Source organism: Polaribacter sp. 2405UD43-2, from assembly GCF_058147125.1.
This window is the reverse complement of record NZ_JBYVJX010000006.1, coordinates 1-57,671: the sequence shown is the minus strand read 5'-3', so window position 1 is coordinate 57,671 and position 57,671 is coordinate 1. Positions and strand designations below refer to the sequence as shown.

The following is a 57,671-nucleotide window of genomic DNA, read 5'->3' as shown; positions in this document are numbered from 1 at the left end:
AGAGTTCATAAAACCCATTATGGCTGAGGTATCTAAGCCTTTAGAATTAATTCTTGGGTTTTTTATAAAAGCGTAATATCCGCGGAAAATTAATGCATATGCATCAACTAAAAAAAGTCTTTTTTTGTCTGACATTTATTGATTTGTTCTTAAAAAGTGATGATGTTTTTAGATATCGCAGAAAGGTACAAAACTTTAACAAGACGTTAAAATTCATTCGAAATTTAAACAGTTATCTTTGTCTGCATTTTAAAAAATATTTATGCCACGTTGGGTTTTATCTTTAATTATTTTAGCTACCATAATTGTTTTGGTAGAAATTTATACGTTTCAAGCATTTAAAACAATATCTAAGAATAAAATAATTCGGTATTCATTTTTGTTGATGAGTCTTGCTGTGTACATTCATTTTTTTATCACAATTTTTACCTATTCAAGAAGTGATGGACAAACACCACAATTTCAAATGGCAATGGGGCTTTTGTTAACAATTACAATTCCGAAATTAGTGGTAATTATTATTCTTTTTGGAGAAGATGTTTACAGGTGGATTTTAAAATTAATTTCTGCAATTTCAAATAGTAAAACACAACCTTTAGTAGGAAGAAGAAAATTTATATCGCAATTGGCTTTAGGCCTGGCAGCTATTCCGTTTGCTTCTTTTATTTACGGAATTATTCAAGGAAAATACAACTACAAAGTTTTAAAATATCAATTAAGTTTTAAAGATTTACCAGATGCTTTTGATGGATATACCATCACCCAGATTTCAGACATTCATTCTGGGAGTTTTACCAATAAAGAGAAAATTCAATATGGAGTAGATTTAATTAATCAACAAAAATCAGATTTACTATTATTTACAGGAGATATTGTAAATAATAAAGCTGATGAAATGGATGATTGGATTGATGTTTTTGATAAACTAGAAGCCAATGAAGGTAAGTATTCTATTCTTGGAAATCATGATTATGGCGATTATATGAAATGGAAAAAACCAGAAGATAAAGTCCAAAATTTCGAAGCTATAAAAAATATTCATAAAAAAATAGGTTTTGATTTATTGCTAGATGAACACAGATATTTAGAAAAAGACGGACAGAAAATTGCGCTTTTAGGAGTAGAAAATTGGGGAAAAGGATTCAACCAAGCAGGAGATTTAAAAAAAGCTACTTCTGGAATAAACAAAGAAGATTTTAAAATATTAATGACTCATGATCCCAGTCATTGGGAGTATAAAGTAAAACAAGACGATTTTAATTATCATTTAACTTTAAGCGGTCATACACATGGTTTGCAAATGGGAATTGAAATTCCAGGTTTTTTTAAATGGAGTCCGTCTAAATATGTATACAAACAATGGGCTGGTTTGTATCAAGAATTTGGAAGATATATTAACGTAAATCGTGGTTTTGGTTATCACGCATTTCCAGGACGTGTAGGAATTTGGCCAGAAATAACTGTTATAGAATTGAAAAAAGCCTGATAATCAGACTGATTAAATACTTTTACTTATATTTGTTAAGTAACACAGAATAATTTAGATGTTTTTTCCCCATAAAAACTTAATATTATGACAAAATTTGGTGAATTAATTAGTGTTGAAAAACCAGTTTTAATCGATTTTTATACAGATTGGAACGATGCCGAAAGCACTGTAGATACTTTAAGAGATGTTGCTGCTGCTTTGGGCGATAGAGCCAAAGTAATTAAGATAGACATAAAAAAGAACGAAACATTGGCAGATGCCTTGCGTGTAAAGGGAAATCCTACTTTTATGATTTATAAAAATGGAGAAATGAAATGGCGTCAAACGGGTCATCAAGATGCAAATACCTTAATTGGTTTGGTGCAACAGTACGTTTAAATTTTTCATTTTTAGAAGCTATTTCCAGCTTTTCACTATATCTTTTTTTTCGTTCCTCAAAAAAAGGATGCCGTTTCAATCTGGGCTAAACTTGTTTGCTAACTATTTTGTTTTATTCTATTTTCGAGAATTTATATCCTTTTTTAGAAAATTCTTTTAACACTTTTGGCAACGCATATTTCATTCTCTCTGCAGCTTTTACACTGTCATGAAAAACAACAATACTTCCTTTTTTAGTATTTTTTAAAACATTTTGTGCACATTTTTCTTTAGAAATAGAAGTGTCGAAATCAGCAGATAAAACGTTCCACATTATAATTTTGTAGCCTTTTTTTAGCAGTTCTTTAGCTTGGGTTTTTTTTATTTTACCATAAGGAGGTCTAAACAATTTTTGTTGAACTGCTGAACTGTTGAACTGTGTAACTGTCTTTTTACAATCTAAAATATTTTTTAAATATTCTTTTTTTTCTGACTTCCAACCATTCAAATGATTTTGAGTATGGTTGCCTACAGAGTGACCTTCAGAAATAATTTTTTTTAAAATTTCTGGATGATTTTGTATGTTTTTACCAATACAAAAAAAAGTAGCTTTTGCATTGTGTTTTTTTAATTCAGATAGCACAAATTCGGTTATTTCTGGTGTTGGCCCATCATCAAAAGTTAAAAAAACTTCTTTCTCTTTTGAAAGAAAATGCCACGTATATTTTGAGAAAATTCTCATTATAATACGTGGCGTCTTGGGGAAATAAAAATTCATCTAAAGCTTATTTTTCTTCATCTGGTAATAGATGGCTAAAAAGCTTAAATATTTTATTGACAGATTTTTTTTGTTCTTGTAAATAGTTTAAATCCTTATCATAAAGCTCAATATCTTTAATAATCGCATCAAAAACATAAAAAGTGGTTTGTAATTCATCATCAATAAGGTTTAAATAATTGGTGTTAAAAGTACTTAGCCAAATTGCTTTTTCTTTAAAAATTGTTAAAAGAGTTTCTGCGGTTTCTCTTGCTTTTTCTTTGTTGCCTAGTTTGTAATAAGCTTCTGGATATCCTAAAGACAATGTATAATGATCAAAGTCTTTAATCGGTAGTTTTTCTAAAGAAAGATCTAAAATTTTAGTAGCTTTAAGAGTGTCTCCTTTTTTAGCAAAAGTTTCTGACAAACGGAATAAGCCATTTCTCATAGAAATAACGTTTCTTTTGGTTTGCTCGTCTAAATAAATCTTACCATCGTTAATATTTCTCCAATTCCATTTTTGAATGTTTGTGTACATTTTTTCTGGGTCAATTCTTCCCATATCAAATAAACTTTTATTACCTATTGGAGTTTTAATGGGTACTAATTTATAAGCCATTCCGTCTAATTGTAAATAGTCTTTTAGCCATAAATATTCTTCATCGGCATTGGCACCACCCGTAAAATAAATAGGTCTTTCCCAATCGTTATTGGCAAGAATATCTAACATTAGAATTCTATTTTTAAATAGGGCTCTATCATCAATAGTAACATCTATATAGGGTACAATTTTATCGGCATCTTTTTGAGCTACAATTCCGTTTGCTAACACTTTTTCTTTGTTAACAGGAATTCTAATTTTATTAGTAGGATAGAACTTTTCTTTGGCACCACTTTCTGTTTCTACATATGTAGCATCGCTATCAGAAGCAATCCAACGCATAAAGTCTTTAATGCCAATAATGGAGTCTTTAAAACGAGGATGTTCTAAAGAATAGGCAACGTCTAAAGTTCCGTATTTGTATTGATCGTGTTTTAATTGCGATGGAATAGGAGGCGCATCATAAGTTGCACGTTTCATTTGATCTATATACCAATCTGTTGCGAATAATGATGTGTTTACTAATTTTACATCCGTTCTAATTCCTTCTACTTCTTGCATATACCAAAGAGGGAACGTGTCATTATCTCCAATAGTAAACATAATGGCATTTGGGTCGCAAGATTCTAAATACGCTTGTGCGTTTAAATGTGTTGTGTATCTGTTAGAACGATCATGGTCGTCCCAGTTTTCGAAAGCCATTAAAGACGGAACAGCAACAAAAGAAATAAATGTCACTGCAATTGCCATTGCTTTTTTGGGTCCGTAATTTTTTAAATATTCATACAAAGCAAGTACGCCAAAACCTACCCAAATTGCAAATATGTAAAAACTACCAACTACTGCATAATCTCGTTCTCTTGGTTCAAATGGTTTTGGATTTGTGTAAAATATAATGGCAAAACCAGTAAAAGCAAAGAAAAGGAAAAGCGTAAAGAAGTTTTCTTTATCCCATTTTATTTGAAACAATAAGCCAATAATTCCTAAAATTAGTGGTAGAAAGTAGTATTTGTTTCTTCCTTTGTTTTCTAAAACTTGACTTGGTAATTGTTTTTGCGAACCCAATCTTGCTTCATCTATAATAGGAATTCCGCTAATCCAGTTTCCGTTAAAAATATCTAAATGTCCTTGAATATCATTTTGACGTCCCACAAAATTCCACATAAAATAACGTCCATACATATATCCAAATTGGAAACTCATCATAAACTTAATGTTCTCTGCAAAAGTGGGTCTGCGTTTACTGTTTGCAGGAATTCCAGCAATTTGCTTGTACATTTTTTCTGATGCAGGGTTTACCATTCTAGGTATAAAACCTTTGTGCTTACTTGTATAGTTAGGGACAACGTTTTTGTAATTATTTACAATTTCGTACCTGCCATTTTTCTTTTCATATTTTGGTTTGTCATCTTTGTAAGGTTTGTTAGCATCTTGCTCTCTTTTATAAGAATTAGAGTAGTAAGTATCGTAAAAAACGTTGGCATCTCCATACTGTTCACGCTCATAATAGGCTAACAATTCGCGCGCACTAGAAGGGTCGTTTTCATTAATTGTTGTATTTGCATTGGCTCTAATTGGCAACATCATCCAAGAAGAAAAACCAATCATAATAAATAATACAGAGAGGATTAAAGTGTTTGCGTTTACTTTATTTTTTTTGCGCGTATAATTTAATCCTATATAGAATAAAATGACCAAAACAATGGCAGCAATAATAGAACCTGAATTATAGGGCAAACCAATAGAATTGATAAAAAACAATTCTGAAACACTAAAGAATTTTAGTGTAAACGGAAATAAAAATTTAAATACAGCTGCTAAAACTAATACAGAAATTATAGTTGCAATTGCTGTAGTTTTTAAATTGATATTTTTGTAGGTTTTAAAGAAATACAACATTACAATGGCAGGAATTACCAATAAAGAAAGTATGTGAACTCCAAAAGATAAACCTACAACAAAACTTATTAAAATTAACCATTTGTTACCTCTTGCAGTATGGATTTCACTTTCCCATTTTAAACCTAGCCAAAATAATAAAGCCATTAAAAATGATGACATTGCATACACTTCTCCTTCTACAGCACTAAACCAAAAACTATCTGAAAAAGTGTACGTTAAAGCACCAATTAAGCTGCTTCCTAAAATTGCAATGTATTTTCCTTCGGAAATTTTACCGGTTTTTAAGGCTAGTTTTTTTGCCAAATTAGTGATTGTCCAAAACATAAATAAGATGGTAAATGCACTTGCTAATGCAGACATAAAGTTTACCATTTTTGCAATCTGAGTAACATCTGAAGTAAACATAGCAAAGAATGCTCCTAACATTTGAAATAATGGAGCTCCTGGAGGATGACCAACTTCTAATTTAACGGAGGTTGAAATATATTCTCCACAATCCCAAGCACTCACAGTGGGTTCTAAAGTTAGAGAATATGTTATTAGCGCAATTGCAAATGTAACCCAACCTAAGAAGATGTTCCATTTTTTAAAATTTGCTGATGTCATAGTTACTTAATAATGTGTGGCGAATTTACTAATAAATCTGAATAAAAATAGACGAGTTTTGTTTTTATCAACAACAAATTCTTCACAAAAGTTTGTTAAAGTCAAAAATTACATAAAAATGTTTGTAAAATTAAAAGAATGCATTAAATTTGCATCCGCTAAGAAGTATTGGCCTATGGTGTAATTGGTAACACACCGGTTTTTGGTACCGACATTCAAGGTTCGAGTCCTTGTAGGCCAACAAAAAGTCCTAACAGCTTTAGCTGTTAGGACTTTTTAATTTTATATACTTTTACTATTTTAGTGGCTTAATTCAAAAAGTTGTGGGGTTTAAAATTTAGTAAAAATATTAGTTAATCTAAAGAGGTAAAGGTCTATATTTATCACATCTCTAAATTGTACTCTAAATACTTTTATTTTTGCATTAAAAGATTCTGCAGAAGTATTTATGCTTCTATTGTAAAGTAGTTGAGTATATTTTAAAATATATTAACACTGTTCTTGCGATGGTGCTAAAACTCTTCTACAGGGTTCTTCTTTTTTATGCATTTAAAGCTCTCTCTAAATCGGCTAATAAATCTTCTTCATCTTCAATACCAACACTTAAACGAATTAAAGAATCTGTGATTCCTATTTTTAAACGTTCTGGTTCTGGTATAGAAGCGTGTGTCATTGTTGTTGGATGATTAACCAAACTCTCTACACCTCCTAAAGATTCTGCTAACGTAAAAACGTGTGTGTTTTCTAAAAACTGAAAAGCTGCTTTTTTACTTTCGTCTTTTAATCGAAAAGAAACCATACCTCCAAAATCTTTCATTTGTTTTTTAGCTATTTGATAATTTGGATGACTTTCAAAACCTGGGTAATAAACAGCTTTTACTTTTGGATGATTCTGTAAAAAACTTGCCACTGTTCTACCATTTTCGCAATGACGCTGCATTCTTATATGCAAAGTTTTTATTCCTCTTAATGCTAAAAAAGAATCCATTGGACCAGCAACTGCGCCAGCAGCAAACTGAATAAAATGAATGTCTTCTGCTAACTTTTCGTCTTTAACCATTAAAGCGCCCATTACTAAATCTGAGTGACCTCCTAAGTATTTTGTTGCAGAATGCATTACAATATCTGCTCCTAAAGTTAAAGGCTGTTGTAAATATGGTGTTGCAAAAGTATTGTCTACAGCTACTAAAATAGCTGAATTTACTTCTTTTACCGCAGATGAAATCGCCTCAATATCAGCAATTTTCATTAACGGATTTGTTGGTGTTTCTAACCAAACTAACTTCGTTTTTTCGGTAATTGCACCTGTAACATTGTTTACAGAATTCATATCTACAAACGTAAATTCTAAACCATATTTTTTAAATAATTTGGTAAACATTCTATAAGTTCCGCCATATAAATCATCTCCAGCAACAACTTCATCTCCTGGATTTAACAAACGTAAAACACAATCTATTGCAGATAAACCTGATGAAAATGCAAAACCGTGTGTTCCGTTTTCTATGGCTGCAAAACTGTTTTCTAAAGCTGTTCTTGTAGGATTTGCTCCTCTAGAATATTCGTAACCTTGATGCACTCCAGGACTTGACTGCGCATATGTAGATGTTTGAAATATTGGTGGCATTACTGCTCCTGTTGCTGCTTCTGGTTTTTGACCTCCGTGAATTGTTTTGGTGTTAAATTTCATTTTTTATATTTTCTGATATTGTTTGTCTAAAATTGATAAATAGGCTTACAGTTTCTTATTTTCTGTAAGTGATAAACTGGTATCACCCAGTTTGAAACCGTTCGAATATCTGCGGATATTCTTAACCTTTTTTATTTTTCTTAAAAAAAGATATAGTGGAAAACTGGAAATAGCTGCTACAAAAATTTCTTAATAGATCTAATAATTCCGTAATGAATTCCTTCGTGAAAATTATTAAAAGTAATGGCTGTTTCTATAGAATTTAAAACGAAACCAGTACTTGTTGGATATTCATTGTAATTTTTTAAAATACCTGCTTCATAATCTTCTTTTAAAGTATCTGGCAAACCAATTAACAACTCTTTTACCTCATTAAATTCTTCTTCTGTAAAGGTTTTGGTTGGTGTTGTTCCTTTTTTATGCGTTTCTATTAATTCGTCTGGACACAAACAATTTAAACCAGATAATTTATAATGTAACAACTGCTGTGTAACTACTAAATGCGCTACATTCCAAGCTATATTGTTTTTAAACCCTTTAGGAGTTTTATGAATCTGCTCTAATGTTAAACCTTCTAATTCTTTTAAAACAAGCTCTCTAGATTTTTTTAAAACATCAAATTGTATGTTCATTATTTATATGTAATTTTGATGCTGTAAATATAATTGATTAAAATGAAGAAAGTATATTTTTTACAAACTTGTGATACTTGCCGCAGAATTTTAAAAGAAGTAAATACCAATGGTTTTGAAAAACAAGAAATAAAAGCGAATAATATTAACGTTGTTCAATTAGAAGAAATGCACAAGCTTTCTGGGAGTTATGAAGCGCTTTTTAACAAACGAGCAAAATTGTACAAAGCAATGGATTTAAAAAATATAGTTTTATCTGAGGCGGATTACAGACAATATCTTTTAGATGAATACACGTTTTTAAAACGCCCAGTTTTTATTGTAGGTGATGAAATTTTTATAGGAAATAGTAAAAAAGTAATCGAAAAATTAAAAGAGAAGATTGGGTAAATCTTCTCTTTTATAAATTCTATTTTTGATAAATCTAAAAATTCATAGAAATCCCCATAGAAGTTCCTTTAAAATTAAAGTTAAAAGTTGGCTGAAAATTAGAACTTACAGATGGCAAATCTGCATTGTATAATTCTACTGCTTTTTTTGCTTTCTTATTATAATTGCTAAGAATAGGAATTGCAACCAAAATCAAAGCAGCACCAGCACCAGCTAATTCCCATTTAGCATCTCCACCACCAATTGCTGTGCCAATAGGATAACCAATTAAGCCACCACCAACTCCACCTAAAATAGTTGCCCAAGTATAATTAGATTTTGCAGATTTCATTAAATCAAAAGCTTCTGTATTATTTTTTAACAAATCTTTAAGCTGATTAGGTTTCAGTTTTTTGTCATTTTGATAAAACATATTTTCACCAAAAGATTTTTTCATTTCGATTTTTTGAGCTTGAATATTTGTCAATGCAAATAGACCAAATATAATTGCGAATACTAATTTTTTCATTTTTAAAGGTTTATAATTAATTTGATTGATATACTTTTATTAAGTTTTCTGCTTCTCTTTTTGCGTTCCAATTTTTTAAAATTTCTTCTCTTGCTTGTTTTCCTAAATGTGGAATTTCTTTATTTAAGAATTTTGATAAAAGGGATTCTAATTCTGATGTATTTCCTGCTTCAAATAAATATCCGTTTTTATGATGCGTAATTAATTCTGAATGTACACCCACATTTTTTGTTGCAAAAATAGAGCAGCCACAAGACATTCCTTCTACTGTTACTAAAGAAAATCCTTCAGAAAAACTTGGTGCAACTACTATTTTTGCTGCTTGGTAATAAGAAACAATATCTTTAGTTTCATCAATAAAATAAACTTGATTTTCTATTGAATGTTTTTTTGCAATACTTTTTAGTTCTTCTAAAAAAGTAGGTTTATCAACCTTACCAACAATAACTAATGCCCAATTTTTATGCTCTTTTAAAACCTTAGCAGCTTCTAATAAAACAATTTGCCCTTTGGCTTTTCTAACTCTACCTGCACAAAGAATGATGTTTTTTTGTTGAATGTTATTTAATTTAATTCCTTCTTTCGGTTTAAAAAAATCAACACTCACTCCATGACCAACTATAGTGTTTTTTATGCCTAAATTTTCGCTCATACTTTTAATGAGCGTTACAACTTTATCTGCTTTTTTAAGTAACTTTATTGTTAAACCAGAAGGAACAGTATCTGCATGACGAGTTGCGACTAATTTAAATTTTGCTCCTAAGAATCGTAAAAATAACATTCTCATCATCTCATTATTTCTATGACAATGCACCACAACTTCTCTATCGGAAAATAATAATGATTTTAATTTTAAGGTAGAAATTTTATCACCTTTTACATTATAACCATAAATATAAGTTTCGTATTTATCTTTAAAATAAGGCAACACATTTTCTATGCTTCTGGTAACACCTGTTCTGCGTCTATGAAAATGAGTATGAATTAAAATGGGTTTCAATAATTAAAGTTTGAAGTTTAAAGTTTAAAGTTTGAAGTTTGAAGTTGGGAGTATTAATTCCGAATTCCAAACCCAAAATTTTGAATATTATGCAAATTTGCGTTCTACAATTTCCATAAAACGATTTTCTAATTCTTCTTGTTCAGACCAATCGTAATCTGGTTTTACCATTTTATTCAAAAACTTTTTTGCTTCTTTTTCTGTAGTATAAGTATTTAATTGCGATACCACTCTATTAAAATCTTCTTGACTACCCTCAAATAAGTTTTTAACAAAAGCAATTCTATCGTTTAAACCAATTTGAATATTGGTAGTTAATTTATCATTTAAAGATTTTGATACAGGTATATCAAACAAATCTGCAATTTCATCAACAGGTATGGTATCTTGTAATTCTTCTTCTAAAGACAAAATTTTGTTTTCTTCAACTTTAACAACATCGTCTATAATTTCTGGTTCTTTTTCAGAAAACATCATTTCTTCTAATGCCTCAAAAGGTTGTTCTATTATTTCTGTTTCTTTTACATCGTTATTAACTTCTAAAACTTCATTTGTTAATTGATGAATACTCCTTTTCTCTTCAATTTTTTTTTCGACAATTTGCGGATTAGCATTTTGCTTTTCTATTGCTTTTTCTATTTTAGAAATTAATTCTTCTTTTGTGTTTTTTGAGTTAGGTGTTGTGTTAATGTACTCTTCAACAAATGCCAATAAAGACAATTTTTCATAAATTTCTTTCGATTTTTCTTTTAAAGCAAACACATCTTCTTTATTTTTCATTTTTAAAATGCTGTGTGCTAAACTCATTAAATCGGATTCTAATCTTTTGTGCATAAGTTGTTGATTGAAGTTCTATTTTACTCGTAAATATTCATAAATTTGTTGAAACTCAAAGTAACAGTAAATTTATTCATTTAAAGCCTAAAATTACAAAATGTTTCTCGAAAATACAGTAAATCATACAGAACAATTTGGTTGGATAGAAGTAATTTGCGGCTCAATGTTTTCTGGTAAAACAGAAGAATTAATTAGAAGATTAAAACGTGCGCAATTTGCAAAACAAAGTGTAGAAATTTTTAAACCTGCAGTAGATGTTCGTTATGATGAGGAAGAAGTAGTTTCTCATAATGATAATAGAATTCGATCTACACCTGTACCGGTTTCATCAAATATAAGATTATTAGCAAATGATGTTGATGTGGTTGGTATAGATGAAGCGCAGTTTTTTGATGATGAAATTGTAGCGGTTTGTAACGATTTGGCAAACAGAGGAATTCGTGTAATTGTGGCAGGTTTAGATATGGATTTTAAAGGAAATCCTTTTGGTCCAATGCCCGCTTTAATGGCAACAGCAGAATATGTTACAAAAGTACATGCCGTTTGCACGCACACAGGTAACTTAGCACATTATAGTTTTAGAAAAACAAAAAATGATGATTTAGTTATGCTTGGTGAAACCCAAGAATACGAACCTTTAAGTAGAGCTGCTTATTATAAAGCAATGAAAAATCAGCAAGAAGAAAAAGCTTCTCAAAAAGAAAATCCTACTGATACTGAAATAAATTCAGCATAAATGAATAATAATGTAACTGTTTTAGAAATTGATGGTAATGCACTTTTACATAACCTAAATTATTTTAAACAAAAATTACAACCCAAAACCAAAATTTTAGCAGTTGTAAAAGCTTTTGGTTATGGCAGCAATGGCGTACAAGTTGCAAAATTTCTAGAAGAAAAAGTAGATTATTTTGCTGTTGCGTATGCTACAGAAGGAATTGCTTTAAGAGAAGCAAAAATTAAAACTCCCATTTTAGTTTTACATCCACAGATACCCAATTTAAAATCTATTATAGATTATAGATTAGAGCCAAATTTATACAATTTCAAAATTTTTAATGCTTTTTTAAAATTAGCAGATGAAATTCCTTTAATGAATTATCCTGTTCATATAAAGTTTAACACAGGTTTAAATAGATTAGGATTTTGGCATACAGATATTCCTAAAATAATTGCGAGTTTAAAAGAAACCAATCATATAAAAGTTCAGTCTTTATTTTCTCATTTGGCAGCGAGCGAAGATATAGAAGAACAAGATTTTACCATTAATCAAATAAATAATTTTGCTTACATAGCGCAGCAATTTTATAAGCATTTGGGTGATGAACCAATGTTACATATTTTAAATACTTCTGGTATTGTAAATTACTCAAAAGCACAGTTTGATATGGTTAGAATTGGTATTGGTTTGTATGGTTTTGGAAATGATGAAAAAGAAACAGCCCAACTTAAAAATACACATAATTTAAAATCAATTATTTCTCAAATTCATTTAATAGAACCTGGTGAAACAGTTGGTTACAATAGAGCTTTTATAGCAAAAAGACCAACTAAAACAGCTACCATCCCAATTGGTCATGCAGATGGTATCTCTAGAAGATTAGGAAATAAAAAAGGTTATGTACTTATCAACAATCAGAAAGCACCTATTATTGGTAATGTTTGTATGGATATGATGATGGTAAACATTACTAAAATTGATTGTAAAGAAGGAGATGAGGTCATTATTTTTAACAATCAAAAAATGTTAAAACATATTGCTAATACATCAGAAACCATTGTTTACGAAACCTTAACAGCTATTTCTCAACGTGTTAAAAAAGTGTTAAAACAATAATTTTTTTACTATTTTAGCAACATAAAAAACTAATTAAAATCATATAAATAATGGGAATGCTTAAAGAATTTAAAGACTTTGCAATGAAGGGAAACCTAGTTGACATTGCAGTAGGTTTTGTAATGGGTGCAGCTTTTAAACAAGTTGTAACTTCTTTTACAGGAGGAATTGTTTCTCCATTAATTGGATTAATCTTTAATACAGATTTCAAAGATTTAAAATGGATTGTTAAAGAAGGTGTTGCAGATGGCGCAGGAAAAGTTACTGGAGAAGTAGCTGTTTTGTATGGAGATTTTTTAACCAACGTAATCGATTTTATTATAGTTGCTTTTGTAATGTTCTTAATTGTAAAAGGTGTTAATGCCACTAAGAAGAAAGAAGAACCTGCTCCAGAAGCGCCAAAAGGACCAAGTCAAGAAGATTTATTAGCAGAAATAAGAGATTTATTGGCTAAGAAATAAAAATCTTATATTTCTTTTTTTAAGAAATTTTAAAAACCTGAACAATTGTTCAGGTTTTTTTATGCTTCACATTTAAACAAATAAACCTTTAAACGATTACACAATTTTTCAAACAAGAAAAAATTTAAAAATAAAATGTAACCTTTTTGTAAATTGATGGTTTTAATAATAGAAACTAACCAAAACCAACATTGAAACATTTAACTGACGAGGAACTTATGTTACAAATTGCCAATGGAAAATTAGAATTGTTAACGATTCTGTTTGACAGATACAATGTGCGTATTTATAATTTTTTCAATAAAATGATTCATAATAAAATGGTTAGCGAAGATTTAACTCAAGATGTTTTTTTAAAAGTGATAAAATATAAAGCATCTTATAAAAACGGAAATTTTGCAGCTTGGATATATACAATTGCACGTAATATATTTTCAAGTCATTATCAAAAAACAAAAAAAGAACGTTCTAATATAATTGATGATGATAAATTGGAAGCAAACGAAACTTTAGTTTCAGAAAGCAAACAAGAAGCGTTAGATCATTTGCAAAAAGCTTTGTTAAAACTTTCTAATTCTGATAGAGAATTAATTGTGATGCATCGTTTTCAGGAAATTAAATACGAGCAAATTGCACAAATTGTTGGTAGCAATGAAAATGCAATAAAAGTAAAAGTGCATAGAGCTTTAAAGAAATTAAAAAAAATCTATTTTCAAACAACAGTGTGATGAAATGTAGCGAAACACAAAGTAAATTATCAGAATATTTAGAAAGTTCTTTATCAGAAGTTGCAAATTCTGACATTAAAAAACATCTAGAAACTTGTGCTGCTTGCCAAAAAGAATTAGATAAAACAATTTCTTTTTTGTCGATTTTAGAGCATCAAGAAATGGAAATTCCATCCTCTAAATTAAAAGCAAATTTCGATAAAATGTTAGCGCAAGAAATAGAGAACAACAAACCAAAAGTTGTTGTGTTACAACCAAAACAAGAATGGAAATCATTCTTAAAAGTTGCGGCAAGTATTGCCATTATTATTAGTGCCTTTTTGTTTGGAAAATATCAATCTAACATTACAAAAATTGCAAATATTAAAGAAGAAAACAAGCAAGAAGTATTAGCAATGTTAGAGAATAACTCTGCCAGTAAACGAATTTTAGCGGTTACAAATGCAGAAGAATTTACCAAAAAAGACACAAAAATAATACAAGCAATTATTAACCGATTATTTTTTGATAAAAATGCAAATGTACGTTCTGCTGCAGCAGAAACATTGTCTAAATTTTCATCAGAAGAAATTGTTAGAGAAGCTTTTATAAAATCGTTAGAAACAGAAAAAAACGCATCAGTACAAATAGAGTTAATTCAAATTTTAGGAAAAATTCAAGAAAAAAGAGCTCTAAAACCAATGGAAAAAATTCTTACTAATGAAGAAACTCCAGAGTTTATAAAACAAGAAATACAAATTAATTTACCCAATTTATTATAAAAGAAATACTCAGAAATTATGAAAAAAATAGCAATCCTACTTTTATTTGTTAGCACAATAGTAACTGCTCAAAAAAAAGATTTTAAATACGCTTTAACCGGAGTTAGCAAAGTTGTTTTAAATAGCGATACAAGAATTGTTTTAACAACAGGAAACACAAATCAGTTAATCATTGAAAACAATGCCAGCAAGCATAAAAACTACAATCATTGGCACAAAGAAGATGCAGAAAAAAAAGATAAAAGAAAAGGTTTAACTGCAATTTATCCAGGAGGAAAAGACAATACTAACGGATTTGGTTTTTCTATCAACAAAGAAAAAAATGTACTTTATGTTGCCGATTTAAAATCTATGCATCAAAGACACGGAATTAAAATTACATTGCCAAAAAATATGAATATTTCTGTAGATGCAGGTAATTTAGGTTCTATAGAAATGGATGGATTTACAGGAGAAGTAGAAGCTTCTGCTAATGTTGGTAAAATTAAAATGAAAAATGTTACAGGTCCAATAACGGTTGATGCAAATGTTGGAAAAGTTGATATTGATTTTGATAAAGTAAGTCAAAAATCGCCCATAACAATTAGTACTTCTGTTGCAGAAATTGATGTTGCTTTGCCTGCAAATACGAAAGCTAATTTAGAGCTAAAAACACAAGGTACAGTCTATACGAATTTCGATTTTGAAACTCCAAAGAAAAAAGGAATGCCTAACGTGAGTGGCAGAAAAAGTATTGTTAGCAAACTAAATAACGGAGGTGTAAAAATTTATATTAAATCTTCTATGGGCAATATTTATTTAAGAAAAAAATAGTTTATTCTGATTTTATTTCAGAACCCAATTACAAACTAATTCCTATAATTTAAAATACTAAAAAATGAAAAGACAGCTCTTATTCATAGCATTACTATTGACTTTTAGTAACCTAGCAGCACAAAAAAAAGTAATTAAAAATACCCCTAGTTCTAATATTGATGAAGTTTATGTTCATCTAAAATTTGCTCAAAATATTGTTGTAAAAAACTGGAGTAAAAATGAAATTTATGTTGAGGCAACCGTAAATCTTGATGACAATAAAAACAATGATTTTTTCTCTTTAAAAGGTGATAAAATTGGAAGTACTACTTATAAAATAAAATCCGACTACGGAAAATATTTTAAAAGACACAAAAAAGGAATAACCATAACTCATAAAGGAAAAGATTGTAATAGTTACAACTATTGTACAAATCATAACAATGTTGTTGTAGATTATGTAATTTATATGCCAAAGAATATGCAATTAAAAGTAAAAAGTATTTCTGGTGATGTAGAGGCAGAAAGCTATATTGGGCAACTAAATTTAGACTTAATCAGCGGAAATATTACCATAAAAAAACACTCAAAAGATATGCATCTAAAAACTATAAGTGGTGATATAGATATTTATGTTTCTGACGCAAAGTTTGAAGCAAAAACTTTAACAGGTGGCATTTATTCTGATTTAGATATTAATTTTGATAACAACAAAAAGAAAAGAATTTATGGTTCTAAAATTGTTGCCACCATTAAAAACGGAAAAGCATTTTTAAAATTAAACACCATTAGTGGAGATATTTTTTTAAGAAAAATTTAAAAATCAATCCAAGCTTTTTTTAAACACCTAACTTCAAAAAAATGAAGTTGGGTGTTTTTTAATTTAATTTGTTTCTAAATTTAAAAACGTATAACTTAGCTAACTTCTGATATAAGTCATTAGAACGGACGTCATATCAGAGTATACGTTGGCAAACATTAATTAGCTAAATCTGAATGAACAAATATCTTTACATAATTAGCTTATTTATTTTAATGTTAATAGTGTATTTTGGAATTGGAAAATTTAATTATCTGACAATAATTATTCCTTTAATAATTACATCTATACTTTTTTTCCTTTATGAAATTTTACAGCCATATTTAAGAAATAAAAGAAAGAAGAAACTGAAAAAACTTTTAAAGAAAAAATATGTAAAAGCATCTGAAAACTCAAATGGGAATATCTTATTTGAATTTCAAAACGAACAAATAATGGTGGAATATCATTGTGACAATATTATTGGAACATATTTACATAATAGTATAATTATTCATTTAGATATTTCTGAAACTGAACCTGAATTGTTGAACTTTTGCAAGATTCACTTTAAAACGAAAGTAATTGACGAAAAAATATGGATAGTAAAAATGTTCAAACCATTCCGAAAAAAAACAGTAAAATATCTTGTCAGAAATTCGGAAAAGGAAATTATAAAAATAATTGAGGAATATAAAGATTATATTAATTTAAAGAAGTTGAAAAAATAAATTAAATATTAATAAAAAGGAATTATAATTTGGAAATAAAAAACGATTTGCCAACACCGTGTATAATTAATTACTTGGTTTTAGCCAATTTACGAAAGTCCTCGCGGACTTTCTATCTGTGTTTTATTTACTAACTTTAGTGCTTAAAACACGCAACTAATCATACACAAACACGTTAGCTAAAATCCAAAATTACGCTTTCAAAACCTCAAAAAACTCCCTTCTCTCAATTTCTTTAGCTCCTAAACTTGCTAAATGGTCATTATAAATTTGGCAATCAATTAATTTATAATTTTTGTTTTTAGCCAGATGAATAAATGCTAATTTAGATGTATTAGAAACTTTGCTAAACATACTTTCTCCGCAAAAAATATTGTTTATTTCTAATCCGTATAAACCACCAACAAGTTTGTTCTCTAACCAAATTTCTATCGATTTTGCAATTCCTTTTTTATGTAAATTAATGTAAGCTTGTTCCATATCATCTGTAATCCAAGTACCAAAACCATCATTTCTATCTATATTTTTACAATTATAAATTACTCGTTCAAAAGCTTTATTTTCTGTAATTGTAAATTCATTTCTATGGATGATTTTTCTCATAGACTTCGAAATCTTTATATCATTAGGAAATAGTACCATTCTTTTATGCGGACAATACCAAACAATAGGTACTCCTTCTGAATACCAAGGAAAAATGCCGTTTTTATATGCATAAATCAATCTTTCTTCAGATAAATCTCCACCTAAAGCAATAATTCCATCATCAGTTGTAAACTCGTAAGCAGGAAACACAATTTTATCTGTAAGCCAAATCATTCTATTCTTTTATACTGCGAATTTAAGAAAATCATAAAAATGCGTTAATCTAAATTTATTTTAACATTTATATGTTAGAAGTCCTTATTTTTGCAGACCGTTTCAAAATCAACAGAAACTCAAAAATGACAAAAAAGAAAAGAATAAAAACTAAAAAAGAAAGAGCTAAGCTAATGCATAGTTATTATTCTAGAACTGGTTTTTATATGTTTATTTGGGAAAGCATAAAGAAAGCTTTTGTGCCAATAGTATCTGTTGTTGTTGGTTTATTTTTAATAAATAGATATGTTTATAATATTAATGAGGGTTTAGAATCTATTACAGAAACCTTTTCTAGATTAGGAATTTTCTCCTTCTTTTTTACTTCTGAAACTTTATTAGGCTTAGTTCCTCCAGAAATTTTTATTGCTTGGACAAAAAAAACAGCTCAGCCTGTTTTAAATTTATCAATCTTAGCAACTTTATCTTACATAGGAGGTTTGCTGTCATATTTTATTGGAAAAATGGTTTTAAAAATTGATGCAGTAAAAAACTATCTAGAAGTAAAAATGGCTAAACATTTAAAAAACTCTAAAAAATGGGGAGGTTTTTTAATTTTAGTAGGAGCATTATTACCCGTACCATTTTCAATTTCTTGTATGGCAGCAGGTATGATTAAATATCCGTTTAAAAACGTAGTTTTATTTGGCTTATTTCGTTTTGCAAGATTTGCAATTTATGCTTGGGCAATTTTTAAAGTAGTCACCTAAAATAACTACATTTATACTATGGGATTAACAAATAATGATATTTTTAAAAAATTACGTGTAGCACATAAATTACGCGATACAGACATTATAAATATTTGTGCACTAGTAGATTTTAAAGTAACCAAAGGAGAATTAGGAGCTATTTTTAGAAGTGAAGATCACCCTAAATATATGGAATGTGGAGATCAGTTTTTAAGAAACTTTTTAAATGGATTGATTATTCATTTACGAGGACCAATGCCAAAAAAAGGAGAAACTAAAAAGTAAAATTAGCATTCTTTTTACTTTTATTGAATATTTTAAGACCAAAATAAAAATGGCTCAATACCAAAAGTTGTGGAGCAATTACTAGCTAGATGTAGATATTTTCTCTACAAATCAAGTAGTAAATAGACTGAAAATCAAAACCAAAGAGCCAGTATCTTATTTAAAAAATATCCAGATATAGAAAAAGCATACAAGCTATGTCAAAACCTTTCTTGGATATTTAATAAAACCAAAAACAAAACTTCAGCAAAATCTTTTAATGCTAAGATAAAAGCTTTTAGAACACAATTTAGAGGTGTTAAAAACACAGAGTTCTTCCTCTTTAAACTTACTATATTTTTGCCTAACTCCTAAATCCCACAACTTTTTGACTTGATCCCTTAGATTACTCAAAAATGAAACTATATAAAACAAAAAAACCGTAACAAATAAATGTTACGGTTTTTGTACTGAAGATGGGACTTGAACCCATACGAGCATTACTGCTCACTGGATTTTAAGTCCAGCGTGTCTACCAATTCCACCACTTCAGCATTGGTATTATTTAAAAATAGAGCGAAAGACGGGATTTGAACCCGCGACCCCCACCTTGGCAAGGTGATGCTCTACCCCTGAGCTACTTTCGCAGTCATTATTTTTATGAACTTTCAAAGTAATTTTAATAATTACCCACCCTTAATTATAAGAGCGGTGCAAATATATAAAGATTTGTTTATTTAGCAAACACTTTTTAAGTTTTTTCATCATATTTTTTAACCAGATTTAGAAAGATTATTTTTAAAATTTTTGTACACTATAAATGAGATTGTTAAATGTAAAGACAATGATTTTAATTCTTTGTTATGAATTAAAAACCTATAAAATATTTTTTATTTGAGTAACTTAGCATTTAAAATTAATCATTAATGTCATTACTAATATTTTACGCAGCTATTTCTATATTTTTTTCGTTTTTATGCTCTATTTTAGAAGCAGTTTTACTAAGTATCACTCCAACTTTTATCAACTTAAAAAAGAGTGAAGGAGAAAAATATGCATCAGAATTAGAAACTTTAAAAAAAGATGTAGACAAACCTCTTATTGCCATTTTAACCATTAACACAATTGCTCATACAGTAGGCGCAATTTTAGTAGGTGTGCAAGCTAAAGTTGCCTATGCAGAAATGTATGGAACCACAACAAGAAGTCTTTTTGGAATTCAATTTACTGAAGATCTTATGGTAGGTGTGGTTTCTACAATTATGACAATTTTAATTTTAGTGGCATCAGAAATTATACCTAAAACTATTGGTGCAACTTACTGGAAAAAGTTAGCAAATTTTACTGCTAAAGCTTTAAAAGTGATGCTTTTTCCTTTAAAATATACAGGAATTCTATGGCTGTTACAATTAACCACAAAATTAATTGGAGGCAAAGGACATGGAAGTGTTTTAAGCAGAGAAAGTTTTTTGGTGATGGCAGATATGGCTGAAAAAGAAGGTGTTTTTAAAGAAAACGAAAGTAAAGTTATTAGAAATTTAATAGGTTTTAAAGAGATAAAAGTCAATGATATTATGACACCTAGATCAGTGTTAAAATTGGCTGATGAGAATGAAACGATTCAATCTTTTTATGACCATCATAAAATGTTACGTTTTTCTAGAGTTCCTGTTTTTGCCGAAAATCCTGATGATATTACTGGTTATTTTTTAAAGGATAATTTATTAGAAGCAATTATTAAAGGGAAAGGCGAAGAAAAATTAGCAACCATTAAAAGAACCATTTTAGTAACAAAGAAAGAACTTTCTATTCCAGATTTGTTTGATAAACTCATTAAAGAAAGAGAACATATTGCTTTGGTGGTAGATGAATATGGTTCTGTAAGCGGACTCGTTTCTCAAGAAGATGTTATAGAAACTTTACTTGGTTTAGAAATTATGGATGAAAGCGATAAAATTGCAGACTTGCAATCTTATGCCAGAAAATCTTGGGAAAATCGTGCCAAGCAAATGGGGATTATAGAAGAGGATGGTGCTGAAGAATAATTTTATTCTTCTTCTTTATATTCATAATACAAAAAGTCGTTATAAGGAAAACGCTGAATATGAATCTTTTTTACTTCCTCATAGGTTTTGTCTTTAAACTCCTCTAAATTTTCTTTATTTATAGCAGAAATAAAAATAGATGCTACATCATAATCATTCATCCACGTTTTTTTCCAGTCTTGTAAAGTGTAATGTTGTTTTCCTTTTTCGGTTACTAAATCATCTTCATCAATGGTTTCGTACTTGTACGCATCAATTTTATTAAACACCATTAAAGTAGGTTTGTCTGCACAATTTATATCTGCTAAAATTGAGTTTACAGATTCAATATGATCTTCAAAATTTGGATGAGAAATATCTACAACGTGCAATAATAAATCTGCTTCGCGAACTTCATCTAAGGTAGATTTAAAAGATTCTACCAGTTGTGTTGGTAATTTTCTGATAAACCCAACAGTGTCTGTCATTAAAAAAGGAATGTTCTTAATCACCACTTTTCTAACTGTAGTATCTAGGGTTGCAAAAAGTTTATTTTCTGCAAAAACATCACTTTTACTAATTACATTCATCAACGTAGATTTACCAACATTGGTATAACCCACCAAAGCAACACGCACCATTTTGCCGCGGTTTTTACGTTGAACCGCCATTTGTTTGTCAATGGTTTTGAGTCTCTTTTTTAACAGCGATATTTTATCACGAATAATACGTCTGTCTGTTTCTATTTCTGTTTCTCCAGGTCCACGCATTCCAATTCCACCTTTTTGTTTGTCTAGGTGCGTCCAAAGTCTGGTTAAACGTGGTAATAAATATTCGCTTTGAGCCAATTCTACTTGTGTTTTAGCAGAACTTGTTTGCGCTCTTTGCGCAAAAATATCTAAGATTAAATTGGTTCTGTCTAAGATTTTACAGTCTAAAATTTTCTCGATATTACGCAATTGTGCAGGCGATAATTCATCATCAAAAATCGCAGTACCAATATTGTGTGCATTAATAAAATCTCTAACTTCATCTAATTTACCAGTTCCTAAAAAAGTTTTAGGATTGGGTCTTTCCATTTTTTGCACAAAACGTTTTACGGTAACTCCCCCAGCAGTTGTAGTTAAAAATTCTAACTCGTCTAAATATTCTTCAGATTTAGATTCGTCTTGTTGCTGCGTAATAATTCCTATTAAAACCGCTTTTTCTGATGTTGCTTCTTTTTGATCTATCATAAGCCACAAAGTTAAGTTATTTTTGTACTTTTCAAATTCTAAATTCTAGAAAATGTTTCCATCAATAGCATCATCAAAACAGAGTAAAAGAATAACTACCATTGGCTTTTATAATGTAGAAAATTTATTTGACACAAAAGATAATCCGTTAACTTTAGATGATGATTTTACATCCAAAGGAAAAAAAAGATGGAACTACAAACGCTATAAAGTTAAGATTAAAAAATTAGGTTCTGTAATTTCTCAATTAGGGATGAATCGTTCTAAATATCCACCAGCAATAGTTGGTTTGGTAGAGGTTGAGAATGCAAAAGTTGTGAGCGATTTAATAAATTCTTCTTCCTTAAAAAAGTATCATTATGGTTTTGCCCATTACGATTCTCCTGACGAACGCGGAATTGATGTTGCTTTATTGTACAACAAACAAGCCTTTGAGTATTTGGGTTCTGAAACCTATCCTGTTTATTTAGAAGATGAAAATGGAGCGCGAGATTACACAAGAGATATTTTAAAAGTTACTGGAAATTTACACGGAGAATTGGTGCATATTTTGGTAAACCATTGGTCTTCTAGAAGAGAAGGAGCCGCAGAAACAGCGCACAAAAGAATTACGGCTGCAGAAACTGTTAGGAGTATTATTGATGCAATTAACGATAAAGAAATTGACCCAAAAATTATTATTATGGGCGATTTTAATGACGATCCAACAAGTAAAAGTGTTAAAGAATATTTGGTTTTAGACGATTTTTACAATCCTATGGAAAGCTTGTTAGCTAAAGGTAATGGAACGTTAACCTATGATGGAAAATGGAATTTATTTGATCAAATAATATTTAGTAAAAATTTTTTAGTAAAAAAAGAAGGCAAATTATATTTTAAATATGCAGAGGTTTTTAATAAAAAATGGATGAAGGTTTTTAGAGGAAAACTAAAAGGAAGCCCGTTTAGAACCTATATTGGCAAGTGGTATCAGGGCGGATTTTCAGACCATTTTCCTGTGTATGCTTTTTTAAAAAAGAAAGATTAAGATTGTTTTCGCATCAACCTGAACTTGTTTCAGGTTCTCACAAAACAAAAGATTGAGATTATGAATCGAGTTCAGAATAACACTAAGTATCTAATCTTTTCCAACATTTTTAAAAGCATTCTTTAACTTTTCATCATTTAAAATGTATTTCTTGTATTTTCCATCTCTGTATCTGTAATAAATAAAGAATGGCATAAACAAAAAAGAAAAATAAAAAACTCCTAAACCCATTACAATTTGGGCTTTTTCGTGTTCGATATTTATAAGGTAAATTCCTATTGTTACCCAAATTAAAAAGATAACAAACATAATTTTTAACGCTAATTTCATATTACAAAACTACAAAAGTTATATTTTTAAACATATTAATAACACGAATTTCACAGATTATCACGAATAAAAAATATAAAAATTAAAGTGTGATTTTTATCAGAATAATTAAAATTATAAAAAAATGAAATCTATTTCAGTATTTTTGATTGGTTTGCTGTTTTTATCTTGCAATCCAACAAAAAAAGAATTCAATATGAATAAAAAAATAGTGATTGCTCACAGAGGCGCTTCTGGGTATTTGCCAGAGCACACAATAGAATCTAAGGCAATGGCTTATGCTATGAATCCTGATTTTATAGAGCAAGATTTGGTGTTGAGTAAAGACGATGTGCCCATTGTAATTCATGATATTTATTTAGATGATGTTACTGATGTTGCCACAAAATTCTCAAATAGAAAAAGAAATGATGGTAGATTTTATGTGATAGATTTTACCTTTAACGAACTAAAAACCCTACAAGTTTCAGAACGTTTTAATCCTAAAACAGGAGTGCAAGTTTATAAAAATCGTTTTCCGAAAGGAAAAGGAAATTTTAAACTCCATTCTTTACAAGAAGAAATAGAAATGATACAAGGATTAAATAACTCTACAGGAAAAAATATTGGAATTTATCCAGAAATTAAAGCTCCAGAATTTCATAAAAAAGAAGGAAAAAACCTTACAGAAATTGTTCTAAAAATACTTTCTGATTATGGCTATAAAACCAAAAAAGACAATTGTATTTTACAGTGTTTTGATGCCAAAGAATTAGAAAGAATTAGAAAAGAATTAAAATCGGAATTGTTTTTAGTACAATTAATGGAGTTTCCAGAAGAAGCAAAAAATCTTAAACACTTTGCAACTTATGCAGACGGAATTGGACCTTGGTACAAACAAATTTTAGACAAAAAAGTAAGCGATAAATTTACGTTTACTTCTTTAGTTTCTGATGCGCATAAATTGGGTTTAAAGGTGCACCCTTATACATTTAGAGCTGATGCTTTAAATGAGTTTTCTACATTTAATGAAATGATGCAAACACTTATTATTGATGCAAATATAGATGGTGCTTTTACAGATTTCCCAGATTTAGTAGTTAAGTTTTTGTCTGGGAAATAATTTATTCTAAAAGTATTTGAGGTAAAAATTGTAAAAAAACAACAGCAACTAAAATTATGATAGATATAATTAAAGGTTTCCAAATTTCTTTCTTTCTGTATTGTAAATCTTTTCCTAAATTTTTGTTCCAAAAAAATGCTATTAAAATTAGATATCCTATTAAGTTAAATATCAATGTTAACAAAAATGTTCTTGGCATTAGATTTAAAAGCACACCTGAAATTATGGTGTAAATAATACCAAAAATAAGTACTTGAGTTCTAGCTTTTATTTTCTTTAAAACTTTTAAATTAGACATTAATAAAACCGCACCAAATATTGTAGAAAATAAAATTGTAAACCCTTGTATTGCTTGTTTAGAATATAGAACAGGGAGTACTAATTCTTTAAAAGGACTTTCGTTTTCTTTAAGTTTTTGCTCTAGTTCTGTGTTTTTTACAACTTCGATTTCTTTAGAATATTCCGTGTAAAGTAGGTCTTCTTTGTTAATTAAATTTCTGTTTTCTAATTCCCAAACTACTGCTTGAATCGCTTCAAAATTATATTTGTCTTTTTCATTTATGATGTTCTCTAACTCTTGGTTAGATTTTTTGCTCATTTTTTGCGAAAAACTATTGGTTCTCATTCTTTTTTAAGAAGTTACTTCTACCAATTTATTTCGGTAAGCAGTTAATAATTTTGATTTAGAAATAAAACCAACATATTTTCCGTTTTTAACAACGGGTAAGTTCCAAGCGCCACTTACTTTAAATTTATTCATTACTTTTTCTACAGAATCTGTTTGTAAAATTATTTCTGGTGCAGCTTTCATAAAAGCTTCAACAGTAACACTTTTATACATTTCAGCATCAAACATTACTGGGCGAATATCATCTAACAAAACAATTCCTAAAAATTGTTTTTCTTTATTAATTACCGGAAAAATATTTCTTGCAGATGTGGCAACTGCTTTTTTTAGCATATCACCTAATAACATCTCTGGGTAAATTTCTTTAAAATTGGTTTCAATCAGTTTATCAATTTGCATCATCATCATCACATTTTTATCTTTATTATGTGTAATGAGTTCTCCTCTTTGTGCCAATTTATAAGTATAAATAGAGTTAGAAATAAAATATTTTGTAATAGAGAAAGAGATAGCTGCTACTAACATTAACGGAACAAATAAATCGTAACCACCTGTAATTTCGGCAATTAAAAATATGGCAGTAAGAGGTGCATGTAAAACTCCAGCCATTAAACCTGTCATTCCAATCAAAGTAAAATTAGCTTCAGAAACATGAAAACCTAAACCTATGTTGTTAATAATTTTTGCAAAAGCATTACCAAGTGCAGAACCCATAACTAATGTAGGAATAAAAATACCACCAACACCGCCAGCAGCAAAAGTGGTACTCATTGCTATTGCTTTAAAAAAAGTGATGAGTAATAAGAGTATAATAACAATCCAAACGCTATTATGGTCAAAAGAAAAAGGAGTATTACCAATTGCTGCAATATGATTTCCTTCTAATAAATTATTTATTAATCCATAACCCTCACCATATAAAGAGGGCATAAGGTATAATATGCAACCAATTATTACACTTCCTATAATTAATCTAACAAATCGTTTTTTAAATTGATAAAAAAAATTTCTAATAGCAAAATAGACTACAGAAAAATAGACAGATATGATTCCTGTAAAAATCCCAAAAATGGCATAAAAACCTATTTCACCAATTTTAAATTTATCATTTAATTCAAAGCCTAGTAAAACATCAGAACCTAAAAAAAGATACGATGTTACAATAGCAGCAACTGATGCTAATAATAAAGGAACTAAAGAAACAAATGCAATATCTAAACTAAATACTTCTAAAGCAAAAACAATACCTGCAATAGGAGCTTTAAACATAGAAGACATAGCGCCTGCAGTTGCACAACCAATTAAAAGCATTCTTGTTTTTGTGTTCATATGAAACAACCTAGAAGTGTAAGAAGCCAAAGCTGTACCTGCACTAACTGCGGGTCCTTGCAACCCTACAGAACCCCCAAAACCAACTGTTAATGGAGCTGTTAGCAAAGATGCATAAATGTTATATTTAGGGATAATTCCTTTTCTCTTAGAAATGGCATAAAGAGTGGTAGAAATTCCGTGACCAATATGTTTTTTTAGCCAAACTTTTTTTATAATAACAACAATTAATAAACCAATAATTGGAAAAATAAAATACATAGAACTCTTTGAGTTCTTTAAAAAATCTACTGCTAAAAGTAATTGGATATAGTGCGTAATGTTTTTTAGTAAAACTGTTCCTAATCCAGCTAAAAAACCAACTAGAATACTTAAAATATAAACAAACTGACGTTCAGAGATATGTCTATATCTCCAAATTAAAATCTTTTTAAATATTTTTTTTCTTGATGCCATTTTATTTTTAATGTCATTCCGAATAAAGAATGAGGATAAATCTAGATTTCTCAATCGTTCATACTTCACTCATTTCGAAATGACAATTGTCTTTTTATTTATTTTTTTGATGATAAAATATCAGTTCCTAAATATTTATCGTCTTTATTATAATACCAAGCTCTTATTTTTGGCATTTTAATATTATTAATTGTTTCTATTTCTGATAATAAAATATATTCTCCACTATCTTTGGGTTTTTTAAAAAACTGATAGATTTCCATTGCATAGGTTTTTGGATTAAAATAAAAATGCCAAGTGTCTTTACCTACTTCTTTTTTATAAGTAACTTTTAAAACCAAATATTCTTTGCCTTTAAACTTTCTTTTTTCAACTTTTTGATGAATAATTGTTCCATTGTCTTTTAATTTCATTGGCAAACCATACAAATACGTGTAATAATTTTTGTACATATTTGCTCTTTCTTTGTTCAAACCGTATTTCTTTTTAATTTCATCAGAAGGATTTTCATCTCCATTAAAACTGATTTTAAAATCATCTTCGTTTACGTTAAAATTGGTAATAATGGTGTCTTTTTTTGCTGTAACTGAGAAGTATTGTTTCGGTAAATCAATAGTAATTTTGCTTTCTCTTGGAGTGCGTTTTGGGGTTTCCATTGTTACAAATAAAGTACCTTTAAAAGTTGCCCAATTGTTATTTGGATCGTGAAACTTGATTGCTTTTTCCAATAATTGATTTCCTGTAAGTTCTTGAGAAAAGGAAATTATTGTACTGAAAAATAATAGAAATAGGATGATTTTTTTCATAATTTAAAAGTAGTGAAATTTTAATAAAATAAACCTCACAGGTTTTTAAAACCTGTGAGGTTTATTTTATTTTAAAAAATGTATTTTATTCTTCAATATTCAATTTCAAACTCAATTCTTTCAATTGTTCTTCATCAATAAAAGCTGGCGCATCAATCATTACGTCTCTACCAGAATTATTTTTTGGGAACGCAATAAAATCTCTAATGGTTTCTTGTCCGCCTAAAATAGCCACTAATCTATCTAAACCAAAAGCCAAACCTCCATGAGGAGGCGCACCATATTCAAAAGCATCCATTAAAAAACCAAATTGTGCTTTGGCATCTTCTTCAGAAAAACCTAAATGCTTTAACATAGTTGCCTGAATTTCTTTATCGTGAATTCTAATAGAACCTCCACCAATTTCGTTTCCGTTTAAAACTAAATCGTAAGCATTTGCTTTTACTTCTCCTGGTTTTGTGTTTAACAATGCTAATTGCCCAGGTTTTGGCGATGTAAAAGGATGATGCATTGCGTGGTAATGACCCGTTTCTTCATCTAACTCTAATAGCGGAAAATCGATAACCCAAAGAGGCGCAAATACTTTAGGATCTCTTAATCCTAAACGTTCTGCTAATTCCATTCTTAAAGCAGACATTTGCGTTCTTACTTTATTGGTTTCGCCCGATAAAACTAGCATCAAATCACCTGCTTTTGCATCCATAGCATCGGCAAAATGTTTTAAATAATCTTCATCAAAAAACTTATTTACAGAAGATTTTAAAGAACCGTCTTCATTATATTTTATCCAAATTAAACCAGTTGCGCCAATTTGTGGTCTTTTTACCCATTTTACAAGTTCGTCAATTTGTTTTCTAGTATAATTTGCACAGTCTTTAACGTTAATTCCAATAACCAATTCTGCATCATCAAAAACAGAAAACCCAAAGGTTTCCCCTTTGGGGATTAAGGGGCAAAACTCCATTCCAAAACGAATGTCTGGCTTGTCATTTCCATACAAACTCATTGCATCATCATATTGCATTCTTGGAAATTTATCAACTTCTACTCCGTTAATTTCTTTTAGTAAATGACGTGTTAATCCTTCAAAAATATTTAAAATATCTTCTTGCTCTACAAATGCCATTTCACAGTCTATTTGTGTGAATTCTGGCTGTCTGTCTGCACGTAAATCTTCGTCTCTAAAACATTTTACAATCTGAAAATATTTATCCATTCCGCCAACCATTAACAATTGTTTAAAGGTTTGGGGAGATTGTGGCAGAGCATAAAACTGACCTTCATTCATACGAGAAGGAACTACAAAATCTCTTGCGCCTTCAGGCGTAGATTTTATTAAATAAGGAGTTTCAACTTCAATAAATTCTTGGTCAGACAAGTATTTACGAACTTCCATAGAAACTTTATGGCGAAATATTAAACTGTCTTTAACAGGATTTCTACGAATATCTAAGTATCTGTATTTCATTCTAATATCTTCTCCACCATCGGTTTCGTCTTCAATAGTAAAAGGTGGCAGCACAGCTGCATTAAGTATTTTTAAATCTGATACTAATAATTCAATGTCTCCTGTAGGCATTTTATCATTTTTAGACTCACGCTCAATTACAGTTCCTGTAACTTGAATCACAAATTCTCTACCTAAAGATTTTGCTTTTTCCATCATTGTTGCTGGTGTGCGCTCTTCATCAAAAATAAGTTGTGTAATTCCGTATCTATCACGTAAATCTACCCAAATCATAAAACCTTTGTCTCTTGATTTTTGCACCCAACCTGCTAAAGTTACTTCTGTATTAATGTGTGATGTTCTTAGCTCACCACAAGAATGACTTCTGTACATTTTTTTATTTTTAAAAATTAAAACTAACCTTATACAGTGAGTGTAAAATAGTTTTATTTAATGGACTGCAAATTTAACTAAAAAGGCGAAAAAATTGAAAGAATCTAGCAATTTAGTTTTATCTTTGAAAGAAACATTTTGTTGTGAGGCATTTCTTTGTTTTATGGTGTGTTTTAATTGTAACGATTCCTTTATTTTCTCAAAAAAAAAGAGTAAAAATTGACAGCACTTTTCAGTCAATTAAAAATACTCCAAATTCTATAAAAAAGGTTGATAATTTAATTGGTTTATACAAACAATCTATTAGGCAAAAAGAAATTGATAAGCGTGTTTTAGAAAGTGCTTTAACTATTTCTAAAGACATTTTTTATATAAAAGGAATTGGCGTTTGCTATGATAGAAAAGGACTTACTGCTAGATATGAACAGGATTACAGTAGCTCCATAACAAATCATAAAAGAGCATTATCTTTTTTAAATCAAACAAAAGATACTTTATTAATCATAAAATGTTTAAATAACCTTGGTGTTACTTATAGAAAGGTAAATTTAGAAAAAGAAGCTTTCAATCATTATTTTAAAGCTTTAAAATTATCAGAAAAAATAAATAATAAGAGGAGTGTTTCTATTGCTTTAAATGGTATTGGAAATGTTTTTATTGATACACAACAATATGATAAAGCGTTGTTTTATTTAAGAAAAGCAATTTTATTAGAAAAAGAAAGAGAGAATAAAAAAGGACAAGAATACGGGTATGCCAATTTAGGTGAAATCTTTATTGAAAAACAAGCTTATGATTCTGCGCATTTTTATATAAACAAGTCTTTAGATTTAGCTATAAAACATCCTAGAAAAGAAGGTGTTTCTATAAAATATACTTTACTGGGAAAGTTGTATCAAAAACAAAAAGAGTATAAAAAATCTAATGAATTTTATTTTAAATCTATTCCGCAATTAAAAAAATATCATAATACAAGATATTTAAGTAAAAGTTTCTTGAATATTGGAATTAATCTACTGCATTTAAACCACATTAAAGAAGCAAAAATTTACATTAATATTGGTTTAGATAAAGCTAAAGAAATAAATTCTAAAGAAAATATTTTATTGGGCTATAAAACCTTAACAAGTTATTATGCTAAAACCAACCAATATAAAAAAGCTTTAAACACTCAAAAACAAGTACTGGCTTTTAGAGATAGCATTTTAAATGAAGCTTCACAGAAAAGTATTATTAGTTCGCAAATTAGTTATGAATCTTCTAAAAAAGACTCTAAGATTCAATCTTTAGCAAAAGCTAAAAATAGCATAGAAAAAAAAGCAGCATCTAATTTTTCTTTGTTTATAACAAGTGTTATTTTAGGAGTTATAAGTCTGTTTGTTTTATTAATTGCTTTCTTTTTATTCAGAAGAAATAAATCGCTAGAATTAGAACAAAAAAATACGCAGCTTCAAAATTATTTACTTCAAATTAAAAAGCTAAAATCTAGGCATCAAAAAAGTGTTTCTTTATCTAAAAAAGAACTAAAAGAATTTCAATTATCAAAAAGAGAAATAGAAGTTCTTGAGCATATATCTAACGGACTTAGCAATGCACAAATTGCAGAGAAAATGTTTGTGTCTAATAACACCATTAAAACACATATTTATCACATTTACACAAAGTTAGATGTAAAAAATAGGGTGCAAGCTATCCAGAAAATTTCATAATCATTTTTTAGTTTTTTTAATCAAATCACCCTTTTGGGTGATAAAAATCACTATTTGTTATGGTCGTTTTTTTTTATTTGGGATATAACTTTGTAGTATAATCTTAAAATAAATTAAAATGAAAAACTTAAAAAGAGTATTTGTGTTATTATTAACAGTTATGTTGTTTAATGTTTCTTGTTCTAGTAACAAAAGTGATGATGTTAATCCTTGCCAAGATAGTGTTCAGCTTATTAAAACAACTTCTGTAAGTTACTATTCAGCATTATCTGCTTTTCAAATGGATAAAACCTCTGCCAACTGTACAGATTTAAAGAAAAAAGGAAAAACGTATTTAAATGCCTTAAACAAATCTAAAAGTTGTGTAAAAGAGTCTGAACTAAAGACGCTAGATCTACTTATAAAAGAGGTAGAAAAGAGCATTAATTTAGATTGCTAGAGTTTTTTAATCAAATTTTTGCCTACAAGAAATCTAAGGTTTTTGTAGGCAAAAACCAATATTCATTCTTAAAAACAAACACTATGAAAAGAAAAATACTTACTTCAATAATGTTATTAATTGTTACTTTGGTAAACTCACAAGTTAGTTTTCAAAGCAATTTAGTAACTACAGAAACAGATGGTGCAAATTGTGTTTTTGCAGCAGATTTAAATGGAGATGGACTTGTAGATGTGCTTTCTGCATCATTAAATGACAACAAAATTGCTTGGTATAAAAACAATGGGCAGGGCACTTTTGGATCACAACAAATTATTACAACAAGTGTTAAAAAACCTTGGACTGTTTATGCCAAAGATTTAAATAAAGACGGTTTTATAGATGTTCTTTCTGCTTCTTACGACGATGATAAAATTGCTTGGTATCAAAATGATGGAAAAGGTAATTTTAGTTCTCAAAAAATAATCTCTACAAATGCAGATAGTGCTTACGATGTTTTTGCAGCAGATTTAGACAATGATAGTCATATAGACGTTATTTCTGTTTCTCGTTTAGACAACAAAGTTGCTTGGTATAAAAACAACGGAATGAATGATTTTGGTAACGAAATTATAATTTCATCTACAGCAGGCAATCCTGTTGCAGTTTTTGCAGCAGATTTAGATAAAGATGGAAATATTGATGTACTAACAGCTTCTTTTAACGATTATATTTCTTGGTATAAAAATAATGGAGATGGTTCTTTTACTAGCGAAAAAGTTTTATCATCTACATTAGATGTAGCAACAGATGTAACTGCTGCTGATATTGATAAAGATGGAGATTTAGATGTTATTGGAACAAGTTCTGGACACAATAAAATTGTTTGGTTTAGCAATAATGGAAATGGAACTTTTAGTTCAGAAAAATTAATAACATCTAAAGCATATAAGGTAAATTCTATTTTTGCTGCTGATGTAGATTCTGATGGAGATATAGATATTCTTTCTTCAAATTACGAAGACAGTAAAATTGGTTGGTACAAAAATACAAATGGAAAAGGAAGTTTTGGAAATCAGATTGTAATTACTTCATCAGAAGTTGCTCCTTATCACGTTTTTGGTACAGATATAGATAATGATGGAGATTTAGATGTATTAACTGCTTCAAGAAATAAAGACAGAATAAAGTTGTATAAAAATGTTACTGCTTTAAATGTAAACGCTGTATCTAAAACGAATTTTAAAATATTTCCTAACCCTGTAAAAAGTGTGGTTTCTATAAAATCGTCATCAATAATAACATCACTTAAAGTCTACAATCAATTTGGACAATTGGTTTTATCAAACAAAAATCAACCATCAATAAATATATCTTCTTTGCATTCCGGAATTTATATAATGAAGATAAAAGATGAAAATCAAAACTCATTAACTAAAAAAATTATTATCAAATAATCCCCCAGTTTTTCGTTTTTATTAACTTAACTTACAAAAGAATTTTACACAATTCTTTTGTAAGTTTGTATTTATGAGTGTAATTAATATTCAAGAAAAATTCAAGTTATTTCAAGATTTATGGTCGCCAAAGAAAATTGGCGAGTTAAATAATCAACAAATATTGCTAGCAAAATTAAAAGGAGAATTTGTTTTTCATAAACACGATTATGAAGACGAATTATTTTTGGTGATAAAAGGTTGTTTAGAGATTGAATTGAGAGACCAAACAATCACACTAAAAGAAGGCGAATTTTACATCGTTCCAAAAGGAATAGAGCATAAACCCATTGCAAAAGAAGAAGTTCATATTTTGTTGTTTGAGCCTCTTTCTATAAAACATACAGGAGATATTGTGGCAGCTATTACTGTGGAAGAATACGAATCTATTTAAAAAGTTTTAAATGTTGAGTTGTGAGTTTTAAGTTCACTAAAAACTCAACACAAAAAATTAAAAACTAAGATTAATGAGTAAATTATATTTAGTTCCTACACCCATTGGCAATTTAGAAGATATGACTTTTAGAGCCATTAAAGTTTTGAAAGAAGTCGATTTTATTTTAGCTGAAGATACTCGTACCAGCGGAAAACTCTTAAAACATTTTGAGATTGCTACGCAAATGCACAGTCATCATATGCACAATGAACATAAATCTATAGAAGGCATTTTAAATCGATTAAAAAACGAAGAAACTTGTGCATTAATTTCTGATGCAGGAACTCCAGCAATTTCAGACCCAGGTTTTTTATTAACAAGAGCTTGTGTAGAAAATAAGATTGATGTTGAGTGTTTACCTGGAGCCACGGCTTTTGTGCCAGCTTTGGTAAATTCTGGTTTACCTAATGATAAGTTTGTTTTTGAAGGTTTTTTACCCGTTAAAAAAGGGCGACAAACGCGTTTACTTTTATTAGCGGAAGAAACCAGAACTATGATTTTTTATGAATCGCCACATAAATTGGTAAAAACATTAGGGCATTTTGCAGAATATTTTGGAGCCAACAGACAAGTTTCTGTTTCTAGAGAACTCACAAAAATGTTCGAAGAAACTGTTAGAGGAACTGCAAAAGCAGTTTTAAAACATTACACCAACAAACCACCAAAAGGAGAAATTGTTATTGTGGTTGAAGGGAAAAAGTAATGTAATAATTTATCAATTTTAAAATGTAACAATTGTTTGTTTGAGCGCAGTTGATAACTAATTTTTAAAGAGTATTGAAAAACTTCCTGAACCTGAAAATAAATTATTTCTAAAAATTTGATGATTTTACAAGCAAATGCAAAACCTCCTTTCAGAAATAAAAAAATGCACTATTTGCGAACCTTATTTAGATTTAGGTGCAAATCCTGTAGTTACGGGCCATAAAAATTCTAAAATCGTGATTATTGGTCAGGCACCAGGAACAAAAGTGCACAAATCTGGAATTCCTTGGAACGATGCAAGCGGAAAACAACTTAGAAAATGGTTAAATGTTTCTGATAAAGATTTTTATAACGTAGAAAAATTTGCCATTGTACCAATGGGATTTTGTTATCCTGGAAAAGGAAAAAGTGGAGATAAACCTCCAAGAAAAGAATGCGCTCCAAAATGGCATCAACAATTATTTGATAAAATGCCAAATTTAAAATTGATAATTCTTATTGGAATGTATGCGCAAAATTATTATCTAAAAGGCAAAGCCAAAAGAACACTTACAGAAACAGTTGATAATTATCCTGAATATTTACCTAAGTATTTTACATTGCCACATCCAAGTCCAAGAAATCGTTTTTGGTTGACTAAAAACCCTTGGTTTGAGCAAAATGTGATACCCGAATTGCAAAAAAGAGTAGCAACTATTATCAAATAATATGCGTTTATCCCAATTCTATCTGTTTTTTTAATTTATCTATTCTTTCGTACAAAGAGTTAAAAAATATAGTTCTGTCTATTTCTGCATTACCTGATAATTGCTTTGAAAATTGCAATTGTTTTAAAAAATATTTTTCAATGGTTGCACAAGTTTCTTTGTCTGATATTTTTAAATAGGATAAAGTTGTAAACGGTATGTATAATTTTTTTTGACTTTCTGTTCTAAAGAAAACTGTGTTGTTTAAGTTTAAAATTTCATTATTAAATAATTCATATTTTTTTGACCCACTTCCTCTTTTCTCTTTAATACATTGTTTTTCTACTCCATTTAGAACGTTTTTTAAATCGTTACAAATTTCTAAGGCACTTTTTTTATTTACCAATTTAATTTTAAAAAAATATAAAATTTGGTTTATAGAACTTGTTAGCGTATTTGCGCTCCAGATTTCAGTTGTCGTAATATTTTCATAACTTATTTCTAGTTCTTTAATTTTATTTAGCAAGATATTTTCTCTATCAAAATCTTTAAATGGGCATTTTGTAAATTTAAACTGATCTGACAATACATTTAAAAAAGTGTACATTTTAAATTTTCTATACAACCCAGAAGAATAATAAAAGGGTAAATCTTTTGCAGCAAAAATTAAGTTCGAATTTTTAAATTTAGAAATATCTTGCAATTCTTTTACTGCATAATCAAAATAATCTTTTAGCTCTTCTATAGAATTAACTTGATCCGTTTTTTTAACGCTAATGGTTTCTTTTGTAGAAAACACATCAGGTATTTCAAAATTATAATGATTGGTAAGTTTTAAAGTTTCAGATAAAGTTAATGCTGTTTTTCCTTTAACTCTTCTGTAAGCAGCATCATAACTTAAATCTAAAACATCAGCAATATCTTCTATGAGTGATACATTTTTAGGGAGTTTTTTATTAATATAGTTAAATAGTTTTTCTTCAATTTTTTCCATAAAGGTCTTTTTTTTCATACTTAAAATTCACAAAAAAAGAATTTTTTTTTTGCGAAAATTGCAAGAGCAAAACTTGGTAGTTTCACTACTTTTGATTAGTAAATATGAAAAGGTTGGGGGACCTTAATTATTTTGTTATTTGCCTTTTCAGAATTCTGGAAAGGCATTTATTTTTTAAAAATAATACTTTTTTTTAGTATTGAGAGCCATTGTGTTTACCAACTTCAAAACCGTATTTACTTAAATATTGATTTCCGCTTTCAATGGCATCTTGTTCTAAGGTTGTACCCATAGAATCATTCCAGCGATTTAAATATCCAAATAGAGAAATTACACCTAACATTTCTACAATTTCTCCTTCATCCCAGTACTTGTATAGTTGTTCTTTTATTTCTGCATTAACAGCATTAGGCACCAAAGATGCTGCCAAAGAAAAATCTAAGGCAGCTCTTTCTGCCTCCGAAAAAGCTGGGTGAGTTTTGTATTCCCAAATATTATCTAATTGTTCTTGTTCTGCACCATAACGTTCTGCAGCTCTAATTGCATGCGCTTGGCAATATCTACAGCCTGTTGCATTACTAGAAATCCAAGCAATCATTCTTTTTAAAGCAGAAGTAACACTGCCTTCATTTGCCATAACAGCTTTGTTAAGGTTTATAAAAGCTTTCGAAATTGCGGGTCTGCGTTGCATAGTTAAAACTGAATTTGGGCAAAAGCCTAAAGTTTCATTAAAAAACTTTGCCAATTCTTTTGTTTCTAAATCGTGTTCTGCTCCTAAAGGTGTTACTAAAGCCATATTTTTTTAATTTCTTATTAAACTAATACTTCCTGTTTTTTCTATTTTTCGATTATTATTATCAGTTAGAATTGCTCTAAACCAATAGGTGTTTGAAGGTAGGTTTTTTCCTTGATGTTTTCCATTCCAACTTCCTACAGAAGAATTAATTTTGTGTAATAAAACTCCAAACCTGTTGTAAATATAAATATCTAATGTGATAAATGAACTATCTACCAACCCATTAATTTTCCATACATCATTTTTTCCATCATCATTTGGTGTAAAAAATCTTGGATACCAAAGAATAGAAAAATTGTAGGTTGCAGTTTTACAGCCTTTTTTGTCTTTAACATATAAGGTGTGTTTGCCAATAGCAATATTTTGAAAAAATCCTTGATCTTTGTAAGTGCCAAATTCATCATCTAAAGAAAATTGATAATCACCAATTCCTAAATTATTATTGATAACTCTAATAGAATTGTTAGCAGAATCATCTATAATTACAACATCATTATTAGTAATGGTAGCTTTTTCAGAATTAAAAACAGTAATTGTTTTTTCTAAAGATTCGCAACCCGCTAAAGAAACTGCTTTTACTGAATATTTACCTGTTGCATTAATTTTATTTGAAGCTTGATTTCCAGAAATAATTTTTCCATCCTTAGTCCAAACATAACTGTAATTATTTAAAGCATTTTTTGTTTTTAGCGTAACAGAGCCAATATCATCACACAAAACGTAATTATTTTGGACAAGGTCAAATTGCGGAATTGAGCTATCTACCTTCGCAATTACAGGTATTCTTGGAGATGAAATGCAATTAGAGTTATTTGCTTCAACAAAATAGGTAGTTGTTGAAGTTAGGTTTTGTGGCGAATAACTATTTCCTTTTTTTAAAAATATTCCTGCAGCATCATACCAAAAAACTTCTCCTGCAGAAGCTGTTGCACTTAAAGTTGCAGAGCCAGAGCAAATTAAATCTTCTTTAATATTTGTAATTGTGGGTCTTTGCACTACTGTAACTGGCACTTCTGTTCTTTCTATTGATAAACATCCATCAATAGAAACTGTTGCATAAAAAGATGTATTTCTTGTTAAAATTGGTGTTGGATAACTACTACCTGTATGTAATAGATTTCCGCCTGTAGCAGAATCGTACCATAAAACGTTTCCTTCACTGGCAGATGCAGTTAAAGTAACACTTCCAGATTCACAGATTGTTACGGTTGTTGTATTAGAAATTTTGGGCAAATAAATACTTGTAGTTGCTACAATATTTAATGGCAAATCTCCTGGCGCACCATATTCTACTATATACCCTTTTGGTATATAGAGACCTGTACCTCCTTCATCAGGCAAATCATTCCAAGAACCTATGATTACATTCCTAACATTTGGATCTGTAATATGAGCATAATGTTCTCCATCAGGATTATTTCCTCTAAAATTATTAGGCTCGTTATTATTCCAAAAAGCAAAATTAGGAGTAGAACCATTTATTGCTCCTCTCCAAAATACAGAATCATCACTACCCGCTTCTGGACCTGTTACCCATTTCCAAACACCTTCTGTTTCTCTATCAGAACCACCAATCCAACCTGCTCCAGAAGCTTGTTTTCCTGCAAAATCGGCTTCTTCTTTGCTAGTTAGTGTAGCCAAATAGCCTCTTCTGCCATAATAAGTTCTTTTTTCTGCTGCTATTTTAGCATCAGTCCATTTAATATTTGGCACATCTACAAACTCATAAAAATGGTCGGTTAAGGGTAAATAATTTGCATCTCCTATAGATAATGAGAACGATTTTTTTTCAATAATATTGGTAGCTGTGGTTGTAAAAACAACTTCTTTTACTGCTTTTTCTAAGTCTGTTAATAACATTTCTGACCCAAGAATTGAAGAAGTTAGCGTTAATTTACCTTCAGTATCATCAAAAGATTCAGAAATATTTGGATGAGATCCTGACAATTTTAATTCATCAAAATTTATTTGATATCCAGATGAAATTTGAATAAAAAAGGAATCTATTGTAGTATCATCAGCATCAGTAATTGTAAAATCTGTAACAATTTTTTTGTCACTTCCTGGGCAAAAAGCCTGATTCCCTTTTGCTGTAACAATGGGTGCAATATTTGTTTGAGCAAAAACAAAAAAGCTCATCTTTATAAAAAGAATAGAGAGAATTTTATTTTTAAGTTTTAGAGAATTACGCATTTTAATCACTTACTTCTTTGTGTTTTCTTATTTTTGTAAGAAAGCACAATTTAAGACTTCAAATTCTAATAAAATATTAAAAATGGTTAAAAATATAGTAACAACAGTTTGGACGCAAAAAGAACAGTTTGAGAGTGACAATCCTAGTGGCCATAAATTAACAATGTTTTCTGTTGCTGATGAGGAAAATAAAGATACCATTGGTTTTGGACCGAAAGCATTAATGTTATCTTCTTTAGCAGGATGTTCTGGGTTAGATGTAGTTTCTATATTAAAAAAAATGCACGCAGAAGTTGCCGATTTTAAAATTGAAATAACTGCAGAATTAACAGAAGAACATCCAAAGTTTTACCATAAAGTAAAAGTAGATTATCATTTTACGGATAAAGAATTGCATCCCAAAAAAATTCAAAAAGCAGTAAATTTGTCAGTAACAAAATATTGTGGCGTTATGGAAATGTTCCGCCAATTTGCAGTTGTTGAGATTGAAATTTTCTTACACAAATTATAAAATGCATCGAACTCATTTACATTTTGTATCTTATCAACAAAAAAGTAAATTACTATGAGATGGACGTTAAAGCCGCAACCCAAAACAGAAAAAGTAGAAAAGCTAGCACAAGATTTACAAGTAGATAAAATTATTGCTAAAATTCTTTGTCAAAGAAATATTGAGACTTTTGAGGAAGCTAAAAAATTTTTCAGACCCAATTTAAAAGACATTCATAATCCTTTTTTAATGAAAGATATGAATGCAGCTGTAGAGAGAATAGAAACTGCAATTACCAACAACGAAAATATTTTAATTTATGGTGATTATGATGTAGATGGAACCACTGCTGTTTCATTAGTTTTTTCCTATTTAAAAACAATTTACGCAAATATTGCCACCTATATTCCTGATAGATATACAGAAGGTTATGGCATTTCTTACACAGGAATTGACTTTGCCCAAGACAATGATTTTTCGCTAATTATTGCACTAGATTGTGGTATAAAAGCTATTGATAAAGTTGCGTATGCAAAAGAAAAAAACATCGATTTTATTATTTGCGATCATCATAAACCTGGTGATAAAATTCCTGACGCAATTGCCGTTTTAAATCCAAAACAAAAAGATTGTAAGTATCCTTTTGATGAACTTTGCGGTTGCGGAGTTGGCTTTAAATTAATACAAGCTTTAGGCTCAAAACGCAACCAAACTATTGCGGATTTTATTCCATATTTAGATTTAGTAGCTACTGCAATTGCTGCAGATATTGTGCCCATAAATGGCGAAAATAGAATCTTGGCTTACTTTGGTTTACAAGTCATCAATAAAAATCCTAGAAACGGAATTAAGGCAATCATTCATCAAATAAAAAAAACAGAACTCACCATTACAGATGTTGTTTTTATTATCGCTCCGCGGATAAATGCCGCAGGAAGAATAAAACACGGAAATTATGCTGTAGAACTACTTACAGAAATGGATTTGGATGCTGCCATTGATTTTGCAGCTGCTATCGAAATTTTTAATGCAGACAGAAAAGATTTAGATAAAAAAAATACTGAGGAAGCATTGATTCAAATTATTGATAATAAGGAAGAAAATAAATTTTCTACTGTCGTTTTTAAAGAAGATTGGTACAAAGGTGTCATTGGTATTGTGGCTTCTAGATTGATAGAAAAATACTACAGACCAACTTTAGTTTTTACCAAAAGTGGCAATAAATTAGCTGCTTCTGCACGTTCTGTAAAAGGTTTTGATGTGTACAATGCTTTACAAGAATGTGAAGAATTTATAGAACAATTTGGCGGACATAAATACGCTGCGGGTTTAACATTGTTACCAGAAAACTACGAGAATTTTAAAAATAAGTTTGAAGAAGTTGTTGAGAAAACTATTGATAAAAAATTATTAACTCCAGAAATTTTGGTGGATACAGAAATTGATTTGTTAGAAATTACCCCTAAGTTTTTTAGAATTATTCAACAAATGGCACCTTTTGGTCCGCAGAATATGAAACCCACTTTTTTATCTACTTGTGTTAGAGATAACGGTTATGGCAGACAAGTGGGTGCAGATAAAACACATTTAAAACTCAATGTTTTTCAGGGCGATAATAAAAAAACATATAATGCTATTGGTTTTAATTTAGGCGATAAAATGGAGTTTATACAAGACGAATTTGATATTGTGTATGCCTTAGATGAAAATGAATGGAATGGTTATAAATCTGTGCAATTGGTTTTAAAGGATATAAAATAAGGCAATGTATCGTATCACTTATTGGTAGTTATATCCCCCTTATGCCCACTATCGAACCAGTTAGTTTTGACTATCAGTGAGTTAGTATAGTTTACAGCCCTTTCTACACATCGAACCATTGGATTTTTGAGTTTGTTTTTCGAATTTTCGAAAAACTTTAAAATTTGAAAATGATTTTAGTTTTACTCAAAATTCGTTTTTATTTGTAAAATGAAAAAGTAGTTGTTCATAAGTTAGTAATTCGAAAATTCGAATGAACAGATTAAGAAGTTTTGGGATTCTTTAATCCTTTTGATAGTAAGGATTTATTATTAGTTTGTTAATTCTGTTTTCTCAAGGTATTCTGATTTCACTCATAAGATGGAGCCGCTTTTCATAGTTCAAATTTAAAAAATATAATAGACATAAATTGTTTGACCTATGTTTGACCTATGTAAAAAGAAAAGACCTTACATTTCTGTAAAGTCTTTATTTGTTAAGCTCCCCCTCTTGGACTCGAACCAAGGACCCTCTGATTAACAGATACTTAATGATATTTTTCATTGCTTTTCAATAGTTTTCATATTACTGAATATTAGCACTTTAAGAAAATATCTCTTTCATCCACTTTCAATGAATTGCATCCAGTTTTAAAATTGTTGCAGCATTGTTGCAGCAGCTTTTTTAAACCTATCTTATAATATGTAAGACTGTAAAAGCTGTAATATCTGTAAAAGGGTTACAAATCTTCAATATAAAATTTGTCAATCATTCTCAAAATTACATTCTCAGTTCCTGTTGGTTTTTCCACAACAATACAAATTTTGCTATTCTCCCATTCTAATGTATCATCAAATGCTTTATAAAGTCCTGTACTCAAATTGTTAATTAACGTAGATATTAGTTGCTTAAAATACTTAGCTTCAAAATGATATTCTACTTGAAACAGAATATCCAGATTGAACGTGAGTAGTATTTGTTTTACAGGTGTGTTTAATAACTCCTTCTGGTCAGTTTTAAAATATCTGTATTGGTCATAGGTTTTGGTTGTTTTAACTGGTTCTAAATCAAATTCCCAGTATTCATATTGTTCTCCTATTTGGAAAGGTATAAAATCAATCTTCATGGTATTTGATATATAGGCATAAAAAAACCACCCAAAATTGAGTGGTTGAAATTTATGCTGTAGGTTAAACTTAATTGAGGTATATTTCCTGTACAGAATCATCTCCATCTTCATCCTTAATAATACTTGAAAAGAAACAATCTATACTTGGTTCAAACCTTGAAACTTTAGTAAAATCTTTAATTTCATTATGAGTAGCAATGAAGTATAAATTATCATTTTTTCCAGGTGCTACATATAACCTAATTAATGATTTTTCCTTTTTTATTTCATCTAAACTAATCACAGCTTTGTGTGTCTCAATACAATATTTAGCTTTAGGTTTCAGTTTTTCTAATAAATACTGTTCTGATTTTCCCAAGTATAATTGTTCTGAAATAAAATTACTTATATTATGGAATTGACTTTCCAGTTCTTGTAGATATAGATTGCTCTTTGCTTTTGCTAAAACGTAGCCTGTATAAGCAGATTCATATAGGATGTAGAAGTATTTCATTTATCAATAATACAATTATCTAAGTCTTGTAATGTTACAATAAATTCTCTACCTCTTTCATCCTTAAAATAAGCAGGGTCATCATTTGAAATATAGATGCTACCACTTTTAAAATGCTTTTTATCAAGATAACCTCCATTATTGAAATAAATTTTTACAAGTTGCCCATTTTCAACATCAACCTTTAAATCTAAATCTGATTCATGACCAGTTTTTGGATTGAATATATATACATAAGCACATTTTTCTCCATTACCTGAATTGAATTTAAAATAGGCAAATGAACCCAATACTATTATCACTAAAATTATGTAGAAATTTTTCATTTAATAACTATCCAATTCCTTTAGCAATGAAAAATATTACCAATCCAGCAACCAAAGAAATTATGGCTAATCTTGATAAAGAATGTTTATTATAAATTGCCATGTGAGGTGTTGAAACAAAAGCCAATGCAGGTCCTACTATTACATATAAGGCAATATTCAATATAATTGCCAACAACCAACCTAAATCAAGTGCTAACAGATTAAATATTGGTAAAATAGCACCAGAAATAAAGGACAATAAAGCATATGGATATTTGTAAATTGGTGATTTTTCAAATGGACTAATTTGATTTTCAAGGTCATATTCTATATTCTTCCCAAATTTTTTCATATTGGTATATCTTCTTTGAGTATCCCTAAATAAACCACTTGGGTAGTGATAAGCTAATATAGAAAGGATTAAAAGTAATGTTTCCATAGCTATAGGTTCATTTGGTCTAACTTCAATTCTTCAACTACACCTGCTTTAAGAGTATAAGATATGTAGGCATAGATGTGAGATTCAATTTCATTCTCCCCTAATTTCTTAACTTCAACATTATTTTGCATTGCATATGCATAACTATTTACTGTTGTATCATAAGTTGTGTTAAAGTTGACAATACCCTTAAAAAACTTTACTTCTAAATATTCAGTTTCCCAGTTTAAAATCTCTCCTTGCATTTTATCACCAGTGCCATATTGCTTTATACTTCTACCTTCAATAACATTATAAGGAATATAGTCTCCTGAATATGTTTTTATAGGTTCTCCATATTTTAGTTTAAGCATTGATTCAATTTTGCTTATTAAGTCTGCTCTCATATTTTGGTCAAAAAATTTAACCTTAGTTGATTTGGTAATATTTGTAAAACTTGGAAATAATATTGCATTACCTGTATGTCCTAACAACACATTTAATCCATATACATTCTCTGTGCCTTCATGAATTACAGGTACATACATTCCTAAATGGTTAGTTTTATCAGTTTTAAAATTTGGAAAATCAAATAGGCTTGTAGAATAGAAAAGCATCTTATTATTTGTCAGTTCATTCATATCCTCAAAAAACATTTTAGTATAATATTGCTTGAAAAAGATACCTTCTTTAGTGTATTGTTTGTTAAAATTGTCTTTTGGCATTCCTAATTCAAGGCTATCAATAACCTTTAGTTTTTCCTTGTCTATTTTATTACAAGAAATAACCATCATCGAAAAAATGGCTATTAATATTAAAAAATTCTGTTTCATCGTATTAAAAAATTGGATTAATTATCAATGTTGCCATATATGGCATTAACTTATACAAACATAAGTAATAATCTTGTCTTAAATGACAAGTCAAGAAGACAAAATATTAGACCAACATAGAAGTAACCTATTGATTGCTTTAGGTAAAAGGGTTCAAGAACTTAGAGAAGAACAAGGTTTGTCTCAATTAGATTTAGCTTCAAGAATGTTGGGTAAATTTGACACTACAAATATTTCAAGAATAGAATCTGGTAGAACTAATGCTACTATTTTTACACTTCAAAGAATAGCTTTGGCTTTGGAAATTCCTGTAAAAGACCTTTTGGAAATAGACCTTGAAAATTAAAATTTCGCTATTAATACCTATCTACCTTTAAGGTATAGAAGTGAAAATAGCTTGATTTTGGCTGTATATTGACTACTTCACATTTACACGATTATTTTAATTTACCCTCATCAGCAAAGCTGTAATGTTCATGTTTAGAAATAATTAAGTGGTCAAGCAGTACAATATCTACTAACTTACAAGCAGATTTAAGTTTCTTGGTAATTCTGTAATCAGTTTCACTTGGTTTTAAATTTCTACTTGGGTGATTGTGTACAATGGCTATGCTACTGGCTAAACATTTTAAAACTACACTAAGTAACAATTTCATATCCAAAACTGTACCTGCAATACCACCTTTTGAAAGTTCATAAATACCAATGACTTCATTGGCTCTATTTAATAAAATTGCTTTTAACTCTTCTTGCATTTCTATAGTATCTAAATTCCAATGGTTTATGGCTACTTGGAAAAGCTCATCACTATTATGTATTTTAATTCTCTTGGTTTTAGGTAAACTATATGATACCTTGATTTCTCTAACTTTCATAACATAAAAAAAATAAAAAAGGCATTACATTTCTGCAATGCCCTTAGTGGTTACTAACTAAGCGTATTCCATTACACCATTTTGGCTAAACTGTTCTACTTGTGGTTGTAGAGTTTCTGTTGCTTTTGGTGTATTTGAAATGATAGGTGCTGGTAAATCTTCTGGTGCATATACCCATCTATGATTTAGGGTAATTTCTTCTCCAGTTTCTTTAATCACATAATCAAAGGGTTCACACTCTTCTTTAATGATTTTACCTGGCATTTCAGTACCAATTAATGCAGTACAAGTCTGCAAATCAAAAGTGGAAGGAATAAATGCTCTTTTAGCAGTAGCATAGAAATTGCCAGTTTCTTTAGACTGCACCATTTCTATTCCACCTTGTAATTCCAGAACAAAGAATGTTTCTCCATTGTCCTTTTCTCTTTCTTTGTAGTTAATAATTCTAACCATAATTAATAAATTTTTGAGTTAATGATGATGTTGTCTTTCTTTATTGCATAAACCATAGAAGCCTTGCTATCAACTAAGGCTTGTTGGTTCTAAACAGTATTAAAAGACATAGAGAGTTTATCTCTCCCAGAATGAGTGGGGGTTTTTAGGTGGTGTTGGTTGTATAAAAAAGTAAAGAGCTAATAGGAATACAATACATTGTTTCACTTTTGCTCTTGGTTTCTTTTTTTAGTTATAAACATACAGTAAATTACTTGTTCTGAATTGAAAAGTACCTGTAGTAAACATATTTATTCATTACAGGTTTCATCATTTTCTTGTGTACAGAAAAACAACTACATTTTTTTCATCAAATATTTACTGCCCTGAAAAAAAAACTTTTTCAAATAAAGGCTGGGGGCATCCTATTCTATAAATCAGTGGGGGTGGTTTGTAGAGGGTGGTGTATGAACTCACTATTGACCTCAAAAATTTTTTTATAATTTTTTTTCAGATAATTTTCATAGATTTGACATTTAATGACAAGAAAATCAAGTGCAAAATGGAGTTAAGTACTATTTTAAGAGAAGCCAGAGATAAGAAAGGGCTACTACTAAGAGAAGTTGCTGCATTAATTGAAGTAGATACTGCTATGATTAGCAAATTTGAAAAAGGAGATAGAAACCCTACAAGACCTCAAATTTTAAGATTGGCAGGAGTACTGGACTTAGATAAAAACAAGCTCCTTACCCTTTGGCTTAGAGATAGATTGGTGAATGAAATGAAAAATGAAACTGTGGCTTTAAAAGCCTTGAAATTAGCAGAAAAGAAGTATAAAGAAATAGCAGAATGATAACACTTTACTGTAGCAATAAATTACAGAAATACATTGGTTTTAAGGAAAACCAAATAGAACAGGACAAACACAATCCTGTAAATTCTTGGAATGGGCATTTATTTACTATTAATAGAAAAAAGTGCTTGTTTTTTATGAATCATGATACCTATTTCTCTTTTGTGGTCTATGACATTAAAAAGCCAGATATTAAAAATCTAAATCAATTATTTCTTAAAGGTTTTATCACAGAGTTAAACAAGCTAAGTCTTATATCTACTGAACAAGAAACTCAATTAAAAAATAGGTTTACTGAGGTATTTCTACATAAGTCAATTAACAACAGAAAGGTTATTGGCAATATGAACAATTTTATACAGATTTTAGATTATATGAAGTATAGATTTGAGGATATGCAGATATATTTTGATACTGAAACCTTGAACACTTACCCTTTAAAGCAGATTGACTACTTCTATGCCAAAGATGCTATGAAAGAAAAGCTAAGCCAATTATTCACCCACTTACAGATTCAAAATTAATATGCCTTTATTCCAAAATACTGTCATACAGAAATATCTTAAATCTCAAAAAGAGGTGGTTATCTTAGAAAAGTGGAATACTTTCAAAAGTCATTTCCATAATCCTACAATACAGGAAAACATCAAGAACTCTAAAGAAGAGCAATACCAAGAAGGGTTTTTAAGAGATTTATTTGTGCAAATTTTAGGCTATACCTTAAATCCTGATAATAACTTTAATCTTACCACAGAACTTAAAAACATTAAAGACAGTAAAAAAGCTGATGGTGGTATTTTAGTCAATGGTAAAGTGAAAGGTGTTATTGAACTAAAAGGTACTAACACAACAGATTTAAGTAAAGTTGAAGCTCAAGCCTTTGGCTATAAAAACAACCAAGCAGGATGCACCTATGTTATTACTTCTAACTTTGAAAAGCTAAGGTTTTACATTGACAATGCCATTGAACATATAGAGTTCAATCTATTTCAACTTACAGAACAAGATTTTAAAAAGCTTTACCTCTGTTTGGCTTATGAAAATTTAAGTCAAGACATTCCCAAAAAAATAAAGGAAGAGTCTGTAAGCCAAGAAGATGTTATTACCAAAAAACTCTACAAGGATTATTCAGTATTTAAAAGAGAACTATTTCAAAATCTAACACAATTAAACCCACAAATAGATAAGCTGTTACTTTTTAAAAAATCACAAAAACTACTGGACAGATTTCTGTTCTTGTTTTTTGCTGAAGACAGACATTTATTACCCCCAAATTCTGTAAGACTCATTTTAGGTGATTGGAAAGACCTACAAGAAAGAGATGTAGATATTCCTTTGTATGATAGATTCAAAAAATATTTTGAGTATCTAAACACAGGTTACAAAGGGAAACGCTATGATGTATTTGCCTACAATGGTGGTTTATTTAAACCAGATGAAATTTTAGACACTGCCAAAATTGATGATGAACTGCTTTATGCACATACCTTAAAACTTTCTGAATATGATTTTGCCAGTGAAGTAGATGTAAACATTTTAGGGCATATTTTTGAAAATTCACTTAATGAAATAGAAGAAGTACAAGCAGAATTAGAAGGAACAGCAGTAGATAAATCCAAAACTAAAAGAAAAAAAGATGGTGTTTTCTATACACCAAAATATATTACCAAATACATTGTAGAAAATACCATTGGGAAATTATGTGCTGAGAAGAAAATAGCTTTACAACTTAATGAAGAAGAGTATTACACAGAAAAAAGAAGGCAAAAGAAAACCAGAAATACACTACTTCAAAAATTAAAAGATTACAGAGAATGGTTATTGCAACTTACTATAGTTGACCCAGCTTGTGGTTCTGGTGCTTTTTTAAATGAAGCTCTTAACTTTTTGATTACAGAACACAAATTATTGGATGAATTAGAAACCAAACTCTTAGGTGGTGGCTTGGTATTCCCCAACATTGAAAACAGCATTTTAGAAAACAACTTGTTTGGCGTTGACCTCAATGAAGAATCTGTAGAAATTGCCAAACTCTCACTTTGGTTAAGAACTGCTCAGCCCAATAGAAAACTAAATGACCTAAGCAACAATATAAAATGTGGTAACTCTTTGATTGATAATGCAGAAATTGCAGGAGATAAAGCTTTTAATTGGCAAAAGGAATTTCCACAGGTATTTGCTAAAGGTGGTTTTGATGTGGTGATTGGGAATCCACCTTATGGAATATTTATGAGTGATAGTGAGCAAAATCATTATTCAAAACACTTTCCTTTAACTAACTATAAGATTAACTTATATGTTCTTTTCATTGAGAGAATGTTACAGATTTTTAATAGTGGAATTGTTCATTTCATTATCCCTAAGTCTCTCTTGTTCAATACATATTATAAGAACATAAGGGAAGTACTACTGAACAAAACAAAAATTAATGAGATTCACACAATAACAGAAAAAGTATTTGAAGATGCAGAAGTGGGAAGTAGTTTACTTTTAAATTTTGAGATAAAAAATGATGTATCTATAGACAACAAGATAAGACTTGTAGAATCCAATACACCAGATATTTTTATATCTGAAATTGGTATTATAGAAAATATTAAAACTCAAAAATCTTTTCTATCTATTCCAAATTTTGAAATATCTATAATTGACCAAAGCAAAGAATCAATTCAGCAAAAGCTATTAAAGTTAGACTCAATAAGAAGTCATTACAAACTGAAAAATGGATTGAATCCAGGTAATATTAAGCACATTTTAGTGGCTCAATCTAAAGAATCTGAAAATCATAAACCTATAATTTGGGGAAAAGAGATTAAAAAATATCAAATTAATTGGAGTGGTGATTACATTAATTATGATGAGAATATTGCAGACCAAATTACACTTGATGATATAAAATCTAAACAAGGGATGAAAAAGCAGAATAGAATTGATTTTGCATTGAGAAGTCCTGAATTATTTGAGAATAAAAAAATTGTAGTAAGGAAAACAGGAGATAAATTAATTGCTTGCTTGGATAATGAAAACTTCTATTTTGACACCTTGGTACATGGAATTTATGAACAATCAAAAGAGCAAAATCTTGAAGCACTTTTAGCTATAATTAATTCAAAACCAGCTACAGTATTTTATAGAATTCTACATGATATAAAAGGAAAAGTTTTTGCAAAAATCAGTTTGGATAACCTTTCATCATTTCCAATACCTCAAATAAGTGATGAATATAGAACAAACTTATCAACCTTATCAAATCAAATGTTGGCTTTAAGCAAAGAGCTTCAAATGGTTTCATCAAAATTCCAAAGAACCTTACAAAGAAAATTTCCAGAACAATTAGAAAAACTTTCCAAAAAATTAGAAAGTTGGTATGAGTTAAACTTTGCAGATTTTGTAAAAGAACTGAAAAAGAAAAAAATAAAGCTCAGCCTTGCAGAAGAAGCAGACTGGGAAGATTATTTTTTAACAGAGCAACAAATAGTACTTAGTATAAAAACTAAAATTGATGTCACAGATAAGACTATTAATCAAATAGTGTATAAGCTATATGAACTTACAGATGAAGAAATAGAAATTATAGAAAATAGTTAAAAAATGGAAGATTTGTTATTGCCTATTTCTGAAAAGTTAGACAAGATTTTAGAACAGCAGGAAGTTATTATTAAAAAGTTAGAAGGTAAAATAGTATTAGAAAGTACAACAAATATGTACCTCAATAAAGTTTCTCTTAAAGAACAGAGAAAGCAAGAAATAAGGAAAGATATAGAACAGCACCTAAAAGAAATGTTTGCATTGAAACCCCATAAATATAGACTACAAAAAGAATTTAACTTGGTGGCTCTTCCTCATGCAAATAGAGTAAAGGCTTATTTAGAAACTAAAGACCCTTCAGTTTTTGATGGTTTAAAAAGAAACAGTAAGTAACCAAATGCAAGAAAAAGAATTACAACCTATATCAGCATCAGAGTTTTACAAAATAGTAGATACATCTGCTGTTGAAGATACTTATCAATATATTGTTTCCAATAACATTGAATTAAAGCCATCAAAGAAATATGAAGTAATCATAAATAACAAACCTTTTCCTCCTAAAGATTTTTTAAGAGTTATGGCACAATTGAAGGGTTATAAAATTAATGAAATCAACTTTATGGGAGGACAGGCTAACAAGCCTTTTGAGAAAATAGGCTTTACAGTGGATAATAAAAGTACAGTATCTCAGAAAATAAATACACATCTGTTAGGTAATTATTGGGTAAAGTATAAAGAATACTTCAAACAGCCTGAATCTAAGCATAAAGAGAAATATAAATGGAAAGTACTTAAACAAGTTTTTGACAGATGGAGTTGGGATGCTGAAAACAAAATTGAAATGTTTAAAAATGCATTTGAGGTAAAGGGGTCTAAAAACTTATGGATGAGTGGTAATTTTTATCCTATTCCACATACCAATTGGATGTTTGAGGAGTTTAGACAAGAAACTTTAGAGGTATTTGAAAATTTATTTAATGAGGAGGTTCAGCTAACAGAAAGAGTGAAAAAGTTCATTCAATTGTATGATGATAAAATTCCTGAGCTACAAAATAAGTTACCAAACAAAAAGATACAGTACCATAGTCATGGAGACTCAAGAGCAATTTCATTATATCTCTATTTACAAAACCCAAATAAGTATTTCTTGTTTAAATACACTATGGTTAAAAACTTTTGTGAGCAAGTTGGAATACCCAAAATTAAAGCAGGTGATAAAACTAATGTGGAAAGGTTCAATGAAATAGCAAATGAGGTTTTAGAGTTCATAAAACAAGACTCTTCTTTTATACAAGAGTACAGGCTATTTACAACTAAAAATGAGCATTATAATGATGAAAGTTTACATCTTTTGGTACAGGATTTTGTGTACTCTGTTGCTAATCACTTTAAGGAAAATATTAAGTATTGGAGAATTGGCACAAGTGATGGAAACAAGAGTTATTGGGAAGAAATGCAATCTGAAAGTAAGGTTTGTATTGGTTGGAAAGAATTAGAAAACTTGGATTTAATTAAGCCTAAAAATAAAAAGGACATTATAAAGAAATTAACCAATACTGGATATTATTTGAATGATGAAAGAACCAAAAGTAGAAAGGCTGGAGAAATATTTGATTTCTATAAAAAAATAAGTACTGGGGATATAGTCATAGCCCAAACAGGCTTTGATGTTTTAGGAATTGGAAGAGTTATTGAGGATTATGAGTTTAGTGAAGACAATGAATTTCCTCATCAAAAAGAAGTTGAATGGCTGGTCATAAATCCTAACATACAAAATGAACAGGGAAATAGAACTACTGTATATGAAATTACAAAAAGAAATATAATAGTCAGCATAAAAAACATACTTGAAGATAAAAGCAATAATACAATGGAAGTAAAAGACCTTTTTGATTTATATAAGCAGTATTTAGAAGGAGAAAATGGAAAGCATTTAAGTCCTAAATCCCATATATTTTATCATGAAGATTTAGTAGAGAAATTTCCATTGATATGGGAAATGGAATACATAAATTCAAAATTTTCAAGAAGAGATTTAAGCAAGAGTAACTTGTTAAGAATTAAAAAGCTAAGCACACCTCCTTACAGTTATGACATAAAAGGAATAAGTTACTTTTTTAGCTTTATACAAGAGTTATTTAAAGAATTGTTCCCTTTCACCTTAAATCAAATTCTTTATGGTCCACCAGGTACAGGTAAGACCTATAAAACCAAAGCTCTTGCAGTAGAAATCATTGATGGTTTTGTGCCTAAAAAAAGAGAAGAGCTAACTAAAAGGTATTTGGAGTTAATAGAATCTGGGCAAATTCATTTCACCACCTTTCACCAAAGCATGAGTTATGAAGATTTTATTGAGGGTATTAAGCCTAAAATGACAGATGATAATAATGGTGAAATTGAATATGAAATCAAGTCTGGGTTATTTAAACAAATTTGTGAACTGGCAGAATTTAAAGAGGTTTCAAACTTTAATGATGCCTATGAAGAAATGATTAAAGACCTTTCAGAATCTGATGATGAATATCTGATATTAGAGACACCAAGAGGTAAAGAGTTTAGGGTAAATGTAAATAGCAAAGACAATTTAAGCCTTTATACAACTGCTGAAATTAATAAGCAAGGTGTTTTGTCAAAACAGAATTTAGAAGCTCACTATCAAGGTGAGAGGATATTTAAAGGTTGGGAAGGCTATGCATTAGGAGTTTTAGAATACCTTGAAGAACAATACAACCTTTCTAAAGAAGAAAAACAACCCAACCAAAAATATGTACTCATTATAGATGAAATTAACAGAGGAAATGTATCTGCCATTTTTGGAGAGTTAATTACATTGATAGAAAATGACAAAAGAGCTGGTAAAGATGAAGCTATCCAAGTCATTCTACCTTATTCAAAACAACCTTTTTCTGTGCCTAAAAACATTCACATTATAGGTACTATGAATACAGCAGATAGAAGTGTTGAAGCCTTAGATACAGCATTAAGAAGAAGATTCTCATTTACAGAAATGTTACCAAAACCAGAACTATTATCTGAAATTGATTACAAAGAAATTGACTTAGTAAAATTATTATTTACCATAAATGAAAGAATAGAACTGCTAATTGATAAAGACAATCAAATAGGACATTCTTACTTTTTTAAAGTCAAAACTTTTGAGGATTTGAAAGTAGTTTTTAAAGACAAAATTATTCCACTTTTAGAAGAATACTTTTATGGTGATTTTGGTAAAATAGGCTTGGTTTTAGGTGGACATTTTGTAAAACCTAAAGAAAGTAAGAATAAAAATGTATTGGCTCAAAATTTCAAATTTGAAACAGAATTTATTGAAGAAAAAGAATTGTATGAATTTGTAAATGCTGATGATTGGACAACAGACACTTTTACCTCAATTTATTTGAACACTCCTTTAGAGAATGAGTAGTAAAAACATCATACAAGTTTTTGAATACCAAAAATTAAGAGTTGGTGAGCATGGTTTCAAAAAGAAACATTTTGAAGCTATGGTTAAATTCAATGAACAAAATGATAATAAATACTTTAAGCCTATTTATAATGGGATTCAATTTGGTAGTTATGTTGGAGTAATACAAATCTCTGGGCTAACTATTGAAATACTACCTAAAGCAGATAGAGATATTTCAGATTCCCAAAAAAATAAAGATTTATGGCAAGGGGTACTATTACACATGCTAAAAGTTTGTAAGCATATTCAAATTGATAATGTTTCTGAAACTCAATTGAAGAAAAGGTATAATTCTATTTTAGAAGCCTATTTTGAGTTGTATTTACAGGAAATTGAGCAGTTAATAAAAAGAGGTTTAATTAGAAAGTACAGAAGAAAACAAAGCAATCAATTAGCACTTAAAGGTAAAATGCTTTTTGCTCAAAATGTTCAAAAAAACTTAGTACATAAAGAAAGATTCTACTGTGAGCATCAAGTCTATGACAGAAACCATTTGTTGCATCAAATTCTATTGCAAGGATTACAGGTTTTAGAAGGTCTCAACACATACCATTTACAGGATAAAACCAAAAGGCTGTTATTTAATTTTGAAGGTATAAAACACACCAAAATAACTGCCAAACACTTTAAGATTTTAAAGCTGAATAGAAAATCACAGCCTTATGAAAAAGCAATTGATATTGCCAAGATGCTGATATTAAATTATTCCCCAAATATCAATTCTGGAAATGACAATATGCTCACATTACTTTTTGATATGAACAAATTATGGGAAGAGTATATTTTTAGAATACTTCACAGAAACAAACCACAAGGCTATGAGGTTTCATTTCAAAATTCAGATATTTTTTGGGAACACAAAAAAATAAGACCAGATATTGTGGTAACTAATAATGAAGAGAATTTTGTAATTGACACCAAGTGGAAAATTGTAGAATCTAACAATCCATCAGATGATGATTTAAAGCAAATGTTTGTGTATAACCTACATTGGAAATCCTCTAAGAGTATGTTACTGTATCCACAAACACATCAAAAAGACAGCTCTTTTGGTAATTATAAGTTCCAGCATTTAACAGAAAATTCAAATCAATGCAAACTTGGATTTGTCAATATTTTGGATAATAGAAGTATAAAAAAAGGTGGAGTAATAAGTAATGAAATATTTAACAAGTTAATACTACATGGCTAATCAACTAAAATATGATGAGTTTTTAAGGTCAGTTTCAATAAGCAGGGATAACACTTATTCAATGCTTTTAGGTGCTGGATGCTCAATAAGTTCTGGAATTCAATCAGCTTATGATTGTATATGGGAGTGGAAAAAGATTATTTATAAAAGTAACAATCCTAATGTTAAAGAGTGGATAGAGAACCACAAGAACCCAAAAGTACAGGATGTTATTCAAAAATGGTTAGATAATCAAGGTAGTTATATTGAAAAAGATAAGCCAGAAGAATATTCATTTTATGCTCAAAAATGCTTTCCAATTGAAGAAAACAGAAGGCAATATTTCCAAAAACTTTGTGCAAACAAAGAACCATCAATAGGTTATAAAACTATTCCTCTTTTTGTTAAACAAGGAATGTTAGATTCTATTTGGACTACAAATTTTGATGATTTAGTTAATTTTGCTTGCATTAATGGAAAAATACAAGGTATTGATATTTCCATAGATACAGCAGACAGAATTAATCAAAGAACTCAAAGTAAAAATGAATTACCAATAATAAAACTTCATGGAGATTATAAATATGGCTCTTTAAAAAATACACAAGAGGAACTTCAACATCAAGATGCTACTTTTAGAAGTAAGTTAACTGATTATTTATTAGATAAGAACCTGATTGTATTAGGATATAGTGGTAGAGACTCATCTTTAATGAATTCATTAAAAGAAGCATACAGCAAACCTGGAGCAGGTATATTATTTTGGTGTGGTTATGGTGATAACATTAATGATGAAGTTGCTGAGTTATTGAATTATATAAAAGCACAAGGAAGAGAAGCATTTTACATTAGCACAGATGGTTTTGACAATACTATGCTAAACCTTGTAAAACTAATTGTTGAAGGAAACCAAAATTTAAAAGAAGAGCTTAGAAAAATAAAAGCTGTTGAACAGCCTGAGAATTTCTCCCCATTTAATATTGAATTAGACAGGGTAAACAAAGTTCTCAAAAGCAATTTATTCAATATTGAGTTTCCAAAAGAAGTCTTTGTATTTGATGCTGAGATTCCACAACAACCATGGAAAACTATTAAAGATAGAACTTTAGATGATTATTCAATTTCAGCAGTGCCTTATGGGAAAAAGATTTGGTCATTTGGAACAGCTGAATATGTTCAAGAAAAATTCTCAGACCTAAAAAAAGGTGAATTACATAGAAAACCTTTGACACATATTAATGTTCATCATAATAGTGTGAATTTTTTACTTCTTTCTTCTTTGTGTAAACTATTCAGTAAATCATTTTCAGTAAAAACAAATTTCAGGAATAAGCTATGGGATGAATCAAAATGTCAAGATATCTTAAACCATCAAGTTTTTAATGCCCTAAGAATTGGTCTGGAAAAGATTCAAGGAAAGTATTACCTATCTTTAAGTCCAGACTTCCATATTATGGATAATACTATATCCAAAGAAATTAAACAACAAATAGGGCTATCCTTTTTTCATAAAATCTATAATGATAAATTCAACAACTACATAAATCTTTGGAGAGGAAAACTTCTAAAAGAGAAAATTACAAAACTTGAAATTCCTTTAAATTCAGGAACTGGTTTTGTTTTCAAAATAGCAAAGAACCCAATATTCACTAATGTTTGTGATTTAAATAATAGATATACTAATACTCATAATGTACCAGAAGGCTTAATTAAATTAAAAGGTATTCAGTTTCCAGAAGTAGGCTTAACTTTTTCTACCAATAATGGACAAAATAAAGTTAGTGATGTTCATCCTATGAGAGGTTTAGTTAATAATAATCCTTATGATGCTGGTTTAGGAAGCTTATTAAATGATACAGTTAATCTTGGTATTATTTGCCCAGAAGAAGACTCAGAAAAATTATATGCTTTTTTAAACAGACAAAATCAAGAAATTCAAAAGAACAATCCTAAAGATAATTATATAATTGATTATAAAGGGTTTTATAGTACATATGGAATAAGTTTAAATATCCCATCTATCTCTTCACATAATTGGGAAAATATAAATAATCCTATATCATCAGACCAAAAAGAGATTGTACATGAAATCAAAAGGAATATTTGTGATAAAATTAATAGTCAATCTTCAATAGGTAGTCAAAAAGTACTTGTTATTTATATTCCTCAAAGATGGGATGGCTTTTTGAAGTATAATGATGGTGTTGAATCTTTTGACTTACATGATTACATAAAGGCATATTGTGCTGAAAAAAGAATTACCTCTCAAATTATAAGAGAGAAGACAATTATTGATACAAATTTAGATTGTCAAATTAACTGGTGGTTGTCTCTTTCCTATTTTGTAAAATCATTTAGGACACCTTGGGTCATTGACAATACAGACAAAGCCACAGCCTATGCAGGTATCGGTTATAGTGTAGAGAATAAGGAAGACCAAAAAGGACACATTATTTTAGGCTGTAGTCATATTTATAGTTCAAATGGAGAAGGGTTAAAGTATAAACTATCAAAAGTTAATGATAAAATACAGTGGATAAATAGGAAACCACATTTAAGTTATGATGATGCATATGAATTTGGTAAAAATGTTTTGAGTTTATTCTATGAATCAATGAATGAATTACCCAAAAGAGTTGTCATACATAAGAGAACCTTTTATACAGAGGAAGAAAAACAGGGCATTTTAGATAGTTTATTTGACAACAAGCAAATTGAAAATGTAGACTTGATTGAAATTAACTTTGAGGATAATATTAGGTATGTTTCCAGTAAAATAAAGGATGGTAAAACTGAAATAGATGGATTTTCAGTTTCCAGAGGCACTTGTATACAACTTAATTCTAAAGAAGCTCTATTATATGCACATGGAGTTATCCCATCTGTTCAAAATCCAAGATTCAATTTTTACCCTGGTGGTAGGTACATACCAAAACCATTAAGAATAATAAAATGGACTTGTTACCTTTACTCGGACACAAAATTTAAGACTGTTTGTTACAAAACAAATATCTTAGAAACATGAAAAAA

Annotated in this window: 57 protein-coding genes and 3 tRNA genes (1 of these 60 running past the window's edge); 33 read left to right on the top strand and 27 right to left on the bottom strand. The window is 29.4% G+C overall.

What is annotated here, in order from left to right; genetic code table 11:
* Window positions 1-135: the 5' portion of a DNA polymerase I gene (polA, locus tag ACY2RX_RS09550; protein ID WP_490103748.1), read on the bottom strand. The gene continues 2,709 nt to the left of window position 1, outside the view; only the first 135 of its 2,844 coding nucleotides appear in the window; it begins with the start codon at window positions 133-135; its stop codon lies beyond the left edge, outside the window.
* A 127-nt stretch (window positions 136-262) separates the two neighbouring features.
* Between polA and ACY2RX_RS09545 the strand changes: the two genes are divergently transcribed.
* Both ACY2RX_RS09545 and ACY2RX_RS09540 read left to right on the top strand, forming a co-directional pair.
* Window positions 263-1,486 (top strand): metallophosphoesterase, encoded by a 1,224-nt coding sequence (locus ACY2RX_RS09545; protein WP_490103747.1) that lies wholly within the window; start codon window positions 263-265, stop codon window positions 1,484-1,486.
* Between the two features lie 87 nt (window positions 1,487-1,573).
* Window positions 1,574-1,867 (top strand): thioredoxin family protein, encoded by a 294-nt coding sequence (locus tag ACY2RX_RS09540; RefSeq protein ID WP_490103746.1) that lies wholly within the window; start codon window positions 1,574-1,576, stop codon window positions 1,865-1,867.
* Window positions 1,868-1,979: 112 nt separating this feature from the next.
* On the opposite strand, the gene ACY2RX_RS09535 is transcribed toward ACY2RX_RS09540, so the two are convergent.
* Window positions 1,980-2,588 (bottom strand): polysaccharide deacetylase family protein, encoded by a 609-nt coding sequence (locus ACY2RX_RS09535; protein WP_490103745.1) that lies wholly within the window; start codon window positions 2,586-2,588, stop codon window positions 1,980-1,982.
* A 43-nt stretch (window positions 2,589-2,631) separates the two neighbouring features.
* Window positions 2,632-5,712: a glycosyltransferase family 117 protein gene (locus ACY2RX_RS09530; protein WP_490103744.1), complete on the bottom strand. Its 3,081-nt coding sequence runs from the start codon at window positions 5,710-5,712 to the stop codon at window positions 2,632-2,634.
* A gap of 169 nt (window positions 5,713-5,881) precedes the next feature.
* On the opposite strand from ACY2RX_RS09530, the gene ACY2RX_RS09525 reads away from it, so the two are divergent.
* Window positions 5,882-5,953 (top strand) — tRNA-Gln (locus ACY2RX_RS09525).
* Between the two features lie 300 nt (window positions 5,954-6,253).
* Here ACY2RX_RS09525 and ACY2RX_RS09520 read toward each other — a convergent pair.
* Together ACY2RX_RS09520 and ACY2RX_RS09515 are read right to left on the bottom strand one after the other, a co-directional pair.
* Window positions 6,254-7,402 (bottom strand): cystathionine gamma-synthase, encoded by a 1,149-nt coding sequence (locus ACY2RX_RS09520; protein WP_490103743.1) that lies wholly within the window; start codon window positions 7,400-7,402, stop codon window positions 6,254-6,256.
* A 176-nt stretch (window positions 7,403-7,578) separates the two neighbouring features.
* Complete coding sequence (locus ACY2RX_RS09515) at window positions 7,579-8,034, bottom strand: DinB family protein (protein ID WP_490103742.1); 456 nt, start codon at window positions 8,032-8,034, stop codon at window positions 7,579-7,581.
* A gap of 42 nt (window positions 8,035-8,076) precedes the next feature.
* On the opposite strand from ACY2RX_RS09515, the gene ACY2RX_RS09510 reads away from it, so the two are divergent.
* Window positions 8,077-8,424, top strand: a complete 348-nt coding sequence (locus tag ACY2RX_RS09510; protein WP_490103741.1) for an arsenate reductase family protein — start codon at window positions 8,077-8,079, stop codon at window positions 8,422-8,424.
* Window positions 8,425-8,458: 34 nt separating this feature from the next.
* Here ACY2RX_RS09510 and ACY2RX_RS09505 read toward each other — a convergent pair whose 3' ends face one another.
* From ACY2RX_RS09505 to ACY2RX_RS09495, 3 genes are all read right to left on the bottom strand, one after another.
* A complete protein-coding gene (locus ACY2RX_RS09505) occupies window positions 8,459-8,932 on the bottom strand; it encodes a hypothetical protein (protein ID WP_490103740.1) in 474 nt (157 codons plus the stop codon).
* Between the two features lie 16 nt (window positions 8,933-8,948).
* Window positions 8,949-9,932 carry a glycosyltransferase family 4 protein gene (locus ACY2RX_RS09500; protein WP_490103739.1) on the bottom strand — a complete coding sequence of 328 codons (984 nt, stop codon included), beginning with the start codon at window positions 9,930-9,932 and terminating at the stop codon, window positions 8,949-8,951.
* A gap of 87 nt (window positions 9,933-10,019) precedes the next feature.
* The gene (locus ACY2RX_RS09495) at window positions 10,020-10,766 is read right to left on the bottom strand and encodes a DUF8457 domain-containing protein (protein WP_490103738.1); all 747 of its coding nucleotides are present in this window, start codon (window positions 10,764-10,766) and stop codon (window positions 10,020-10,022) included.
* A 100-nt stretch (window positions 10,767-10,866) separates the two neighbouring features.
* Here ACY2RX_RS09495 and ACY2RX_RS09490 point away from each other — a divergent pair, with 100 nt between their 5' ends.
* The 8 genes from ACY2RX_RS09490 (at window position 10,867) to ACY2RX_RS09455 (ending at window position 16,881) form a co-directional block, all read left to right on the top strand.
* A complete protein-coding gene (locus ACY2RX_RS09490; RefSeq protein ID WP_490103737.1) occupies window positions 10,867-11,505 on the top strand; it encodes a thymidine kinase in 639 nt (212 codons plus the stop codon).
* Window positions 11,506-12,606 (top strand): alanine racemase, encoded by a 1,101-nt coding sequence (gene alr, locus ACY2RX_RS09485; RefSeq protein WP_490103736.1) that lies wholly within the window; start codon window positions 11,506-11,508, stop codon window positions 12,604-12,606.
* A gap of 56 nt (window positions 12,607-12,662) precedes the next feature.
* Window positions 12,663-13,067: a large conductance mechanosensitive channel protein MscL gene (gene mscL / locus ACY2RX_RS09480; RefSeq protein ID WP_490103891.1), complete on the top strand. Its 405-nt coding sequence runs from the start codon at window positions 12,663-12,665 to the stop codon at window positions 13,065-13,067.
* Window positions 13,068-13,258: 191 nt separating this feature from the next.
* A complete protein-coding gene (locus ACY2RX_RS09475) occupies window positions 13,259-13,795 on the top strand; it encodes an RNA polymerase sigma factor (RefSeq protein WP_490103735.1) in 537 nt (178 codons plus the stop codon).
* Window positions 13,795-14,556 carry a zf-HC2 domain-containing protein gene (locus tag ACY2RX_RS09470; protein WP_490103734.1) on the top strand — a complete coding sequence of 254 codons (762 nt, stop codon included), beginning with the start codon at window positions 13,795-13,797 and terminating at the stop codon, window positions 14,554-14,556. Before ACY2RX_RS09475 ends, ACY2RX_RS09470 begins: the two co-directional genes overlap by 1 nt.
* Before the next feature lie 18 nt (window positions 14,557-14,574).
* Complete coding sequence (locus tag ACY2RX_RS09465; RefSeq protein WP_490103733.1) at window positions 14,575-15,369, top strand: DUF4097 family beta strand repeat-containing protein; 795 nt, start codon at window positions 14,575-14,577, stop codon at window positions 15,367-15,369.
* A gap of 64 nt (window positions 15,370-15,433) precedes the next feature.
* Window positions 15,434-16,171 (top strand): DUF4097 family beta strand repeat-containing protein, encoded by a 738-nt coding sequence (locus tag ACY2RX_RS09460; protein ID WP_490103732.1) that lies wholly within the window; start codon window positions 15,434-15,436, stop codon window positions 16,169-16,171.
* Between the two features lie 176 nt (window positions 16,172-16,347).
* Complete coding sequence (locus ACY2RX_RS09455; protein WP_490103731.1) at window positions 16,348-16,881, top strand: hypothetical protein; 534 nt, start codon at window positions 16,348-16,350, stop codon at window positions 16,879-16,881.
* Window positions 16,882-17,073: 192 nt separating this feature from the next.
* Here ACY2RX_RS09455 and aat read toward each other — a convergent pair whose 3' ends face one another.
* Window positions 17,074-17,700 (bottom strand): leucyl/phenylalanyl-tRNA--protein transferase, encoded by a 627-nt coding sequence (gene aat, locus ACY2RX_RS09450; protein WP_490103730.1) that lies wholly within the window; start codon window positions 17,698-17,700, stop codon window positions 17,074-17,076.
* 125 nt (window positions 17,701-17,825) lie between these two features.
* Between aat and ACY2RX_RS09445 the strand changes: the two genes are divergently transcribed.
* On the top strand, window positions 17,826-18,449 hold the full coding sequence (locus ACY2RX_RS09445; RefSeq protein ID WP_490103729.1) for a YqaA family protein: 624 nt from the start codon (window positions 17,826-17,828) through the stop codon (window positions 18,447-18,449).
* Window positions 18,450-18,467: 18 nt separating this feature from the next.
* Complete coding sequence (locus ACY2RX_RS09440) at window positions 18,468-18,716, top strand: DUF1456 family protein (protein WP_490103728.1); 249 nt, start codon at window positions 18,468-18,470, stop codon at window positions 18,714-18,716.
* A gap of 447 nt (window positions 18,717-19,163) precedes the next feature.
* On the opposite strand, the gene ACY2RX_RS09435 is transcribed toward ACY2RX_RS09440, so the two are convergent.
* Together ACY2RX_RS09435 and ACY2RX_RS09430 are read right to left on the bottom strand one after the other, a co-directional pair.
* Window positions 19,164-19,249, bottom strand: a tRNA-Leu gene (locus ACY2RX_RS09435).
* A gap of 21 nt (window positions 19,250-19,270) precedes the next feature.
* Window positions 19,271-19,342 (bottom strand) — tRNA-Gly (locus ACY2RX_RS09430).
* A gap of 279 nt (window positions 19,343-19,621) precedes the next feature.
* Between ACY2RX_RS09430 and ACY2RX_RS09425 the strand changes: the two genes are divergently transcribed.
* Window positions 19,622-20,740, top strand: a complete 1,119-nt coding sequence (locus tag ACY2RX_RS09425) for a CNNM domain-containing protein (protein ID WP_490103727.1) — start codon at window positions 19,622-19,624, stop codon at window positions 20,738-20,740.
* Between the two features lie 2 nt (window positions 20,741-20,742).
* Here the strand turns inward: ACY2RX_RS09425 and hflX are convergent, their stop codons facing one another.
* Window positions 20,743-21,954 carry a GTPase HflX gene (gene hflX / locus ACY2RX_RS09420; protein WP_490103726.1) on the bottom strand — a complete coding sequence of 404 codons (1,212 nt, stop codon included), beginning with the start codon at window positions 21,952-21,954 and terminating at the stop codon, window positions 20,743-20,745.
* A 52-nt stretch (window positions 21,955-22,006) separates the two neighbouring features.
* Here hflX and ACY2RX_RS09415 point away from each other — a divergent pair, with 52 nt between their 5' ends.
* Entirely contained in the window at window positions 22,007-22,981 is a 975-nt protein-coding gene (locus ACY2RX_RS09415; protein WP_490103725.1) for an endonuclease/exonuclease/phosphatase family protein, read from the top strand.
* Window positions 22,982-23,071: 90 nt separating this feature from the next.
* Here ACY2RX_RS09415 and ACY2RX_RS09410 read toward each other — a convergent pair whose 3' ends face one another.
* Window positions 23,072-23,290, bottom strand: coding sequence for a hypothetical protein (locus ACY2RX_RS09410; protein WP_490103724.1), 219 nt, complete (start codon window positions 23,288-23,290; stop codon window positions 23,072-23,074).
* A gap of 145 nt (window positions 23,291-23,435) precedes the next feature.
* Here ACY2RX_RS09410 and glpQ point away from each other — a divergent pair, with 145 nt between their 5' ends.
* Entirely contained in the window at window positions 23,436-24,413 is a 978-nt protein-coding gene (glpQ, locus tag ACY2RX_RS09405) for a glycerophosphodiester phosphodiesterase (RefSeq protein ID WP_490103723.1), read from the top strand.
* A 1-nt stretch (window position 24,414) separates the two neighbouring features.
* On the opposite strand, the gene ACY2RX_RS09400 is transcribed toward glpQ, so the two are convergent.
* The 4 genes from ACY2RX_RS09400 to aspS form a co-directional block, all read right to left on the bottom strand.
* Entirely contained in the window at window positions 24,415-25,011 is a 597-nt protein-coding gene (locus ACY2RX_RS09400; protein ID WP_490103722.1) for a hypothetical protein, read from the bottom strand.
* Between the two features lie 33 nt (window positions 25,012-25,044).
* Window positions 25,045-26,826: a chloride channel protein gene (locus tag ACY2RX_RS09395; protein WP_490103721.1), complete on the bottom strand. Its 1,782-nt coding sequence runs from the start codon at window positions 26,824-26,826 to the stop codon at window positions 25,045-25,047.
* A 98-nt stretch (window positions 26,827-26,924) separates the two neighbouring features.
* On the bottom strand, window positions 26,925-27,632 hold the full coding sequence (locus tag ACY2RX_RS09390; RefSeq protein WP_490103720.1) for a DUF6503 family protein: 708 nt from the start codon (window positions 27,630-27,632) through the stop codon (window positions 26,925-26,927).
* Between the two features lie 85 nt (window positions 27,633-27,717).
* Window positions 27,718-29,472 carry an aspartate--tRNA ligase gene (aspS, locus tag ACY2RX_RS09385; RefSeq protein ID WP_490103719.1) on the bottom strand — a complete coding sequence of 585 codons (1,755 nt, stop codon included), beginning with the start codon at window positions 29,470-29,472 and terminating at the stop codon, window positions 27,718-27,720.
* Between the two features lie 143 nt (window positions 29,473-29,615).
* Here aspS and ACY2RX_RS09380 point away from each other — a divergent pair, with 143 nt between their 5' ends.
* From ACY2RX_RS09380 to ACY2RX_RS09355, 6 genes are all read left to right on the top strand, one after another.
* On the top strand, window positions 29,616-31,181 hold the full coding sequence (locus ACY2RX_RS09380) for a LuxR C-terminal-related transcriptional regulator (protein ID WP_490103718.1): 1,566 nt from the start codon (window positions 29,616-29,618) through the stop codon (window positions 31,179-31,181).
* A gap of 118 nt (window positions 31,182-31,299) precedes the next feature.
* Window positions 31,300-31,620: a hypothetical protein gene (locus ACY2RX_RS09375; RefSeq protein WP_490103717.1), complete on the top strand. Its 321-nt coding sequence runs from the start codon at window positions 31,300-31,302 to the stop codon at window positions 31,618-31,620.
* Between the two features lie 83 nt (window positions 31,621-31,703).
* The gene (locus tag ACY2RX_RS09370) at window positions 31,704-33,056 is read left to right on the top strand and encodes an FG-GAP repeat domain-containing protein (RefSeq protein ID WP_490103716.1); all 1,353 of its coding nucleotides are present in this window, start codon (window positions 31,704-31,706) and stop codon (window positions 33,054-33,056) included.
* 73 nt (window positions 33,057-33,129) lie between these two features.
* Entirely contained in the window at window positions 33,130-33,489 is a 360-nt protein-coding gene (locus ACY2RX_RS09365) for a cupin domain-containing protein (RefSeq protein WP_490103715.1), read from the top strand.
* 73 nt (window positions 33,490-33,562) lie between these two features.
* The gene (gene rsmI / locus ACY2RX_RS09360) at window positions 33,563-34,234 is read left to right on the top strand and encodes a 16S rRNA (cytidine(1402)-2'-O)-methyltransferase (protein ID WP_490103714.1); all 672 of its coding nucleotides are present in this window, start codon (window positions 33,563-33,565) and stop codon (window positions 34,232-34,234) included.
* A 136-nt stretch (window positions 34,235-34,370) separates the two neighbouring features.
* Window positions 34,371-34,943 (top strand): uracil-DNA glycosylase family protein, encoded by a 573-nt coding sequence (locus ACY2RX_RS09355; RefSeq protein ID WP_490103713.1) that lies wholly within the window; start codon window positions 34,371-34,373, stop codon window positions 34,941-34,943.
* 7 nt (window positions 34,944-34,950) lie between these two features.
* Here ACY2RX_RS09355 and ACY2RX_RS09350 read toward each other — a convergent pair whose 3' ends face one another.
* From ACY2RX_RS09350 to ACY2RX_RS09340, 3 genes are all read right to left on the bottom strand, one after another.
* Window positions 34,951-35,934, bottom strand: a complete 984-nt coding sequence (locus ACY2RX_RS09350; RefSeq protein WP_490103712.1) for a hypothetical protein — start codon at window positions 35,932-35,934, stop codon at window positions 34,951-34,953.
* Between the two features lie 175 nt (window positions 35,935-36,109).
* Window positions 36,110-36,712, bottom strand: coding sequence for a carboxymuconolactone decarboxylase family protein (locus ACY2RX_RS09345; protein ID WP_490103711.1), 603 nt, complete (start codon window positions 36,710-36,712; stop codon window positions 36,110-36,112).
* Window positions 36,713-36,718: 6 nt separating this feature from the next.
* Window positions 36,719-38,851, bottom strand: coding sequence for an Ig-like domain-containing protein (locus ACY2RX_RS09340; protein WP_490103710.1), 2,133 nt, complete (start codon window positions 38,849-38,851; stop codon window positions 36,719-36,721).
* Window positions 38,852-38,987: 136 nt separating this feature from the next.
* Between ACY2RX_RS09340 and ACY2RX_RS09335 the strand changes: the two genes are divergently transcribed.
* Together ACY2RX_RS09335 and recJ are read left to right on the top strand one after the other, a co-directional pair.
* Entirely contained in the window at window positions 38,988-39,416 is a 429-nt protein-coding gene (locus ACY2RX_RS09335) for an OsmC family protein (protein WP_490103709.1), read from the top strand.
* A 54-nt stretch (window positions 39,417-39,470) separates the two neighbouring features.
* Window positions 39,471-41,156 (top strand): single-stranded-DNA-specific exonuclease RecJ, encoded by a 1,686-nt coding sequence (gene recJ, locus ACY2RX_RS09330; protein ID WP_490103708.1) that lies wholly within the window; start codon window positions 39,471-39,473, stop codon window positions 41,154-41,156.
* A gap of 718 nt (window positions 41,157-41,874) precedes the next feature.
* On the opposite strand, the gene ACY2RX_RS09325 is transcribed toward recJ, so the two are convergent.
* The 5 genes from ACY2RX_RS09325 to ACY2RX_RS09305 all read right to left on the bottom strand — a co-directional run bounded on the left by ACY2RX_RS09325 (window position 41,875) and on the right by ACY2RX_RS09305 (window position 44,316).
* Entirely contained in the window at window positions 41,875-42,261 is a 387-nt protein-coding gene (locus tag ACY2RX_RS09325; RefSeq protein WP_490103707.1) for a hypothetical protein, read from the bottom strand.
* Window positions 42,262-42,331: 70 nt separating this feature from the next.
* Window positions 42,332-42,757: a hypothetical protein gene (locus ACY2RX_RS09320; protein WP_490103706.1), complete on the bottom strand. Its 426-nt coding sequence runs from the start codon at window positions 42,755-42,757 to the stop codon at window positions 42,332-42,334.
* Window positions 42,754-43,083 (bottom strand): hypothetical protein, encoded by a 330-nt coding sequence (locus tag ACY2RX_RS09315; protein WP_490103705.1) that lies wholly within the window; start codon window positions 43,081-43,083, stop codon window positions 42,754-42,756. Before ACY2RX_RS09315 ends, ACY2RX_RS09320 begins: the two co-directional genes overlap by 4 nt.
* A gap of 7 nt (window positions 43,084-43,090) precedes the next feature.
* The gene (locus ACY2RX_RS09310; protein WP_490103704.1) at window positions 43,091-43,504 is read right to left on the bottom strand and encodes a hypothetical protein; all 414 of its coding nucleotides are present in this window, start codon (window positions 43,502-43,504) and stop codon (window positions 43,091-43,093) included.
* Window positions 43,505-43,506: 2 nt separating this feature from the next.
* On the bottom strand, window positions 43,507-44,316 hold the full coding sequence (locus ACY2RX_RS09305; RefSeq protein WP_490103703.1) for a hypothetical protein: 810 nt from the start codon (window positions 44,314-44,316) through the stop codon (window positions 43,507-43,509).
* Between the two features lie 82 nt (window positions 44,317-44,398).
* Here ACY2RX_RS09305 and ACY2RX_RS09300 point away from each other — a divergent pair, with 82 nt between their 5' ends.
* Window positions 44,399-44,662, top strand: coding sequence for a helix-turn-helix domain-containing protein (locus ACY2RX_RS09300; protein ID WP_490103702.1), 264 nt, complete (start codon window positions 44,399-44,401; stop codon window positions 44,660-44,662).
* A 91-nt stretch (window positions 44,663-44,753) separates the two neighbouring features.
* Here ACY2RX_RS09300 and ACY2RX_RS09295 read toward each other — a convergent pair whose 3' ends face one another.
* Together ACY2RX_RS09295 and ACY2RX_RS09290 are read right to left on the bottom strand one after the other, a co-directional pair.
* On the bottom strand, window positions 44,754-45,191 hold the full coding sequence (locus ACY2RX_RS09295) for a JAB domain-containing protein (RefSeq protein WP_490103701.1): 438 nt from the start codon (window positions 45,189-45,191) through the stop codon (window positions 44,754-44,756).
* A gap of 57 nt (window positions 45,192-45,248) precedes the next feature.
* Complete coding sequence (locus ACY2RX_RS09290) at window positions 45,249-45,644, bottom strand: hypothetical protein (protein ID WP_490103700.1); 396 nt, start codon at window positions 45,642-45,644, stop codon at window positions 45,249-45,251.
* A 541-nt stretch (window positions 45,645-46,185) separates the two neighbouring features.
* Between ACY2RX_RS09290 and ACY2RX_RS09285 the strand changes: the two genes are divergently transcribed.
* The 7 genes from ACY2RX_RS09285 to ACY2RX_RS09255 are packed head-to-tail and all read left to right on the top strand — an operon-like array spanning window position 46,186 to window position 57,666.
* Window positions 46,186-46,476, top strand: a complete 291-nt coding sequence (locus tag ACY2RX_RS09285) for a helix-turn-helix domain-containing protein (protein WP_490103699.1) — start codon at window positions 46,186-46,188, stop codon at window positions 46,474-46,476.
* Window positions 46,473-47,000: a DUF6933 domain-containing protein gene (locus ACY2RX_RS09280; RefSeq protein WP_490103698.1), complete on the top strand. Its 528-nt coding sequence runs from the start codon at window positions 46,473-46,475 to the stop codon at window positions 46,998-47,000. Before ACY2RX_RS09285 ends, ACY2RX_RS09280 begins: the two co-directional genes overlap by 4 nt.
* A gap of 1 nt (window position 47,001) precedes the next feature.
* A complete protein-coding gene (locus ACY2RX_RS09275) occupies window positions 47,002-50,064 on the top strand; it encodes an Eco57I restriction-modification methylase domain-containing protein (RefSeq protein WP_490103697.1) in 3,063 nt (1,020 codons plus the stop codon).
* Window positions 50,065-50,067: 3 nt separating this feature from the next.
* Entirely contained in the window at window positions 50,068-50,397 is a 330-nt protein-coding gene (locus ACY2RX_RS09270) for a hypothetical protein (RefSeq protein ID WP_490103696.1), read from the top strand.
* A gap of 4 nt (window positions 50,398-50,401) precedes the next feature.
* The gene (locus ACY2RX_RS09265) at window positions 50,402-53,428 is read left to right on the top strand and encodes an AAA family ATPase (RefSeq protein ID WP_490103695.1); all 3,027 of its coding nucleotides are present in this window, start codon (window positions 50,402-50,404) and stop codon (window positions 53,426-53,428) included.
* Window positions 53,421-54,662, top strand: coding sequence for an McrC family protein (locus ACY2RX_RS09260; RefSeq protein WP_490103694.1), 1,242 nt, complete (start codon window positions 53,421-53,423; stop codon window positions 54,660-54,662). Before ACY2RX_RS09265 ends, ACY2RX_RS09260 begins: the two co-directional genes overlap by 8 nt.
* Window positions 54,655-57,666, top strand: coding sequence for an SIR2 family protein (locus ACY2RX_RS09255; RefSeq protein WP_490103693.1), 3,012 nt, complete (start codon window positions 54,655-54,657; stop codon window positions 57,664-57,666). The genes ACY2RX_RS09260 and ACY2RX_RS09255 overlap by 8 nt, the downstream gene beginning before the upstream one ends.
* Window positions 57,667-57,671: the final 5 nt, after the last annotated feature.

What these genes read in the sequence shown, in the direction of transcription:
- ACY2RX_RS09285 (WP_490103699.1), top strand. Translation starts at nt 46,186, where the DNA reads ATGGAGTTAAGTACTATTTTAAGAGAAGCCAGAGATAAGAAAGGGCTA.
- ACY2RX_RS09305 (WP_490103703.1), bottom strand. Translation starts at nt 44,316, where the DNA reads ATGAAACAGAATTTTTTAATATTAATAGCCATTTTTTCGATGATGGTT.
- ACY2RX_RS09340 (WP_490103710.1), bottom strand. Translation starts at nt 38,851, where the DNA reads ATGAGCTTTTTTGTTTTTGCTCAAACAAATATTGCACCCATTGTTACA.
- ACY2RX_RS09300 (WP_490103702.1), top strand. Translation starts at nt 44,399, where the DNA reads ATGACAAGTCAAGAAGACAAAATATTAGACCAACATAGAAGTAACCTA.
- ACY2RX_RS09325 (WP_490103707.1), bottom strand. Translation starts at nt 42,261, where the DNA reads ATGAAGATTGATTTTATACCTTTCCAAATAGGAGAACAATATGAATAC.
- ACY2RX_RS09465 (WP_490103733.1), top strand. Translation starts at nt 14,575, where the DNA reads ATGAAAAAAATAGCAATCCTACTTTTATTTGTTAGCACAATAGTAACT.
- ACY2RX_RS09355 (WP_490103713.1), top strand. Translation starts at nt 34,371, where the DNA reads ATGCAAAACCTCCTTTCAGAAATAAAAAAATGCACTATTTGCGAACCT.
- ACY2RX_RS09515 (WP_490103742.1), bottom strand. Translation starts at nt 8,034, where the DNA reads ATGAACATACAATTTGATGTTTTAAAAAAATCTAGAGAGCTTGTTTTA.
- ACY2RX_RS09390 (WP_490103720.1), bottom strand. Translation starts at nt 27,632, where the DNA reads ATGAAAAAAATCATCCTATTTCTATTATTTTTCAGTACAATAATTTCC.
- ACY2RX_RS09395 (WP_490103721.1), bottom strand. Translation starts at nt 26,826, where the DNA reads ATGGCATCAAGAAAAAAAATATTTAAAAAGATTTTAATTTGGAGATAT.
- ACY2RX_RS09255 (WP_490103693.1), top strand. Translation starts at nt 54,655, where the DNA reads ATGGCTAATCAACTAAAATATGATGAGTTTTTAAGGTCAGTTTCAATA.
- ACY2RX_RS09470 (WP_490103734.1), top strand. Translation starts at nt 13,795, where the DNA reads ATGAAATGTAGCGAAACACAAAGTAAATTATCAGAATATTTAGAAAGT.
- ACY2RX_RS09495 (WP_490103738.1), bottom strand. Translation starts at nt 10,766, where the DNA reads ATGCACAAAAGATTAGAATCCGATTTAATGAGTTTAGCACACAGCATT.
- ACY2RX_RS09530 (WP_490103744.1), bottom strand. Translation starts at nt 5,712, where the DNA reads ATGACATCAGCAAATTTTAAAAAATGGAACATCTTCTTAGGTTGGGTT.
- ACY2RX_RS09490 (WP_490103737.1), top strand. Translation starts at nt 10,867, where the DNA reads ATGTTTCTCGAAAATACAGTAAATCATACAGAACAATTTGGTTGGATA.
- aspS (WP_490103719.1), bottom strand. Translation starts at nt 29,472, where the DNA reads ATGTACAGAAGTCATTCTTGTGGTGAGCTAAGAACATCACACATTAAT.
- ACY2RX_RS09540 (WP_490103746.1), top strand. Translation starts at nt 1,574, where the DNA reads ATGACAAAATTTGGTGAATTAATTAGTGTTGAAAAACCAGTTTTAATC.
- ACY2RX_RS09315 (WP_490103705.1), bottom strand. Translation starts at nt 43,083, where the DNA reads ATGAAAAATTTCTACATAATTTTAGTGATAATAGTATTGGGTTCATTT.
- ACY2RX_RS09275 (WP_490103697.1), top strand. Translation starts at nt 47,002, where the DNA reads ATGCCTTTATTCCAAAATACTGTCATACAGAAATATCTTAAATCTCAA.
- ACY2RX_RS09280 (WP_490103698.1), top strand. Translation starts at nt 46,473, where the DNA reads ATGATAACACTTTACTGTAGCAATAAATTACAGAAATACATTGGTTTT.
- ACY2RX_RS09460 (WP_490103732.1), top strand. Translation starts at nt 15,434, where the DNA reads ATGAAAAGACAGCTCTTATTCATAGCATTACTATTGACTTTTAGTAAC.
- ACY2RX_RS09445 (WP_490103729.1), top strand. Translation starts at nt 17,826, where the DNA reads ATGACAAAAAAGAAAAGAATAAAAACTAAAAAAGAAAGAGCTAAGCTA.
- ACY2RX_RS09260 (WP_490103694.1), top strand. Translation starts at nt 53,421, where the DNA reads ATGAGTAGTAAAAACATCATACAAGTTTTTGAATACCAAAAATTAAGA.
- ACY2RX_RS09270 (WP_490103696.1), top strand. Translation starts at nt 50,068, where the DNA reads ATGGAAGATTTGTTATTGCCTATTTCTGAAAAGTTAGACAAGATTTTA.
- ACY2RX_RS09415 (WP_490103725.1), top strand. Translation starts at nt 22,007, where the DNA reads ATGTTTCCATCAATAGCATCATCAAAACAGAGTAAAAGAATAACTACC.
- glpQ (WP_490103723.1), top strand. Translation starts at nt 23,436, where the DNA reads ATGAAATCTATTTCAGTATTTTTGATTGGTTTGCTGTTTTTATCTTGC.
- ACY2RX_RS09505 (WP_490103740.1), bottom strand. Translation starts at nt 8,932, where the DNA reads ATGAAAAAATTAGTATTCGCAATTATATTTGGTCTATTTGCATTGACA.
- aat (WP_490103730.1), bottom strand. Translation starts at nt 17,700, where the DNA reads ATGATTTGGCTTACAGATAAAATTGTGTTTCCTGCTTACGAGTTTACA.
- ACY2RX_RS09440 (WP_490103728.1), top strand. Translation starts at nt 18,468, where the DNA reads ATGGGATTAACAAATAATGATATTTTTAAAAAATTACGTGTAGCACAT.
- ACY2RX_RS09365 (WP_490103715.1), top strand. Translation starts at nt 33,130, where the DNA reads ATGAGTGTAATTAATATTCAAGAAAAATTCAAGTTATTTCAAGATTTA.
- ACY2RX_RS09320 (WP_490103706.1), bottom strand. Translation starts at nt 42,757, where the DNA reads ATGAAATACTTCTACATCCTATATGAATCTGCTTATACAGGCTACGTT.
- ACY2RX_RS09410 (WP_490103724.1), bottom strand. Translation starts at nt 23,290, where the DNA reads ATGTTTGTTATCTTTTTAATTTGGGTAACAATAGGAATTTACCTTATA.
- ACY2RX_RS09370 (WP_490103716.1), top strand. Translation starts at nt 31,704, where the DNA reads ATGAAAAGAAAAATACTTACTTCAATAATGTTATTAATTGTTACTTTG.
- ACY2RX_RS09265 (WP_490103695.1), top strand. Translation starts at nt 50,402, where the DNA reads ATGCAAGAAAAAGAATTACAACCTATATCAGCATCAGAGTTTTACAAA.
- ACY2RX_RS09295 (WP_490103701.1), bottom strand. Translation starts at nt 45,191, where the DNA reads ATGAAAGTTAGAGAAATCAAGGTATCATATAGTTTACCTAAAACCAAG.
- hflX (WP_490103726.1), bottom strand. Translation starts at nt 21,954, where the DNA reads ATGATAGATCAAAAAGAAGCAACATCAGAAAAAGCGGTTTTAATAGGA.
- ACY2RX_RS09425 (WP_490103727.1), top strand. Translation starts at nt 19,622, where the DNA reads ATGTCATTACTAATATTTTACGCAGCTATTTCTATATTTTTTTCGTTT.
- ACY2RX_RS09310 (WP_490103704.1), bottom strand. Translation starts at nt 43,504, where the DNA reads ATGGAAACATTACTTTTAATCCTTTCTATATTAGCTTATCACTACCCA.
- mscL (WP_490103891.1), top strand. Translation starts at nt 12,663, where the DNA reads ATGCTTAAAGAATTTAAAGACTTTGCAATGAAGGGAAACCTAGTTGAC.
- alr (WP_490103736.1), top strand. Translation starts at nt 11,506, where the DNA reads ATGAATAATAATGTAACTGTTTTAGAAATTGATGGTAATGCACTTTTA.
- ACY2RX_RS09350 (WP_490103712.1), bottom strand. Translation starts at nt 35,934, where the DNA reads ATGAAAAAAAAGACCTTTATGGAAAAAATTGAAGAAAAACTATTTAAC.
- ACY2RX_RS09520 (WP_490103743.1), bottom strand. Translation starts at nt 7,402, where the DNA reads ATGAAATTTAACACCAAAACAATTCACGGAGGTCAAAAACCAGAAGCA.
- recJ (WP_490103708.1), top strand. Translation starts at nt 39,471, where the DNA reads ATGAGATGGACGTTAAAGCCGCAACCCAAAACAGAAAAAGTAGAAAAG.
- ACY2RX_RS09375 (WP_490103717.1), top strand. Translation starts at nt 31,300, where the DNA reads ATGAAAAACTTAAAAAGAGTATTTGTGTTATTATTAACAGTTATGTTG.
- ACY2RX_RS09400 (WP_490103722.1), bottom strand. Translation starts at nt 25,011, where the DNA reads ATGAGCAAAAAATCTAACCAAGAGTTAGAGAACATCATAAATGAAAAA.
- ACY2RX_RS09535 (WP_490103745.1), bottom strand. Translation starts at nt 2,588, where the DNA reads ATGAGAATTTTCTCAAAATATACGTGGCATTTTCTTTCAAAAGAGAAA.
- ACY2RX_RS09510 (WP_490103741.1), top strand. Translation starts at nt 8,077, where the DNA reads ATGAAGAAAGTATATTTTTTACAAACTTGTGATACTTGCCGCAGAATT.
- ACY2RX_RS09290 (WP_490103700.1), bottom strand. Translation starts at nt 45,644, where the DNA reads ATGGTTAGAATTATTAACTACAAAGAAAGAGAAAAGGACAATGGAGAA.
- ACY2RX_RS09455 (WP_490103731.1), top strand. Translation starts at nt 16,348, where the DNA reads ATGAACAAATATCTTTACATAATTAGCTTATTTATTTTAATGTTAATA.
- ACY2RX_RS09545 (WP_490103747.1), top strand. Translation starts at nt 263, where the DNA reads ATGCCACGTTGGGTTTTATCTTTAATTATTTTAGCTACCATAATTGTT.
- ACY2RX_RS09345 (WP_490103711.1), bottom strand. Translation starts at nt 36,712, where the DNA reads ATGGCTTTAGTAACACCTTTAGGAGCAGAACACGATTTAGAAACAAAA.
- rsmI (WP_490103714.1), top strand. Translation starts at nt 33,563, where the DNA reads ATGAGTAAATTATATTTAGTTCCTACACCCATTGGCAATTTAGAAGAT.
- ACY2RX_RS09335 (WP_490103709.1), top strand. Translation starts at nt 38,988, where the DNA reads ATGGTTAAAAATATAGTAACAACAGTTTGGACGCAAAAAGAACAGTTT.